Annotated in this window: 52 protein-coding genes, 1 tRNA gene and 1 pseudogene (1 of these 54 running past the window's edge); 12 read left to right on the forward strand and 42 right to left on the reverse strand. The window is 40.2% G+C overall.

All coding sequences use genetic code 11. The features are described from left to right. Nucleotides 1–519: 519 nt before the first annotated feature. Nucleotides 520–1,101: a Holliday junction branch migration protein RuvA gene (gene ruvA / locus NVS78_RS00005; protein ID WP_286357368.1), complete on the reverse strand. Its 582-nt coding sequence runs from the start codon at nt 1,099–1,101 to the stop codon at nt 520–522. A gap of 23 nt (nt 1,102–1,124) precedes the next feature. Further along, nucleotides 1,125–2,111: a tryptophan--tRNA ligase gene (gene trpS / locus NVS78_RS00010; protein ID WP_041502938.1), complete on the reverse strand. Its 987-nt coding sequence runs from the start codon at nt 2,109–2,111 to the stop codon at nt 1,125–1,127. Between the two features lie 304 nt (nt 2,112–2,415). Here trpS and NVS78_RS00015 point away from each other — a divergent pair, with 304 nt between their 5' ends. Further along, nucleotides 2,416–2,766, forward strand: a complete 351-nt coding sequence (locus tag NVS78_RS00015; protein WP_041502937.1) for a DUF3276 family protein — start codon at nt 2,416–2,418, stop codon at nt 2,764–2,766. Between the two features lie 24 nt (nt 2,767–2,790). Here NVS78_RS00015 and NVS78_RS00020 read toward each other — a convergent pair whose 3' ends face one another. From NVS78_RS00020 to murB, 6 genes are all read right to left on the reverse strand, one after another. Further along, the gene (locus tag NVS78_RS00020) at nt 2,791–3,249 is read right to left on the reverse strand and encodes an SRPBCC family protein (protein ID WP_059026555.1); all 459 of its coding nucleotides are present in this window, start codon (nt 3,247–3,249) and stop codon (nt 2,791–2,793) included. A 9-nt stretch (nt 3,250–3,258) separates the two neighbouring features. Continuing rightward, nucleotides 3,259–3,888, reverse strand: coding sequence for an orotate phosphoribosyltransferase (pyrE, locus tag NVS78_RS00025; RefSeq protein ID WP_286357369.1), 630 nt, complete (start codon nt 3,886–3,888; stop codon nt 3,259–3,261). Nucleotides 3,889–3,907: 19 nt separating this feature from the next. Next, nucleotides 3,908–4,936, reverse strand: coding sequence for an aminoglycoside phosphotransferase family protein (locus NVS78_RS00030; RefSeq protein ID WP_286357370.1), 1,029 nt, complete (start codon nt 4,934–4,936; stop codon nt 3,908–3,910). A gap of 225 nt (nt 4,937–5,161) precedes the next feature. Beyond that, nucleotides 5,162–5,245 (reverse strand) — tRNA-Leu (locus NVS78_RS00035). 101 nt (nt 5,246–5,346) lie between these two features. Then, nucleotides 5,347–6,114 carry an acyl-[acyl-carrier-protein] thioesterase gene (locus tag NVS78_RS00040; RefSeq protein WP_286357371.1) on the reverse strand — a complete coding sequence of 256 codons (768 nt, stop codon included), beginning with the start codon at nt 6,112–6,114 and terminating at the stop codon, nt 5,347–5,349. 52 nt (nt 6,115–6,166) lie between these two features. Further along, entirely contained in the window at nt 6,167–7,180 is a 1,014-nt protein-coding gene (murB, locus tag NVS78_RS00045; RefSeq protein ID WP_289623338.1) for a UDP-N-acetylmuramate dehydrogenase, read from the reverse strand. Between the two features lie 93 nt (nt 7,181–7,273). Here murB and NVS78_RS00050 point away from each other — a divergent pair, with 93 nt between their 5' ends. Further along, entirely contained in the window at nt 7,274–8,629 is a 1,356-nt protein-coding gene (locus tag NVS78_RS00050; RefSeq protein WP_286357372.1) for a methyltransferase RsmF C-terminal domain-like protein, read from the forward strand. Here NVS78_RS00050 and NVS78_RS00055 read toward each other — a convergent pair whose 3' ends face one another. Next, complete coding sequence (locus tag NVS78_RS00055) at nt 8,630–10,597, reverse strand: tetratricopeptide repeat protein (RefSeq protein ID WP_286357373.1); 1,968 nt, start codon at nt 10,595–10,597, stop codon at nt 8,630–8,632. A 96-nt stretch (nt 10,598–10,693) separates the two neighbouring features. After that, on the reverse strand, nt 10,694–11,794 hold the full coding sequence (locus NVS78_RS00060; protein WP_286357374.1) for a Kelch repeat-containing protein: 1,101 nt from the start codon (nt 11,792–11,794) through the stop codon (nt 10,694–10,696). 243 nt (nt 11,795–12,037) lie between these two features. Between NVS78_RS00060 and NVS78_RS00065 the strand changes: the two genes are divergently transcribed. The 8 genes from NVS78_RS00065 to NVS78_RS00100 all read left to right on the forward strand — a co-directional run bounded on the left by NVS78_RS00065 (nt 12,038) and on the right by NVS78_RS00100 (nt 23,847). Then, nucleotides 12,038–13,354 carry a DUF4270 family protein gene (locus NVS78_RS00065; RefSeq protein WP_286357375.1) on the forward strand — a complete coding sequence of 439 codons (1,317 nt, stop codon included), beginning with the start codon at nt 12,038–12,040 and terminating at the stop codon, nt 13,352–13,354. Between the two features lie 26 nt (nt 13,355–13,380). After that, nucleotides 13,381–14,640, forward strand: coding sequence for a BamG family beta-barrel-assembly machinery protein (gene bamG / locus NVS78_RS00070; protein WP_286357376.1), 1,260 nt, complete (start codon nt 13,381–13,383; stop codon nt 14,638–14,640). A gap of 33 nt (nt 14,641–14,673) precedes the next feature. Continuing rightward, complete coding sequence (locus NVS78_RS00075) at nt 14,674–15,768, forward strand: TlpA disulfide reductase family protein (protein ID WP_286357377.1); 1,095 nt, start codon at nt 14,674–14,676, stop codon at nt 15,766–15,768. A 135-nt stretch (nt 15,769–15,903) separates the two neighbouring features. Further along, nucleotides 15,904–18,906, forward strand: coding sequence for a serine hydrolase domain-containing protein (locus tag NVS78_RS00080; protein ID WP_286357378.1), 3,003 nt, complete (start codon nt 15,904–15,906; stop codon nt 18,904–18,906). A 126-nt stretch (nt 18,907–19,032) separates the two neighbouring features. Next, nucleotides 19,033–19,725 (forward strand): succinate dehydrogenase cytochrome b subunit, encoded by a 693-nt coding sequence (locus NVS78_RS00085; protein WP_286357379.1) that lies wholly within the window; start codon nt 19,033–19,035, stop codon nt 19,723–19,725. Nucleotides 19,726–19,785: 60 nt separating this feature from the next. Continuing rightward, the gene (locus NVS78_RS00090; protein WP_286357380.1) at nt 19,786–21,726 is read left to right on the forward strand and encodes a fumarate reductase/succinate dehydrogenase flavoprotein subunit; all 1,941 of its coding nucleotides are present in this window, start codon (nt 19,786–19,788) and stop codon (nt 21,724–21,726) included. Between the two features lie 70 nt (nt 21,727–21,796). Beyond that, a complete protein-coding gene (locus NVS78_RS00095) occupies nt 21,797–22,558 on the forward strand; it encodes a succinate dehydrogenase/fumarate reductase iron-sulfur subunit (protein ID WP_041502929.1) in 762 nt (253 codons plus the stop codon). A gap of 485 nt (nt 22,559–23,043) precedes the next feature. Continuing rightward, complete coding sequence (locus tag NVS78_RS00100) at nt 23,044–23,847, forward strand: alpha/beta fold hydrolase (RefSeq protein ID WP_286357381.1); 804 nt, start codon at nt 23,044–23,046, stop codon at nt 23,845–23,847. Here the strand turns inward: NVS78_RS00100 and NVS78_RS00105 are convergent. Further along, a complete protein-coding gene (locus tag NVS78_RS00105) occupies nt 23,810–24,859 on the reverse strand; it encodes a hypothetical protein (RefSeq protein WP_286357382.1) in 1,050 nt (349 codons plus the stop codon). The genes NVS78_RS00100 and NVS78_RS00105 overlap by 38 nt on opposite strands. 134 nt (nt 24,860–24,993) lie before the next feature. Here NVS78_RS00105 and NVS78_RS00110 point away from each other — a divergent pair, with 134 nt between their 5' ends. Beyond that, the gene (locus NVS78_RS00110) at nt 24,994–25,971 is read left to right on the forward strand and encodes a type I phosphomannose isomerase catalytic subunit (protein WP_286357383.1); all 978 of its coding nucleotides are present in this window, start codon (nt 24,994–24,996) and stop codon (nt 25,969–25,971) included. 416 nt (nt 25,972–26,387) lie between these two features. Here NVS78_RS00110 and kdsA read toward each other — a convergent pair whose 3' ends face one another. The 3 genes from kdsA to NVS78_RS00125 form a co-directional block, all read right to left on the reverse strand. Beyond that, nucleotides 26,388–27,188, reverse strand: coding sequence for a 3-deoxy-8-phosphooctulonate synthase (kdsA, locus tag NVS78_RS00115; RefSeq protein WP_286357384.1), 801 nt, complete (start codon nt 27,186–27,188; stop codon nt 26,388–26,390). 227 nt (nt 27,189–27,415) lie between these two features. Continuing rightward, nucleotides 27,416–28,690 (reverse strand): replication-associated recombination protein A, encoded by a 1,275-nt coding sequence (locus NVS78_RS00120; protein WP_286357385.1) that lies wholly within the window; start codon nt 28,688–28,690, stop codon nt 27,416–27,418. Nucleotides 28,691–28,937: 247 nt separating this feature from the next. Continuing rightward, the gene (locus tag NVS78_RS00125; RefSeq protein ID WP_286357386.1) at nt 28,938–29,240 is read right to left on the reverse strand and encodes a DUF3276 family protein; all 303 of its coding nucleotides are present in this window, start codon (nt 29,238–29,240) and stop codon (nt 28,938–28,940) included. 208 nt (nt 29,241–29,448) lie between these two features. Between NVS78_RS00125 and NVS78_RS00130 the strand changes: the two genes are divergently transcribed. Next, the gene (locus NVS78_RS00130) at nt 29,449–29,664 is read left to right on the forward strand and encodes a hypothetical protein (RefSeq protein WP_286357387.1); all 216 of its coding nucleotides are present in this window, start codon (nt 29,449–29,451) and stop codon (nt 29,662–29,664) included. On the opposite strand, the gene NVS78_RS00135 is transcribed toward NVS78_RS00130, so the two are convergent. The 28 genes and pseudogenes from NVS78_RS00135 to NVS78_RS00265 form a co-directional block, all read right to left on the reverse strand. Beyond that, nucleotides 29,661–30,386, reverse strand: coding sequence for a tyrosine-protein phosphatase (locus NVS78_RS00135; protein WP_286357388.1), 726 nt, complete (start codon nt 30,384–30,386; stop codon nt 29,661–29,663). The genes NVS78_RS00130 and NVS78_RS00135 overlap by 4 nt on opposite strands. A 6-nt stretch (nt 30,387–30,392) precedes the next feature. Continuing rightward, nucleotides 30,393–30,968 (reverse strand): acyltransferase, encoded by a 576-nt coding sequence (locus NVS78_RS00140; RefSeq protein WP_286357389.1) that lies wholly within the window; start codon nt 30,966–30,968, stop codon nt 30,393–30,395. After that, complete coding sequence (locus tag NVS78_RS00145) at nt 30,958–33,285, reverse strand: GumC family protein (protein ID WP_286357390.1); 2,328 nt, start codon at nt 33,283–33,285, stop codon at nt 30,958–30,960. The genes NVS78_RS00140 and NVS78_RS00145 overlap by 11 nt, the downstream gene beginning before the upstream one ends. 27 nt (nt 33,286–33,312) lie before the next feature. After that, on the reverse strand, nt 33,313–34,086 hold the full coding sequence (locus tag NVS78_RS00150; protein WP_286357391.1) for a polysaccharide biosynthesis/export family protein: 774 nt from the start codon (nt 34,084–34,086) through the stop codon (nt 33,313–33,315). A 233-nt stretch (nt 34,087–34,319) separates the two neighbouring features. Further along, on the reverse strand, nt 34,320–35,741 hold the full coding sequence (locus NVS78_RS00155) for a capsule assembly Wzi family protein (RefSeq protein WP_286357392.1): 1,422 nt from the start codon (nt 35,739–35,741) through the stop codon (nt 34,320–34,322). Between the two features lie 449 nt (nt 35,742–36,190). Beyond that, nucleotides 36,191–36,751 carry an ORF6N domain-containing protein gene (locus NVS78_RS00160; RefSeq protein ID WP_286357393.1) on the reverse strand — a complete coding sequence of 187 codons (561 nt, stop codon included), beginning with the start codon at nt 36,749–36,751 and terminating at the stop codon, nt 36,191–36,193. Between the two features lie 169 nt (nt 36,752–36,920). After that, a complete protein-coding gene (locus tag NVS78_RS00165) occupies nt 36,921–37,490 on the reverse strand; it encodes an ORF6N domain-containing protein (protein ID WP_286357394.1) in 570 nt (189 codons plus the stop codon). Between the two features lie 209 nt (nt 37,491–37,699). Then, on the reverse strand, nt 37,700–38,275 hold the full coding sequence (locus tag NVS78_RS00170) for an ORF6N domain-containing protein (RefSeq protein WP_286357395.1): 576 nt from the start codon (nt 38,273–38,275) through the stop codon (nt 37,700–37,702). Nucleotides 38,276–38,520: 245 nt separating this feature from the next. Then, a pseudogene (locus NVS78_RS14155) lies at nt 38,521–38,697 on the reverse strand (transcriptional regulator); the annotation flags it as partial. Between the two features lie 114 nt (nt 38,698–38,811). Continuing rightward, complete coding sequence (locus tag NVS78_RS00175; RefSeq protein WP_286357396.1) at nt 38,812–39,210, reverse strand: hypothetical protein; 399 nt, start codon at nt 39,208–39,210, stop codon at nt 38,812–38,814. A gap of 307 nt (nt 39,211–39,517) precedes the next feature. Next, nucleotides 39,518–39,907: an acyltransferase gene (locus tag NVS78_RS14140; protein WP_289623339.1), complete on the reverse strand. Its 390-nt coding sequence runs from the start codon at nt 39,905–39,907 to the stop codon at nt 39,518–39,520. Between the two features lie 124 nt (nt 39,908–40,031). Further along, a complete protein-coding gene (locus NVS78_RS00185) occupies nt 40,032–40,970 on the reverse strand; it encodes a polysaccharide deacetylase family protein (protein ID WP_286357397.1) in 939 nt (312 codons plus the stop codon). A 21-nt stretch (nt 40,971–40,991) separates the two neighbouring features. Further along, on the reverse strand, nt 40,992–41,816 hold the full coding sequence (locus tag NVS78_RS00190) for a polysaccharide deacetylase family protein (protein ID WP_286357398.1): 825 nt from the start codon (nt 41,814–41,816) through the stop codon (nt 40,992–40,994). 2 nt (nt 41,817–41,818) lie between these two features. Then, nucleotides 41,819–42,952 (reverse strand): non-hydrolyzing UDP-N-acetylglucosamine 2-epimerase, encoded by a 1,134-nt coding sequence (wecB, locus tag NVS78_RS00195; protein WP_286357399.1) that lies wholly within the window; start codon nt 42,950–42,952, stop codon nt 41,819–41,821. Nucleotides 42,953–42,971: 19 nt separating this feature from the next. Then, entirely contained in the window at nt 42,972–43,109 is a 138-nt protein-coding gene (locus NVS78_RS00200; protein ID WP_286357400.1) for a hypothetical protein, read from the reverse strand. A 10-nt stretch (nt 43,110–43,119) separates the two neighbouring features. Beyond that, nucleotides 43,120–44,229 (reverse strand): capsular polysaccharide biosynthesis protein CapF, encoded by a 1,110-nt coding sequence (locus tag NVS78_RS00205; RefSeq protein ID WP_286357401.1) that lies wholly within the window; start codon nt 44,227–44,229, stop codon nt 43,120–43,122. Between the two features lie 9 nt (nt 44,230–44,238). Continuing rightward, nucleotides 44,239–45,261, reverse strand: a complete 1,023-nt coding sequence (locus tag NVS78_RS00210; protein ID WP_286357402.1) for a polysaccharide biosynthesis protein — start codon at nt 45,259–45,261, stop codon at nt 44,239–44,241. A 30-nt stretch (nt 45,262–45,291) separates the two neighbouring features. Next, nucleotides 45,292–46,389, reverse strand: coding sequence for a non-hydrolyzing UDP-N-acetylglucosamine 2-epimerase (gene wecB, locus NVS78_RS00215; RefSeq protein WP_286357403.1), 1,098 nt, complete (start codon nt 46,387–46,389; stop codon nt 45,292–45,294). Further along, nucleotides 46,389–47,480, reverse strand: coding sequence for a DUF354 domain-containing protein (locus NVS78_RS00220; protein WP_286357404.1), 1,092 nt, complete (start codon nt 47,478–47,480; stop codon nt 46,389–46,391). The genes wecB (NVS78_RS00215) and NVS78_RS00220 overlap by 1 nt, the downstream gene beginning before the upstream one ends. Beyond that, nucleotides 47,477–48,481, reverse strand: a complete 1,005-nt coding sequence (locus NVS78_RS00225; protein ID WP_286357405.1) for a lipid II:glycine glycyltransferase FemX — start codon at nt 48,479–48,481, stop codon at nt 47,477–47,479. Before NVS78_RS00225 ends, NVS78_RS00220 begins: the two co-directional genes overlap by 4 nt. Continuing rightward, complete coding sequence (locus NVS78_RS00230) at nt 48,478–49,413, reverse strand: glycosyltransferase family 4 protein (RefSeq protein WP_286357406.1); 936 nt, start codon at nt 49,411–49,413, stop codon at nt 48,478–48,480. Before NVS78_RS00230 ends, NVS78_RS00225 begins: the two co-directional genes overlap by 4 nt. A 41-nt stretch (nt 49,414–49,454) precedes the next feature. Beyond that, nucleotides 49,455–50,768, reverse strand: a complete 1,314-nt coding sequence (locus tag NVS78_RS00235; RefSeq protein ID WP_286357407.1) for a phenylacetate--CoA ligase family protein — start codon at nt 50,766–50,768, stop codon at nt 49,455–49,457. Nucleotides 50,769–50,833: 65 nt separating this feature from the next. Next, nucleotides 50,834–51,904 carry a glycosyltransferase family protein gene (locus NVS78_RS00240; RefSeq protein ID WP_286357408.1) on the reverse strand — a complete coding sequence of 357 codons (1,071 nt, stop codon included), beginning with the start codon at nt 51,902–51,904 and terminating at the stop codon, nt 50,834–50,836. After that, nucleotides 51,901–53,271: an O-antigen polymerase gene (locus NVS78_RS00245; protein ID WP_286357409.1), complete on the reverse strand. Its 1,371-nt coding sequence runs from the start codon at nt 53,269–53,271 to the stop codon at nt 51,901–51,903. The genes NVS78_RS00240 and NVS78_RS00245 overlap by 4 nt, the downstream gene beginning before the upstream one ends. Continuing rightward, on the reverse strand, nt 53,272–54,444 hold the full coding sequence (locus NVS78_RS00250) for an MATE family efflux transporter (protein ID WP_286357410.1): 1,173 nt from the start codon (nt 54,442–54,444) through the stop codon (nt 53,272–53,274). Between the two features lie 133 nt (nt 54,445–54,577). Continuing rightward, nucleotides 54,578–55,594, reverse strand: coding sequence for an SDR family oxidoreductase (locus NVS78_RS00255; RefSeq protein WP_286357411.1), 1,017 nt, complete (start codon nt 55,592–55,594; stop codon nt 54,578–54,580). Nucleotides 55,595–55,736: 142 nt separating this feature from the next. Further along, nucleotides 55,737–56,273 carry a hypothetical protein gene (locus NVS78_RS00260; RefSeq protein ID WP_286357412.1) on the reverse strand — a complete coding sequence of 179 codons (537 nt, stop codon included), beginning with the start codon at nt 56,271–56,273 and terminating at the stop codon, nt 55,737–55,739. A gap of 79 nt (nt 56,274–56,352) precedes the next feature. After that, on the reverse strand, nt 56,353–57,671 hold the 3' portion of the coding sequence (locus NVS78_RS00265; protein ID WP_286357413.1) for an RNA/DNA-binding domain-containing protein. Its footprint extends 79 nt past the window's final position; only the last 1,319 of its 1,398 coding nucleotides appear in the window; its start codon lies beyond the right edge, outside the window; it ends in the stop codon at nt 56,353–56,355.

Genomic DNA, 57,671 nt, shown 5'->3' on the forward strand with positions numbered 1-57,671 from the left:
TTCTTCCTGTCCCGGTTTAATTCTCGCGCTCCTGACAACTCTCGTCATCAAAAGCTACGCTCGCTTTTTGTCACTTCAATATCTTTAAGAACTCGTCTGCTTATTTAGCTCTCTTCCCCTCGATCTTCCCGCGGAAAGCGGGTGCAAAAGTAGGGCTTAATTTTCAACTTCCAAATTTTTCCTCCACTTTTTTAAAAGTTTTTTTTCAACTCTCCATGCTCTCCCCGCCGGAAAAATCATCCACCATTCACCTCCTCATGACTACTCCACCTCCCACCATTCCTTTCTAACGTCATGAACTCTTTCTCTCTCGAAAGCGGGTGCAAAGATAAAAAATGAATCTATCCCTTTCCAAATTTTTACGCCTTATTTTTTCAAAAAAAAATAACGCAATCGCTATCCCGTCTATCTCTCAACGACTTTCGGGCAAAGACAACAACAGTAAATTGCAAATTCTCAAATCACGAAATCGTCTAACCACTAAATCTCCCGCTCCCGTCATCTTCTTATCCCCGGTTTTCACAATTGTTTTAAAGCTAATTTGATCAACTCCTCCACACTGCTTACATGTCCGGTAGCATATATTTTATCCAACGTCTTTACCACCTGCGCACGTGCAAAACCGAGCATCATCAAAGCCGCTAAAGCCTCCTCTTTCATCGTATTGGACAATACTCCCATATTTTCCAATACCACACCCTCCTTACCTACTTTATCCTTTAACTCGATAATTACCCTTTGAGCCGTTTTTATACCTATTCCCTTCACACTCTTAATCGCATTTACATTTTCGGTTACGATAGCCCCGGTAATCTCTTCCACACTCATAGAGCTCAACATGACATTTGCCGTATTCGCCCCAATCCCCGAAACTGATATCAAAGAACGAAACAAACTCCGCTCCTCTTTGGTGAAAAAACCATAAAACAGATGTACATCTTCCCGTATAACTTGATGAATATAAAGCAAAACCTCTCGTTCCGAAGCGATCTTAGAATAAGTATTCAACGATACATGAATATTATATCCGATTCCTCCACATTCGACAACCACATAGGCAGGGGTAGCCTCTATCAGTATTCCTTTAATATATTCGTACATAATAAACCTGAATTAAAATACCCTTAAGGACGGAATCCGATGATTTCCCGAACTTCCTTTATCGTCTTCTCCGCACTCGTTCTTGCTTTTTCAGCTCCCATAGCCGCAATCTTATCCAAATAAACTGGATCGGCCGAGTATTCCAGAATCCGCTCTCGGATGGGGGTACAAAATTGAATAATATCTTCGGCTAACTGCTTTTTCATATCCCCGTAACGAATCTCGCAAGCATTATACTTATCATTGAAATAAGCATAAGTATCTTTGTCGGAAACCACTTCCATTAAAGTAAATAAATTTTGTATCACCTCAGGCTTTATGCTATTAGGTTCAGTCGGCCCGCTATCGGTTACCGCTTTCATCACTTTTTTACGAATTGTAGCGGCATCATCGATCAAGTATATGGCGTTACCCTCGGATTTACCCATTTTCCCCGAACCATCCAAACCGGGAATCTTCACCGCTTCCTTGGAAAAGGTAAATGAAGCCGGTTCCGGAAAAAACTCCCGGCCATACATCGTATTGAATCTCCGGGCAAATTTACGAGCCATCTCCATATTCTGCTCCTGATCTTTACCAACCGGTACTTTATGTGCTTTATGAATAATAATATCAGCGGCCATAAGCGTCGGATACGTCAATAATCCGGCATTCACGTTATCAGGCTGTTTCCGGGCTTTTTCCTTAAATGTTGTCGTACGCTCCAATTCACCCAAATAAGCATTCATATTCAGGAAAAGGTATAGTTCCAAAATCTCCTTCACGTCACTCTGAACATAGATCGCCGATTTTTCCGGATCTATGCCACAAGCTAAGTATTCGGCTAAAATCTTTCGGACACTTCCCATGATATCGTCCGGACGAGGATGCGTAGTCAACGAATGCCAATCGGCAATAAAAAAGAAACAATTATATTCATTCTGCATCTGAATAAAACTCTTTACCGCACCGAAATAGTTTCCTAAATGCAAATTACCCGTAGGTCTAATTCCGCTTACTACTGTTTCCATCGTTAAAAATTTTCAATGTTTACGAACGACAAAGATATATTTTTATTCCTTTTAGAACAATATAATCGGTTGCTCTTCCTCCCAATACCGAATTTCAAAACTATTTTTCTACGAAAAAACGAAGAAAAAGTTACGTTCAAATCCTTCATTTTAAGCTTGAATACTGACCTTTCCAGCACATGCACCAGCTTATTTCATACAACTTACTGATTGTCAAAATAAAAAATATTGAAAAAAAAAGATGTTCTTATGTTGTTTTTTCCTACATTTGAGACGAAAACTCAAATTTAAACTTTAATTTAACATGGAAGGATACGAAAAAAATGAAGGTATGGAAATGAATGATCGGGAAGAGATCTATTCAAAACCAGTGAGAGCAGGGAAAAGGACCTATTTTTTCGATGTAAAAGCTACTCGTAATAATGATTATTATTTAACGATTACCGAGAGTAAGAAAAAATTTGACAAAGAAGGTAATCAAAACTACGAGAAACATAAAATTTTCTTGTATAAAGAGGATTTTGAAAAATTTGCAGAAGGCCTGGATGAGGCTGTAGCATATATTAAAGCGGCTCTGAACGGCGAGTTGCCGGAATCTCATCAAGACAGAAGCAATGATTTCGATGACATTGATTTCGACGATTTATCAAAATAAAAAAAGAGGCTTAAGCCTCTTTTTTTATGGTAATAATCCATACGGTATTTTAGCCAAACCTTCAGCCAGTTGATTTATTCCTTTTTCCAGTTTTCCTTTCAGCATCATTTTCATCACGACATTCAAATCCGCCTCAAAAGTGATCCGCATACGGGTGTCGTAAGGTCCATTCTCCAACAATTGAATCCACATACTAAAATCAAAAGGAACACGTCCGTCTCCTCCCAATTTTATGAGTTTAGGCTCTTCCCGCTCCACTATTTTCATTCCCATCTCCCCCACGCCTTTGATTATGAAAGAACAGCTATCCTCCGTCGTACGAATATCTTCAATTTTATCCGAAATAGAAGCCATCTGTTCCCCTCCCATCTGGCGGGCCATATTAATAATGGTCCCTATCCGATTGAAGTCGGAAAGAAAATTATAAACCTTATCTATTGTACATTCAATTTTCTGAACATCGCTTACAACCTTTGTAGACATAAACAATATTTATTTATAGGTTTCAGGACTCAATCTCCACTCTTTCAATTTTTCAACCTCATTCGAATGAACATAACCCGTCCTCACGGCTAAATCGATCATCGCCCCATAATTACTCAATGTGTCCAAAGCACAATGAGCAGCAGCAAAATTATCTTCCGCTTTCTGAAAACCGTATGTAAAAATAGCAGTCAATCCCAACACGTTACAACCAGCGTTCCGCAAAGCTTCCACGGCTTGCAAGCTGGAGCCGCCTGTTGAAATCAAATCCTCAACCACTACCACCTTCTGTCCGGGCTTACAGTCCCCCTCAATCAAATTCTCCAATCCGTGATTTTTAGCCGAAGACCTGACATACACAAACGGTAAGCCTAACTCCTGAGCAACTAATGCTCCTTGCGCTATCGCTCCGGTAGCAACACCGGCAATGACCTCCACTTGAGGATATTTACTCCGAATTAATTCGACGAACTGATCCCTGATATAGGTACGAACTTCCGGGAAGGATAATGTCTTACGGTTATCACAGTAAATCGGCGATTTCCAGCCGGAAGCCCAGGTAAAAGGGTCAGAAGGTTGCAATTTAATAGCTTTTATTTGCAATAAATGAGAAGCTACCTGCTCAGCTACACTATTCATATTATACTTTATTTAATAATTATTCATTCTCTTTCGGCGTGCAAAGGTACGAAGTATTTTTTAAAGCGCTCTCTACGACCCGTAGAATTTCAGGATATTCTTTTCCCAGTTGTCCTGAACCGCACAACGTCGCAATTCCCCGTAATCCGGGAACAATAGAATCAATAAAATGTTGTTTCCTTTCGTGTATACCCCTCAAACCGAAAGCCCCCATAGCCTGCAAAAGACGTATCAACACAAAATGATAATAAGCCTTACGAAATATCTTCGCCCGCTCTTCACTATAAATAGACAGTCGCCGGATATAATAATCCAGTAATTCATTTTTTTGCTTTTCCGGCATCTTCACCACGGCATCATACAACAAAGAAGCCACATCATAATGCAATGCTCCCCGACGTCCTCCCTGGTAATCGATAAAATAAACATCATCATCCGACACCATGATATTTCGTGACTGAAAGTCTCGGAACATAAAACAATCGGCTGCCACAACCACCAAATGCTTTGTCAACCGGTCAAAATCATTCTCCAATTTCTCCTCGTCCGCCTCCACTCCGGCCAACCGTAAAAAGCAATACTTAAAATAATTCAAATCCCAACGAATACAACGCTCATCAAAAACAGGACGAGGCAAACAAGCCGAATAATCCAATCCTTTCCCCCCTATCCATTGAAAACGCAATAATTCAGACAAAGACTTTCTATACAATTCCATCGTGTGTTCGCTCAATCCCTTTTCCTCCCGTTCCCGCTCCACGATATCCAACAGCATATCCGTTCCGAGATCTTCCTGCAAATAACACTTTCCGTCTTCCGACACCCGATATATTTCAGGTACATGCAATCCCTTTTCTTTAAAATTCCGGGAAAATTCAACGAACAACCGGTTTTCCCTCAAGTTTTCATGGTACACGCCGATGCAGGAAAACCTCTCGTCTCGCATACGATAATATTTTCTTGCAGAACCGGATAAAGGCAAAGCATCCACGCTCTTTACCGCATGTCCCGCGTACGATTTAAAAAGAGATTCCAACTGTTCTTCCATAAACTTTATTCGTTATTACTCCCCGCTTTACTTCTACGGTAATCCAAACACAGGTTACGCCGCTTACCGATAATATACCTCCCAAAAATTAAAACATCAACCGACAACAAAGCGCATATCCTTTTCATTCTCCGGTATGAATGCAAAAGTAAAGCAAATCGCCCATAATCCAAAACCTTCCCATCCAAAATAAAAATCCTGCCAACATCACGTTAGCAGGATTTGTGCCCAAGACAAGACTCGAACTTGCACAGCCGAACGGCCACTACCACCTCAAAGTAGCGTGTATACCAATTTCACCACTTGGGCATTTAACGCTGCAAAGATATTTTTTTTCTCCAAAAAAAGAAAGATATCCCCCCAAAAAATACGCGATAATCCAAGTCGATCCCCCAAATATACCTTATATCTTACTCCCCTGTCTTCATCTCGCACCAAACGGTTTTGGCCACACAATGCGTCTTTTCACAAGTTTCATTCATCACCCGGTGAAAAATAACGATTTCGCCTTCCTTCTCCTCAACCCGTTGTTGGCAAGAATATATCTCACTATCCGGCATAATCTCATGCTCGTACACGATCTCTAACTCTCTTAATTCGTGATTTTTCAAAAAATCAAAAGACAACGAATTGGTCACCCATCCGACATAAGTAGCCTGCGTCACATGCTTATTAAAGTCAATGTTATCATAAGTAGCCACGAAATGGCGTCCCGATTCGTACTCGGAAGGAACTTCTTTGGTATTCAAATCAAAACCAAGTTTTCTTTCAAAGCCTTCACAAGATTTAGCCGCTTCAATTACCACCTCCGGCAAACGCACGGGACGACGGCGAGCCAGATCGATAACCATCCATTCCGAGGTCGCCCTTAACAAGACCTCACCTTCCGTCGTCATCATTTGAAAATCCCGAAGAGCAAACAGACGATCGATTCCGGAGGGCCAAGTCTCCAAAATAACGGTATCATCTTTCCGCGGCATATGCGACACCACGATATGCAATTTATGCAACATCCAGGTCAACCCCCGAGCATTCAGAGTCCCCACATCGAATTTCAGCGACAACGTTTGCTCGTTAGCAATATCATTAAATAAATCACATAACGTTTTCACGAAAAGCCTCTCCCTCAAATCGGTGTAATGCGTGCAAATCTTTATCTTGTCAATATGCTTCAACATTTTATATAACTTTGGTTTACTAATTACAAATCAGATACACATGTTCAGGAGCTCAAATTATATTGACCTCCGATTCTAACCAAATACCGAATTTCAAAAAAACTGATTTTTTTATCTCGTTAGCCAAATGGGCCACTTCAACTCCATTGGCCTCTCCTTTATTTATCAATACCAACGCTTGTTTATCATGAACCCCGGCGTTTCCGATACCCTTCCCTTTCCATCCGGCAGCCTCAATCAACCAACCTGCAGCCACCTTTACCCGCTCGTCATCTACGGGATACAAAGGAAGTTGCGGGTAACTTTTCGAAAGAGCATCCGACAACTCTTTAGGAACCACGGGATTTTTAAAAAAACTTCCCGCGTTGGGCCATACCTTTACATCGGGTAATTTAGTATTACGAACGCGTATCACAGCCTGTCGTACATTTGCTAACGATACCCCGCCCAATCGATCGACCTCCTCCCGGATGCTCCCGTAATTCAAATTAAAACGAGACCGCTTGGAGAGACAAAAAGTAACATACGTAATGATAAACCGATTTTTCCATTCATGCTTAAAAATCGAATCCCGGTATCCGAAACGACATTGATCGGCATGGAAGCCAACAACCTTCCCCGTCTGCAGGTCAATTGCCCGTACCCCGGATATAACCTCTTTCACCTCGACTCCATAAGCCCCTATATTCTGAACCGGAGTAGCCCCGACATGTCCGGGGATCAACGACAAATTTTCTATACCGTAATACCCGCGTTCAACCGCCCAAGCCACAAAATCATCCCACACGACGCCGCTCCCGACCTGAACGAGTACCTCATGTTCATCTTCCCGCAGAATAGTATATCCCTCCATTAGCGGATAAAAAACAACTCCCGGAAAATCCGTCGTAAACAAAAAATTACTTCCTCCGCCTAAAATGATAATTTCTTCCGGGTTCAACTCGTAATCCGTTACAAACTCTGAAAGCTCTTTTTCCCGATCACTTTCCACGAAATACTTACAGGTCGCATCCATGCTAAATGTATTATGCGCTTTCAAATTATAATTCTCCCGAACTCTTATCATTTATTTTTCATTTAAATTTATTATCAGCAATACGGCAAAGGTAAAACATATCACAAATAATTCATTAATTTTGTCCGTTTAATCTACACCTGTATGATGCAATTACCAACTCTTTTCAGCGAACGCATGAGTCAAATTCTCGGACAAGAAGCGTCGGATTTCTTCGAAGCATTACATAACGCGTCTCCTGTTTCCATCCGATTGAATCCACACAAACAAACGTCCCTGCCCCCCTTCCAAAACTTGCTCGACACCCCGGTTCCCTGGTGCAACAATGCATTTTACCTGAAAGAGAGACCCCTGTTTACTTTAGACCCGTTCCTACACGGGGGAGTTTACTACGTGCAAGAAGCCTCTTCCATGTTTCTCCAAACAGTCCTTCAGCAAATTACGGGCCATAATCCATTGAGAGTTTTGGATTTATGTGCCGCCCCCGGAGGAAAATCCACCCTGTTGGCCGCAAGACTTCCCCAGGGTTCCTTATTGGTTTCAAATGAAGTCATTAAATCCAGAGCCGTAATCCTAAAAGAAAATATGATCAAATGGGGGAACGACCATACGGTCATTACCCAAAGCGATCCGCGTCAATTTTCCTCTTTCACCGGAGCCTTCGATCTTATTCTGGTAGATGCCCCCTGTTCGGGCGAAGGTATGTTTCGGAAAGACCCCAAAGCCATTGAAGAGTGGAGCGAAAACAACTTACGTCTATGCGAAGAAAGGCAAAAACGGATTCTATCGGACATCTGGAACGCCTTAGCTCCCGGAGGATATCTGATTTACAGCACATGTACCTATAATCCGGGAGAAAATGAGAAAATATTAGAATGGCTTTTAACCCATTACGATGCCACCTCCATCGAGATACGACATCCTTTCGAAGAGATCACGAAAGCAAAATCTTCCGCTCACGGATATCGTTTTTATCCCCATCACTCGCGAGGAGAAGGATTTTTCATAGGCGTAATGCAAAAAAACAACGGAGAAAGATTCCAAATCAAAAAAGAAAAACGGAACAATAAAAACAAAGAGATCGACCTGCCGAAAGAATTCGACATCTACCTACGGAATCCCGATCTTTACTATGCCTATCAGAAAGGAGACACGATAGGAATCATCCCCCGGGAACATGCTGATTTTATTCAACAATTATCCTCAAAAGTCGACCTATTGTACAAAGGGTGCGAATTAGGCGAAGTCATAAAAGGAAAAAACAAACCGACACATGCTTTGGCCCTATCTCCGGTTCTGGCAAAAAACAATATACGGATACAAGAGGTAGATTTACAGACAGCGATTCGATACCTTAAAAAAGAAGAGCTGCGGTTCGAGGCTCCTCAAGGAGAATGGATCCTGATATCCTACCTCTCTACCCCCTTGGGATGGGTAAAAGAAGTAGGAAACCGAATCAATAATTATTACCCAAAAGAATGGAGAATCCGAAATTTCTGATTAACGATCCTGCTCCACGGAACAATAGCGTTTAATAATATTGTAAGAGTCCGTAATTCCCAATTCACCCGCTTTACTGAGATCAGCATTGGCCTGAGCTTTATTTCCCTTGTAAATATACAACAACCCTCTATTGTAATAGGCTTCGGCAATATCTTTATCCTTTTCCAATAATTGGGTATACAGATCGATAGCCTCATCCACTTTTCCGCTCTTCGCGTAAACGTTAGCAATATTAAACATCGCGAATACGAAATCGGGATCGATCTCCAAGCATTTGTTGTAATCTTCTAATACCGTGGAATAATCGACAACCCGCACGACCTTTTTATCCTCCCCGACGACTCGGGAGGTTTTCTCTTCAACGGACTCGATGTAATCATACATCTTCATCCGGGCTCCGGCCAGATTTAACCGGGCAAACAAATGATTCGGATCTCGTACCAAAATCGCCTTGAAATCCTCTATCGCGTCGGTATATCTTCCGAGTTCCAAATAAAAACCTCCCCTTAACAAAAGGGCTTCTATATCATCTTTATCCCGTCCTATCCTCTCCGACAAAACTCGTATCTGATTATCTAAAAATTCTAACGGGAAATGAAACTTTTTATCGGATATAGTCAATGCCGGATTGTAATTATGAGATTGATTATAAGTCATAATATGCTTATTGAAATACTGGACCTTACCTTTCCTCAAGGTATCTATGTCCAGGTACTGTACCAAAAATACATCCTGCAATCTTATAATCACCTCCTTATCCTGCAAACGACCGTTAATGACATCTTTTATCCTGTCCGTACGGGAATTGATGTCTATCAGTCTTCTGAAATTCTCCGTCGTATCGACCAAAGCATTCCGATCTCCGTCTTTCATCTTTTTATAACGATCCAAAATCTCTGCCGCCTTGTACTGATCCTTCTCGGCCTCCGCGTAATCGTGTTTCCGTGAATTCACCATGGAACGAGCTTGATAAGCTTTTACAAAATCGGGATAAAGCGAAATACTCTCCGTAAAATCATAATAAGCACCGTCTAAATCCTCTATCTCCATTTTCAGCAATCCCCGGTTAAAATAGATCAGAATATTATCCGGGTTCATTTTCAATACCTGATCGAAATCTTCAATAGCGCGGTTGTAATCACCTACCTCTGCCCTTAACAAAGCCCGATTATAGTACGCATAGGCATAAGTACTATCAACCTGTATCACGGCGGTATAATCATCCAACGTCTCTTTGTATTTTTTCATTTCATACCAAGCGTAGGCCCGACTCATCAATATTCTCTTATTTTGGGGATTTATCTTCAATCCCTGATTGTAATCTTCTATGGCATCATGATATTTCTTCTGCTGAAATTTCAAATATCCCCTCAAACCGTACGCTTCATCGGAAAACATATTCAATCGGATCGCGGCATTACAATCCGCGATAGCTCCGTTCACATCCTCGAGCTTATCCCGCATGATCGCCCGGTTCAAATAAGCGGCCAATAGTTTATTGTCAATAATCAAAGCTTTCGAATAATCTTTTTCCGCCCCTTTATAATCTCCCATATCAGCCTTTGTTATGGCCCTATTGGCATACACGTACGCATCTCCTGGATTTATAGAAACAGCCGTATTGTAATCCTCCAGCGCTTGCTCGTATCTTCTCAGGTTATGCCAGGCTATACCCCTGTACATAAAAGCATGAAAATAATTCGGATTCAGGTCTATCGCCTTCGTGTAATCCTGAATGGCCCCCTCGTAATCTTCCAGATTTAGCTTAGCCAACCCCCGGAAAAAATAAGGCTCGGACAAATAAGGCTTTACCCGTATAATATTATTGAAATTTTCAATGGCACTCACGTAATCGTCAAAATAAATGGCACTTTGCCCCATACGCATCATATTTGTCGTATTCCATTGAGCGGACAGACTCAATCCCCACCAACAAAAAAATATAAGGAAGACAATCTTTTTCATTTTTCTGCTCCTGTTGTCTATTATTTCATGCCTTAAAGGTAATAAAAAAAAGGGAAGCACAAAGCCTCCCTTTTCTTTATGATCAAAATCCTACGATTAATAATCGTTTCTCTTATCTTCCTTAACATCGGGAATAAATTTCCAAGTAGCAGCATAAACACGAACGCCGTATTCATCCGTACCACTACCACCGGTCGTATAGTATCCGTAACCGCCCACGGCAAATCCCACTCCCATGGTCACATTAGCCGCATAATAAGAAAGGTCTTCCATCTGATGCCATTGATCGCGGTTATGATTGTATCTCCAAACAGTTCTCGGAGCAGTTCCTCCCATTCCTGTAGCCACATAGGCATAAGGCTGTCCGTCTTTTCCCTTATCGGAAATAAACGTGATAGCATAAGCACGAGGAATACGATCATAATCCTTATCCTGTTTTACATCCGGCTTATTTGTCAAAGCACCCATCGGAGTCCATGTTTCCGTAGAGAAATCAAATTTACTCATATCGCGCAAAACACCCGCACCATCCGTACCTAAACAAACATAAGCATAACCTCCTACAACGAAAGCAGACGCACCGTAGCGTTTATCTCCGATAAATCCACTTTTCCCGTCCAAAATTTTCCATTGTTGTCCGGCTCCGGCCTTCGGATCGAATTTATAAAAATCTTTGTAGATGAGATCCTGATTGTTTTCACGATTACGACCCGTACCCACATAACCGTATTTGTCATTAGCAAAAGCAACGGCATCCCGGCATTTAACAGGTAAATTATCTATTTGACTCCAAGCTCCTTTTCCTCCGTCAGCAACCGGATCAAACTCCCAAAAATCATCATAATATTTAAGTGTCGTGGTATTCGTATTCGATCTGTAACCAGAACCCACGTATGCTTTATTCCCGATAACAAAAGCAACGGCAGCATGACGGGCCTCTCCCGGGAAATCGTTAATCCTCGTCCATGAACCACTCGTGTAATCGAATTTCCAAAAATCCTGATACTCCGCATCATTATTACCGTATCCTAATCCCACGTATGCGACATCGTTAATTACAAAAGAAACAGCTCCCAAACGATCGGAACCCGCGAACTGAGAAGCCTTCGCCCAGTCACCCAAATGGTCGTCATCTGATCCACAGGATGCAAAGAAAAAACCTAAAATAGCTAGAACTAAAAAATTAAATGTTCTCATACTTATTTATTTACCTATTTGTTTATTGTTATTTTCTAACTTTTCAATTATACTTTTATCTTTCCTACCCAAAAAGGATAGGCAAAACTACACATTTTATCTACAAATCCAATAAAAAAACAGGTGAAATATATCTTGTTATTCTTTTTTACACTTTATTCCGATAAAATACAATCGCTCCTTTCGGTTTTTTAGAAAATAGTTATACCTTCGCATTCTGTTAATTCAAAATAAAACTACAACATGAGAATATTCTTTCTGATAGGCTTTTTCTTTATTGTATTGTATGCTTGTGACAATGATTTAAATACCATCGGGGAAAATCTGATTCCGAATACCGGCTACGTGGAAGTGCGAAAATATAATATAGACAAAACTTCCACCATACGTTTGGACTCTTTTCCCACTTCCAGTCTTCCCTACATGATCATGGGATCGATAAAAGACGATTTCACGGGCAGAACGACAGCGATACCTTATTTCCATCTGGTTAAAACGGGATATGAAAAAAACCTGAATTTTGAGAGGGAATATGTTTACGACTCCTTGACCCTGCATTTCAGATACAATCAAGTCATTGCCGGAGATACGAGTCAACACCAGACCTATTATCTATATAGACTGACAGAATTTCCTGAATTTGATTACCTTAATCCTTTTTTCTATAACACGGATTCGCTTCCCCGGGCAAGCACGCCCATCTCCACTTTAAAAATTTATCCGCAAAAGGAGTACCTGTCGAGAGCTTATTTTAAGGTAGACGATGAATTGGGGAAAAAACTTTTTGACCTTATGCGGGCAAGAGATACCGTCTTTAGCAATGGACTGGATTTCTTACGCTACTTCAAAGGCCTATCCATTGTTCCCGATAAAGACAACAGCAACCTGATATCCATTGACGCCACTTCGGCCAACCTGTATTTACGTTGCTACTATCATTTCGGAGAGACCAAATACTGGTTTGATATTCCGACAATAGGATCATCCGGCAGTTATTACAATTTTACCAATTACAAAAACGATCCTCCGCAAGAATTGGCCCATGTAACCCAAACCGACTCTTTGCAGTATGTAAAAGGCGGATTGGGGGTAGTCCAGGGACTGAACGGATACATGCTGAAGCTCAATTTGCCTTTTATCAAAAATATCGATTCCTATCGCACCATCGTCAGGGCCGAAATAGAATTAAAACCCTATTTCAACGTCTACTCCAAGGTACCGGATGCCAAACAATTGGGAGTGTTCGTGTCTGACCGGGAAAACGGGTTAAAAGGGATTCTGTTGAACGGAAGCGGACAACAGGTTTACGGATACTTATACCAAAATTCGACGAACGTAAACGATCGGAAATATACCATAGACATCACGGATTACTATAACAGTCTGGTTAGCGGAGTTCCTCCTATCGATCAAAACATCCATCTATTGTTAGGATTACCCGGTACGTTGCGTTCGCAAGATAAAATAAACCTAATGGAAGGAAATATCAGCAGCTCATTTAATCGTGTAGTACTGGAAGAAGTTCCGGTTTTACGGCTCTATTATACACAATATAAATGATAAAGCAGTTATCAAATATGAATTTTATGAGAAAAATAGTTTTTAGTATCGTCATATTTCTTTGTTCAATCAGCGCATTCGGTCAAAACAATTCAGGTACTCCGTATTCCAAATATGGTATAGGCCTTTTCCCCGATAATTACGGTCCTTACACGGCTATGGGCGGCGTGTCCGTTGCCATGCGGGACAATTACAATATCAACTTTATGAATCCGGCTTCTTATACGGCTTTGGATACGCTCCGTTTCTATTTTCAATTGGGGGTCAGCGGAGAATACGTTGATATTTCAACGAACAAGGAACACTCCAAATATCAAGTCGCACAAAATGCCTCTATAAACATGGCTTTCAGACTATACAAAAAATTATTCATGTCTTTCGGTTTCAATGAAAAAAGCGATATCGGATACGATATTTTGTATAACAACGAAGTAATCGGCGATCCGAGCATGCGTTTTCTTCAACACATCGAGGGAGAAGGAGGTTTAAACGAAGCCTATCTCGGTTTGGCTTATCAATTCGGAAAGCTCTCCATCGGAGTAAACTCCTCTCTGATATTCGGTAAATTAGAAGAACGTCAGACCTTACAAATATTACCTGTCGGTAGTGGATATTATCTAAAAACCCGAACACAAACCAATGTTTTCGATGCACTATTCACGATGGGAGCCCAACTGCCGTTACAATTAAACAAGAATTCAAACCTGACCTTAGGAACCAGTTTCAATTTCGGAACCAATTTCCATGGGAAAAAAACATTTGAAGCCTATAAAATCAGTATGGCAACCGGAGTTCAAACTCCTATCAATGACGAAAAATGGGAAGACGGGAATATTCATTATCCTTTCAAAATGATTATCGGTACGACTTACGAATATAAAAAACGATGGTTGATTTCCGGAGACTACACGTTTCAAAACATGTCTCAATATCAAGAATTTGGCGGAGAAAGAGTGTATAAAAATTACCATAAAGCTGCATTAGGGGGATATTTCCAACCGGATGCAACCGGACGTTATTGGTGGCAACGTAACAAATATATGGCTGGTACGTATTTTACAAGGTCCCATATAGATTTGAACGATCATTCCATCAATACTTATGGGATCACGGTCGGATCTCAGATTCCGGTTCGACTTCGGACACAAGAGTTAATGTTAGGCGTTGCCTTCGATTTCGGTATGAGAGGGACCCGTTCTGACAATTTAATTCTGGAGAAATATGCTAAAGTAAGAATTAATATTGCTTTTAAGGAGATATGGTTCATGAAAAGCAAGATTAATTAGTAATTAAAAAGTTTATATTGAAAAACCCAAAACATGAGAAAAATTTTATTCACTTTTGCAGTAGCAGGTTTAGCACTTGTAGCATGTAATAACCAAAGCGGTTATACGGTAACCGGAAACATAGAAGGTCTGAAAGAGGGTAAGGCCTATATGGTAAACGTAGACAACGGAAAGGTAGATACATTAGCCTCTTCTGACATCAAAAATGGTAATTTCACATTCAAAGGTAATGTCAAAGGGATAACCGCCGCGTTTATAACGGTGCAAGGTCAAAGAGGCGGATTACCCATTTTTCTGGAAAATGAAAAGTTCACGGTAAAAATAAATCCGATGAACCCCATGGAAACCAGCGTAAAAGGTGGAGCCGCCCAAAAACTAAACAATGAATTCAACGACATTCAATTAGGAGTATACAAGCAACAACAGGTCCTGAATCAAAGCTACATGCAAGCTCAACAAGCTCAGAATCAAGCCAAGGCTGACTCTATTGCCAACGTATACAACCAATTGGTTGAAAAGGCGATGGCAAAAGAAGATTCTTTGATCAAAGCAAACCCCGACTCCTACGTATCGGCACATATGGTTGCCGCCATGATGGGAGAAATGGAGTTAGAGGCACTAAAAGGGAAATACGCATTACTGGGAGAAAACGCCAAAGCAACGATTCCCGGACAAAAAATCGCTCAACACATTGCCCGACAAGAGAGCGTTGCCATAGGACAAATAGCCCCGAATTTCACGCTCGACACTCCGGAAGGAGGAACCATTTCCCTATACGACATCAAAGGGAAAGTTAAATTAATCGATTTTTGGGCCTCCTGGTGCGGACCCTGCCGGCAAGAGAATCCTCATGTGGTTGCTCTTTACAAAGAGTTCCATCCGAAAGGTCTCGAGATCATAGGCGTATCATTGGATAATGACAAAGCGAACTGGGAAAAAGCGATCCAAGACGACGGTTTGACCTGGTACCAAGGCTCCGATCTGAAAGGTTGGCAATCGGCTGTAGCGCAATTATACGGAGTAAGAGCAATACCTCATACCGTATTGTTGGATGCAAACAATAAAATTGTAGCCAAAAACCTAAGAGGCAACGAATTAAAAGCAAAAATAGCCGAAATGCTAAAATAATTGTTTTTAACAATCATTAAAAAAGAAGAGGGTAAAAATAAGTTTATACCCTCTTCTTTTTTGCTACTTTTGTTTCATGCAGGAAAACAGAAAAAAGGTTCCTGCCGGTAACGATAATCGGTAAGTATAAGTTCTATGTATAAAATTCTTCTGAATCTTGTAATTTGTTTGCTTATCTCTCATACGATCTGGGGACAAGATACTATCGGAAAAGTAGATTCCCTCCTTTCGACAATGACTTTGGACCAAAAAATCGGACAACTGTTCATGATTGCCGCTTACAGCAACAAAGGTGCCGATTATGAAAAAGAATTAGAAGAAACCATCACCCGGTATCATGTCGGAGGAATCATCTTCTTTCAAGGTTCTCCTGTCCGTCAAGCCCTTATGACCAATCATTTTCAACAACTATCTCCCATCCCTCTATTAATAGGGATGGATGCTGAAAGCGGTCTCGGCTGGAGAATAAAACAGGCTATGGAATTTCCGAATCAAACACTATTGGGAGCCATACGCGACAACGATCTTATCTATCGCATCGGACAATCGATCGGTGAAGACTGCCGCCTGTTAGGAGTTCATGTCAATTTTGCTCCGGTTGTCGATATCAATACCAATCCCAAAAACCCGATTATCGGAATACGCTCTTTCGGAGAAAAGAAAAAAAATGTAAGCCAAAAATCCATTGCTTACATGCAAGGATTGAGTTCTCAAAACGTCATGGCTGTAGCCAAACATTTCCCGGGACATGGAGATACGGATGTCGATTCGCACTTGGCCCTTCCGTTAATAAAATTCCCTGCAACGCGTTTAGATTCTGTCGAGTTATATCCCTTTAAGGAGCTCATTGAGGCGGGAGTTCCGGGGGTGATGGTTTCCCACCTGAACGTCCCGGCCTACGATACCGCCAATCTTCCCGCCTCCTTGTCCCCCCGTATCGTGACGGAACTTTTAAGAAACCGACTCCGTTTTGAAGGATTGTGTTTCACGGATGCGATGAATATGAAAGGGGTAACTCTGGGAAGGGCCAAGGGTAAAGCAGACTTGTTAGCCCTGATGGCAGGCAATAACGTTCTCCTGTTTCCGGAAAACATTGCCGCCTCAATCAAGAAAATAAAAGAAGCGATTAAACACGGTAAAGTAAGCGAAGAGCTCATCCACGAAAGATGCAGGCAGCTCTTGTTGGCGAAAGAAAAGTACGTCATGCCTTCCTATTATCCGATTGATACGAACCGGCTCATCCAACGCCTGAATACGCCGCAAGATTCGGGAATCCTGCAAACGGCTTACGCCAAAGCAATTACATTAATAAAAAACAATGATCTTTTATTACCCTTCACAAAATTAGATACGTTGCGTATGGCTTCCTTAAACTTCGGCGACCGAAAAGCGACCGCCTTCGAGAACATGCTTTCCAACTATGCACCGTGTGATCATTTTTCCATAAGCAATGAAGCTTCTCCGGAAAAGATACAACAACTACTCAAAAAATTAGCTTCATATAACTGCATTATCATATACAATAGCGCCGCGCGCAACAGTATAGCCCGGCAATTCGGAGCCTCGTTACAGTTATCGAATATCATTAAAAAATTAAAAGGGAAACGCCTCGTTCTATGCCACCCGGCTACACCCTACGGTGTAGATCTATACAGCTATCTCCCCGTAGATGCAATACTTATCAGTTATAGCCACGATCTTCCGGCACAAGAATTTTCAGCTCAAGCCTTGTTCGGGGGAATCCGCGTAGAAGGGAAATTACCGGTCAGTATCAACCTCAGCTATCCTGCCGGAACAGGCTTAACGACCCCCAAAATCCGATTAGGATACCATCTCCCCGTTTTAAGCGGAATGGATAGCTTTGTATTACAACGCATCGACAGCATCTGCCAGGCTGCCATACAAGCAGAAGCGACTCCCGGCTGCGAGGTACTTGTGGCAAAAGACGGCTATATAGTCTATAACAAAGCCTTCGGATATCATACCTATCAAAAGAAAAAACCGAACCGGACAAACGACATTTACGACATAGCCTCCGTAACAAAAATTGCGGCGACACTCCCTACCACAATGATGCTTTACGATAAAAAAAAAATAGCGTTGGATTCACCGATTTCCCGTTACTATCCACCAATCATACAAACGAACAAGGCAAATATTACGATTAGAGAAATTCTCCTGCATATGGCCGCCTTAAAACCGGCCGTTTCTTTTTTTTATCATGCCATAGATAAAGGAAAATTATCCGGTCGTTTGTTTTCTCCGCGCAGAACGAAAGAAAATTGTCAAAAATTACGAGAGCGCCTCTATCTGAACCCGCATTTCAGTTACCGGGACAGTACGTTCTGCCACGAACCCCGAGAAGATTACACCCTAATATCTCCTCATTTCTATATTCACAAACAATTTAGGGATTCCATCCATGAGATCCTACTGAATAGCGAATTATTGCCGCAAAAAAAATACGCGTACAGCGATATCGGATTCGTTCTTTTAAAAGATATTTCGGAATCACAGACATCGACCTCTTTCGATCGTTTTTGTAAAGAACAACTATTTAAACGCATCGGGGCAAACAACACGGCTTTTCAAGCCTATCGGACCCTCAACCCGGAGCGCATCGTACCTTCGGCGGAAGATCAGGTTTTTAGGAAATCCCGACTAAAAGGATATGTACACGATCCCATTGCAGCCCTACTAAACGGTATATCCGGAAATGCAGGTCTTTTTACGAACACCGGAGACTTAGCCAAAATCATGGCAATGTATCTGAATCACGGCGAATACGGGGGAGAACGCTTTATCGACTCGGCAACCGTAGCCCTTTTCACAAGCACCCAATTACCCGCAAAACTAAATCGCCGGGGATTAGGCTTTGACAAACCTGAACAGGATGCCTCCAAAACCAGCCCCGCTTGCGCGGCGGCTCCCCCATCCAGTTACGGACACAGCGGTTTTACAGGTACAATCGCCTGGAATGATCCGGATAATAAAATGATATACATATTTTTATCGAATAGAACGTTCCCCAATGAATACAACGATAAACTTATTCAAGAAAACATCCGTACCAAAATCCAAGAGGTTCTTTACAAGGCGTTATCAACACCGACACAAACTCCCCTTTATACCCCTTAATTACGGAAATAATTCTTTATATTTAGAATGATTTTAAAATAGCTGAAAGCGTTCCATATGCCGGAAAAAAAGGTACTTTTGTTGACGCAAAAGAATTTAAATAGTTATCAATAAATAGACTTAATTATGAGTAATTTCTTAACATCGTCGATCGGGAAAAAGATCATTCTGAGTTTATCGGGTCTTTTTCTTATTGCGTTTTTGTGCATTCACTTGGCACTAAATCTACTTTTAATTGTGGATAATAGTGGTGAGTTATTTAACATCGGAGCTCATTTCATGGCAACCAATCCATTAATCAAAATCATCGAACCGATTTTGGCTTTGGGATTTATCATTCACATCGTATTAGCCTCCATCTTAACGCTCCAAAACAGAAGTGCACGTCCAGTCAAGTACGATTTGCGGAACCAAGCAGGCAACTGTACCTGGTCTTCCAGAAATATGTACATCCTGGGAGGACTGGTTTTAATCTTTTTGGTTGTACACCTCTGGAACTTCTGGTGGAAAATTAAGTTTGCAGGAGATCCTCTTTTAACGGAAATCGACGTGGATGGAGTGGCCATGGAAAACACTTACGCTTTGGTAGCAGGATTGTTTAAATCCAGTATCATCTACGGTTTGATTTATATTTTAGGCGGTGTATTCTTAGGTCTTCATCTCACTCACGGATTTTGGTCGGCATTTCAATCCATCGGTTTTTGTAACCAGATTTGGAGAAAACGATTGGAATGTCTTGCTAAAATTTTCGCGATTATCATTGCCGTAGGATTCAGTATTATCCCACTCTATTTTATTTTGGGTTTAGGTGGTAACTAATAACCGCTAAGTTCCCATGAGAAATCTGAATCTAAAAATCAAAATTAAAAATTATTCGTTATGACAAAATTAGACGCAAAAATACCTGCAGGACCGTTAGTAGAAAAATGGTCGAACCATAAAGCTCATATTGGTGTTGTCAGTCCTGCTAATAAAAGGAAATTAGATATTATTGTCGTAGGTACCGGACTTGCCGGCGGATCCGCGGCTGCCAGTCTCGCGGAACTTGGCTATAACGTTCTCGCTTTCTGTTATCAGGATTCCCCCCGCCGGGCTCACTCCATCGCCGCACAAGGTGGTATTAATGCAGCAAAAAACTACACGAACGATAACGACTCCGTTTATAGGTTGTTTTACGAAACCATTAAAGGAGGAGACTATCGGGCCCGTGAAGCTAACGTATATCGTCTGGCAGAAGTAAGTAATGCCATCATCGACCAATGCGTGGCTCAAGGAGTTCCTTTCGCACGTGATTACGGCGGCCTTTTGGCTAACCGTTCATTCGGAGGTGCTTTGGTTAGCCGTACGTTCTATGCCCGCGGTCAAACCGGACAACAATTATTGCTTGGCTGTTACGGAGCCATGAATCGCCAAATCGAAAAAGGACAAATTAAAGTATATAACCGCCATGAAGTTTTAGACGTAGTTCTTATCGAGGGAAAAGCAAGAGGAGTCATCGCACGCGACTTGGTAACCGGTAGAATCGAGCGTTTCGGCGCACACGCCGTTGTACTGGCAACCGGAGGTTACGGTAACGTGTTCTTCCTCTCGACAAACGCCATGGGATGTAACGGAAGTGCCGCATGGCAAGCTTACAAACGAGGTGCATTTTTCGCCAATCCTTGTTTCGTACAAATTCACCCGACCTGTATTCCGGTACACGGAGAACAACAAAGTAAACTGACGCTGATGTCCGAGTCATTACGTAATGACGGTCGTGTTTGGGTTCCGAAAAAAATAGAAGATGCTAAGAAATTACAGGCCGGAACTCTGAACCCGAACGATATACCCGATGAAGATCGCGACTTCTACTTGGAACGTCGTTATCCGGCATTCGGAAACTTAGTTCCTCGCGACGTGGCCTCCCGTGCCGCCAAAGAGAGATGCGATGCCGGATTCGGAGTAAATAACACGGGTAAAGCCGTGTTCCTGGATTTCAAATACGCCATCGACCGTTTGGGAAAAGAGACCATCGAAAAACGTTACGGAAACTTGTTCCAGATGTACGAAAAGATCACGGCTGTCGATCCTTACAACAACCCGATGATGATCTACCCGGCTATCCACTACACCATGGGAGGTCTTTGGGTAGACTACAACCTGATGACTACCATTCCGGGTTTGTATGCCATTGGAGAATGTAACTTCTCTGACCACGGCGCCAACCGCCTCGGTGCTTCTGCCTTGATGCAAGGCTTGGCCGACGGTTATTTCGTACTGCCGTATACCATCGGTGATTATTTGGCAAAAGATATTCAAACACCGAAAATTAAAACCAATACACCGGAATTCGATGAAGCAGAAAAACGGGTAACCGACCGTTTGCGCAAACTATACGATATAAAAGGAAGTAAGTCTCCGGATCATTTCCACAAACTATTAGGACATATCATGTGGGACTATATCGGAATGGCCCGTGACGCGGAGGGTTTGCAAAAAGCAATAAAATTAATTGCCGAACTAAAAGAAGAGTTTTACAAGGATCTTCGTATCACCGGAGAATTCACCGCTATGAACAACGAGTTGGAGAAAGCCGGACGTATAGCAGATTTCTTAGAGATCGCCGATCTGATGGCTCACGATGCCTTGGATCGTAACGAATCCTGCGGCGGACACTGCCGTTTGGAATCTGTTACGGAAGAAGGTGAAGCGAAACGGGACGACGAGCATTACCAATATGTTTCCGCGTGGGAATATAAAGGCGAAGCCACAGCTCCCGAATTACACAAGGAACCCCTTGTATTCGAAAACATAGAAGTAACCCAACGCTCTTATAAATAATGACAACTCAAATTGTAGGCATCGACATGAAAAAATTACCTGCAATTCAGCATTTAAAACAAAATTGGTTATGGCAGATAAAATATTAAAAGAACTAACTCTGAAGATCTGGCGTCAAAAAGATGCCAAATCCAAAGGCGGGTTTGAAACATACAAAATCCATGATATCTCTACCGGCACTTCATTCCTTGAAATGTTGGATATCCTCAACGAACAGCTTGTAAGCGAGAACAAAGAACCGGTTGCATTCGACCACGATTGCCGCGAAGGTATTTGCGGAACATGCAGTCTGTTTATCGACGGACGAGCTCACGGACCGGACGATGACGTGACTACCTGTCAATTGCACATGCGCCGATTCGAGGACGGAGCGACCATCACGATCGAACCTTGGCGTTGCGGAGCTTTCCCTGTAATCAAAGACTTAATCGTTGACCGCGGAGCATACGAGAAGATTTTGCAAGCAGGCGGATATGTATCCGTGAACACGGGAGGCGTTCCTGATGGTAACGCGATTCCTATCGCTAACGAAAAAGCAGAAGAAGCCATGGATGCGGCAGCCTGCATCGGATGCGGAGCTTGTGCGGCAACCTGTAAAAACTCTTCAGCCATGCTTTTCGTTGCAGCTAAAGTCTCACAATTGGCATTATTGCCTCAAGGTAAAATCGAAGCGGCACGCCGGGCAAAAGCCATGGTTGCCAAAATGGATGAACTCGGATTCGGAAACTGTACCAATACAGGAGCCTGTGAATCCGAATGCCCCAAGAGTATCTCTATCGAGCATATCGCCCGTCTGAACAGAGAATACCTGAAAGCAAAATTAAAAGACTAAATAAGATTTTTTTCGCGAAGAAGAGGTCGGAAGATTTTTCCGACCTCTTTCTTTATTAGTAGATTTAAAGATTCTTTTATTTAGTGATTTAATTTGAATCTCCCGATTGTAAATTTTAAATTGTAGATTGTAAATTAATCTCTGAATATCTATAACATGAGCAGTTCATAAAATCGAAATTCAATCCCTTGATCACAGAATCCTTCAATTCCTTTTATTTACAATCGTCAATTTGCAATTGATAGCACTTTAACCCCGTCCCCAAGTGCTATTTACCAGAAAAAAGAAGCATTCACTCCGAGTCAAATCGTTTCTTTCATCATCATCATCGTTTTGTTTTGCATTATCTTGGAAATACTTGCACTAATCCTCTATCGCAAACAATGAAAACAAATCAATAAAACATGCGCAGAATTGAAAGAATTTGAAGATAAATAGTTTCTTTTTTAGTAGATAGCGCGTAAATTTGCCACGACGAAAAAGCGATGAAATTATTTTACAGAGAAATCGGACAGGGAGATCCTTTGATTATTCTTCACGGATTATGGGGTGCCTCGGAAAATTGGCTTCCCATCGCCCATTTATTAGAGGACAGGTTCAGGGTAATCCTGCCGGACGTTCGTAATCACGGTCAATCGCCGCACTCGGATGAAATGAATTACGACGTGATGAGTGACGATATCATAGAATTGATCGAATCCTTAAAACTACCGACATGCCCTTACATCGCGGGACATTCCATGGGCGGGAAAATAGTCATGGCCATACTCATGAAAAAACCTGAACTTATCCGCAAAGCCGTCGTCATCGATATCGCTCCCATCGCCTACACCTCTTCCGACGGTGGAAGGCATAGTAAAATCATCGATTTCATGTCTGCTTTCAACCTTCGTTCGTATCAAACGAGAAAAGAGATAAAAAACGCTATTGAAACCCGTTTCAGAACACCCGAATCCCGGCAATTATTCTTAAAAAACATCCGGAAAACGAAAAACGGATTCGAATGGAAAATAAATCACGAATCCATACAAAAACATTTTCAAGAAATCAGCGGTTGTCCCTCTCTTCTTCCCTTATCACAATATGATCGAGAGATTCTTTTCATTAAGGGAGAACATTCCGATCTTATCCCCGCGGACAAGACTTCCTTGTACAAACAATTCCCGGCTGCCCGCTTCCTTCCAATACCCGATTGCGGGCATTGGATCCATAGCGAACAGCCGGAAAAATTAGCTCAAGCCATCAAAACATTTATTCTCCCCAAACAAAAGCTTTCGTCACATAGCTAATGGCCTGGATGTTCCGATCGGCATTATTATCGTATCTTCCGATTCCCGGCTCATACAGGATAGCCGACAACCGTATTTTATACACCTCTCCTTTTACCAAAGCAGACAATCGATTCTCGACCTTTCCTTGTGTCGCTTCCGTTATATTCAGCTCCCCCGTTCCTGCCAGCACTTCACTTTTGAAGAACGGATTATTAGCATCCGAATTTTTATCCAACACCTCAACCTGATAATATATATTCGACTCTTCAACAGGAGTCCAAGTCACGTCTATACCCGTAGAAGTAGCCGTCGGCTTCCATTCTGCCCTTAAATCAAAAGCGTGCTCCGGAACATTCGAATCATACAAACTTTCATCGAATTTCACATTCCACTTGGAACCGATCTTACAATAAAACCTTACTCTATCGCATTTTCCGGTGAAATCGATATTTTTCCGGTATACCAAATTTCCAAGATAACTTCCTCTATCCAAGGGAATTTGTCCTCCTTCCGCATCCGACACGATGGCATAGGCCTCCCGGATCGAACCGTTCCCGCTTATCTTAAACTCTAACGTTCTTTTCCAAGTTCCCTCCCCACCCAAATATTGATTAACCCAGTAAGCATCTCCGCTCAAGTTTTCCAAATAAGAAAGCCCCTCGTTGTATTCGCGGGCTCCCCATCCGTCATGCAAGGACAATATCCCCTTCCCGCATCCCAATACATTCCATGTCTTCTCTTCTCCGTTATTGTCCGTTATCCTCAAAGCATTATTTTCCAAATCCCTCCATTTTCCGGCAACCGTATCTTTCAAACCGCTATATTCCACACCAATCAAATTTCCGTTATTATCAAAACGAATCACCTCCAGTACATCATTCGTCCGGTAACCCAACTTATTGCCTATCCAACCGTTATAATACCAATCCTTACCCGTCAGATCATTCCGATTCAACACAAATTCTTTGTCGTCGCTATCGCTACACGCTCCTAAAATAAGTAAGGTGATAAAAGCACCTAAAATTCTCATGTTTCCCATTTTTACTACGTTAATTTCTATTCTTAGAATCAAAATTACATTTTAAAGCGAAACTCACGCTAAAATTATGCATTTTTAATATCTTTGTCTTTATACAATAATTATGCCTAATACAAACAGAGAAGATGTTGTACCCGTTAAAATTTCATCCGATTCTAAAAAAAACACTTTGGGGAGGTCATAGGTTAGCCTATAAAAATGAGAATCACATGGAGACCGAGCACATAGGAGAAAGCTGGGAAATCTCAGCCGTACAGGAACGCGTATCCGTAGTTTCTAACGGACTCTTAGCGGGAAATGATCTTCAGGAACTGATCGAAGTATACATGGGAGACTTGGTAGGAGATCGCGTGTACGAACAATTCGGCATCGAATTCCCGTTACTTATCAAATACATCGACTCTCAGGCCGATCTCTCCATTCAGGTTCATCCCGACGACGCCACGGCTAAGGAAAGACATAACGCCTACGGGAAAACCGAAATGTGGTATATCGTGGATGTCGAAAAGGAGGCTTCCCTGATTTTAGGTTTTAATAAACCTTTGGACCGAGCGGAGTATTTACAAAAGTTACACCAAAAAAAATTGCAGGAGATTCTAAACGTGGAACACCCGCGCAAAGGAGATTGTTTTTTTCTCCCTTCCGGTTTGGTTCACTCCATCGGAAAAGGATGTTTTATCGCAGAAATACAGCAAACCTCCGATATCACTTATAGAATTTATGATTACGACCGGAAAGACATAAACGGAGAACCGAGGGAATTACACACGGAATTAGCAACGAATGTTATAGACTACAACTATTACCCGAATCATAAAATCCATTATGCTCCCAAAGATAACGAATCCGTGCAATTAGTCGATTGTCCTTACTTTACGACTAACCTGCTCACGTTCGACAAAAACATAGAGAAAGAATACATCCGGTTGGACTCTTTTGTCATCTACATGTGTCTACAAGGAAAATTCACCATCACGACAGGAGAATCCGAGCCCGTGGAAGTAAAACAGGAAGAAACGGTACTTATCCCGGCCTCTCTCAAAAATCTGACCCTCTACCCCGACGAATACTGTAAGGTCTTAGAAATTTATATCACAAACTGACAATTGTAGATTGTAAATTAACTTTTGATTTAAGATCTAAGATTTATGATTCAATTCTGATCTTGCCATCTTTAAATCTAAAATCGGCAATCAAAAATCCGAAATCGTAAATCTGAATCTCTCAATCTACAATTTGTAATTAAACGACGCCCCCGGCCCCTTGTCTCGTTGGGTCCATAGGGTTAAATAAATCGCTTTCTAATCACGAAATCATTGAATCCTTCAATCACAGATTCCTCCTTGGTTCATAAGGTCAAAATCTTAATTCTCCAATCACAGAATCACTAAATCTTTTAATCACAGAATCCTTTAATTCTTTTAATCTATAATCGTAAATCTCCGTAATCTCCCCATCTCAGAATCACTTAATCTCCTAATCGCAGAATCATTATATCTCCCCATTTTTTGACCAACAATTAAAGAACGGCTTTTCGGATCCTTACCAATTTTTCCAATAGCCCTTCCAATAAATCCAAACGCAACATATTGGCTCCATCCGATTTGGCCCGGCTCGGGTCCGCGTGCGTTTCGATAAAGAGTCCGTCCGCACCCACGGCAATCCCGGCCTTGGCAATCGTTTCTATCAACGCCGGTTGTCCTCCCGTTACGCCAGAAGTTTGATTAGGCTGTTGCAACGAATGGGTAACATCCACCACGACAGGACATTTACAAACATTTTGCATGATTTGGACACCTCTGAAATCGACCACTAAATCCTGATAACCGAAAGTGGTTCCCCTCTCCGTCACCATAATCTCGTTATTCCCCGACTCCCTGATCTTGTCTGCTGCAAAACGCATGGCTTCCGGAGATAAAAATTGTCCCTTCTTAATATTAACGATTTTTCCGGTTTTAGCGGCAGCAACCAACAAATCCGTCTGACGGCATAAAAAAGCCGGAATCTGCAATACATCCACGTATTCCGCGGCCAACTCGGCATCTCGTTCGCTATGAATATCCGTCACCACCGGAATCCCGAACTCCCGCCTCACCTTCGCCAATATTTTCAATGCTTTTTCATCCCCTATACCCGTAAACGAATCCAGACGCGAACGATTGGCTTTCTTGAACGATCCTTTGAAAACATACGGAATATGCAAACGCTCCGTCACTTTTTTCACGCGCTCGGCAATATACAGTGCCATCTCCTCGCCCTCGATCACGCAAGGCCCCGCCAGTAAAAAAAACATCTCTTTATCTATCAATTCCCTATACATAATCTATATCCTAATTAATTTCTATATTCTCAATTGATAACTCCTAATCACGCAATCACTAAATCCCCCAATCTCCTAATCTCTTAATCACCTAATCTCCTAATCACTTAATCTCTTAATCTCCCAATCCCTAAATCCCCTAATCTCTTAATCACTTAATCTCTTAATCACCTAATCTCAGAATCATTATATCTCTCAATCTCCTAATCACTTAATCTTCCAATCACTTAATCTCTTCTGTTTTTCCACCACAACGCCAACCTTTCCCATATCTTCTGTTCCTGGGCGTTGGATTGAGGTCTATAAAATCTTCTACCCTTCAACTCTTCCGGAAGATAACTTTGTTCCACGAAATTTCCCGGAAAATCATGCGGATACTTATAGTCCTGCCCGTAATTCAACTCTTTCATCAACTTCGTCGGAGCATTACGCAAATGCAGGGGGACAGGCGAATTACCCGTATGTTGAACGGCCTCCATTGCCGCACCGATAGCTAAATAAGCCGAATTACTTTTCGGTGACGTTGCTAAATAGATAACGCATTCGGCCAAAGGGATACGAGCTTCCGGCATTCCGATCTTATGAACCGCCTCAAAACAGGCATTGGCAATCAACATGGCATTCGGATTGGCCAAACCGACATCCTCCGAAGCGGATATGATCAACCGGCGGGCAATGAATTTCGGATCCTCTCCTCCCATCAGCATACGAGCCATCCAATACAGGGCGGCATCCGGATCCCCTCCCCGGACAGACTTTATCATGGCCGACACGATATCGTAATGCTGTTCCCCGTCTTTATCATACATCAAAGGGTTCTCGTGCAACTCCCGGTGTACGGCTTCATTGTCTATAATGATATCCCCGTCTCCTAATCCGTTGACCACCAACTCCAATATATTCAACAATTTCCGGGCATCTCCCCCACTATACGAGATCATCGCCTCTTTCTCCTTCACCACAATACGGCGGGTGCTCAAGTAAAAATCTTTTTGGATAGCCCGGTCTATCAATTTCTCCAAATCGGCTTTATCCTGCGCTTTCAACACGTAAACCTGACAGCGAGACAACAAAGGAGAAATAACCTCAAAAGAGGGATTTTCCGTGGTCGCTCCTATCAATGTCACCGTGCCCTTCTCCACGGCAGCTAACAACGAATCCTGTTGTGCTTTGGAAAACCGATGGATTTCATCGATAAATAAAATAGGATTCGGGGTATTGAAGAACCGTTGACTTTCCGCTTTCTGAATGACCTCCCGTACATCCTTAACTCCCGAACTCACCGCGCTCAACACGTAAAAAGGACGTTGCAACTGCTCCGCGACAATCATGGCCAAAGTAGTCTTCCCGACCCCCGGAGGTCCCCACAAAATAAAAGAAGAGACAACCCCGGAATCGATCATCTTCCGAAGTACCTTACCCGGCCCCACCAAATGTTGCTGACCGATGTAATCTTCTAAAGATTTCGGTCGCATTCGCTCTGCTAACGGTTTGTTATCCATCTCAATCTCTAATCCTTCTTAATTGTAAATCGTAGATTTTAAATCAAGGAAATTCCGTGTTTCTGTGATTAAATTTGAATCTCTTAATCCTCCAATCACCTAATCACCTAATCGCTAAATCTCTTAATTTACAATCGTCAATTGTAAATCGTCATTTATCCGTACAAAGATAACACAATATTTCCAACGAAATAAAAAAAAGCGGGTGATACCTCTCACCCGCCTATATTGCAGCACACTACAGCTTTTAATCTTCTTTTGTCGGCAATTCGCCATTGATGGCAGCTTTCACCACCCCGATAGCTTCTTCTAAACCTTCTGCAAACTTCTCGAAATCTTCTTTATACAAAAATACTTTATGCTTCTCGTAACTCGGATTCCCGTCTTTATCAAATTTCTTTTTACTCTCGGTAATAGTAAGATAATAATCACTATTACGGGTTGCCTTCACATCAAAGAAATAGGTTCTTTTCCCTGCTTTCACTGCGTTAGAATAGATCTCCTCTCTATCAATCGTATCCATTCCTTCATTTTGTTCGTATCCTTCCATTGCTTTTGAATTTTATTTGACTTTGCTGCTCAAATGTAGGAAAAACAAAGTAAAAATAAACTTTTTTAATCCTTTTTTTTTAACCTTTCTCCCCGAGCAACGTAAAAATAAAGAATAACATCGTTTATACAGAATAAAATTTACCTTTTTCGAGCGATATATGCTTCAAAAAGCTAATTTTGAACTTATATTTAAAATCCATATAAAAATGATCTGGAAAGTTTTTCTCATCGTTCTCGTACTAATCGGATTGGCTGTTATCGGCCTGGGTATCTCCACTTTTTTTTCAAAAAAGAGAAAATTCCCGGAAACTCATATCGGCCGTAACAAAGCCATGAACGACCGGGGGATCAGCTGTGCAGCCACGACCGATCGCAAAGAACGGGCAACCTACAAACCGATAGAGATTAAAAAGAACGACTAAATACGTGAAAGTCTATAAGGACTGTATCTATTCAGTACATCACTCTCTTTTGATTTTAGAAAGTCCTCCAACAACTCGACTTGTGGCAAGGAGTGAATGTCGCCCGACAAATAATCGATCAAACCTCTTTTCAATAAAACGTAAGCCCCTTTCCGGGCCTCTTTTCCGTAATACCCCGAGAACGACAAAAGGTTGACCTGCACGCGGCATCCTTTACCTTTCAATTCCCGGCACGCCTTCTCAATATCCTCACCGTAAAAACGATAACGTTCCGGATGGGCCAACACCGGTTCGAAACCCTCGGTTTGCAATTGAAATAACAACTCCTCGAAATAAAGAGAAGGAGCTAAAAAGCCATGTTCAAGCAACACGCGTCCTTCCCCGGATGCCATGATTTGTTTTTGCCCGATCAAATCGAACATATACCTCCCGACCCGATATTCCGCCCCGGCATCCGCATTCAGAACAATATCTTCCTGACGTAACCGCTCTCGCAATGCCTCCAATTTTTTTCCAACATTCACGGGACCGTTCATCAGCAAAGGATAAGCGATATGAGGGGTAAACGTGAACCGCTTCACCCCCAATTCCAACATACGCTTCACGATCTCCACCGACTCCTCCACGGTTTTTACACCGTCATCCAACCCCGGCAAAATGTGCGAATGCAAATCGTGCCCGTAAAAGAAATACTGCTTCACCGAACGCTTCCCGAAAAACATAAGCTCTCAAATTTTCACGACGACGCCCTCTTGCAACCGGTACTTTTCCCCGCTTTCCGGACAAACAGCCACACCTTCTGCGTCAAAAATCAACCGGTGCCCGTACTCGCTCATCCACCCCGTCTGCCGGGCCGGATTCCCTATCACGAGAGCATAATCGGGCACCGTTTTGGTCACGACCGCCCCCGCCCCGATAAAAGCATATCTGCCGATATCATGACCGCAAACGATCGTCGCGTTGGCCCCGATCGTGGCTCCCCTCTTTACAAGAGTTTTGGCGTATTGAGATTTCCGGTTCACCGCACTCCTCGGGTTCACCACGTTGGTAAAAACACAGGAAGGCCCTAAAAACACATCGTCCTCGCAGGTTACACCCGTGTAAACGGATACATTATTTTGTACCTTCACGTTATCTCCCAACACCACCCCCGGAGAGATCACCACGTTCTGGCCGATATTACAATTCTTTCCCAATATACAACCCTCCATGATATGGCTAAAATGCCATATTTTACAGCCGCTCCCGATCCGGCACTCCTTATCGACTACCGCTGTCTCGTGCACAAAAAATTCACTCTTCATCTCTCTTTGTTTTTTGTCCGTAACCATAACCGTATTTAGCCCCGTAACCATAACCATAGCCATAGCCGTAACCGCCCCGTCTGATTTTTATCCCGTTGACAACGATCCCCAAGTTAGGCAATCTATTCTTCTTATCCAAATCCGCCACCAATCTCAAATCTTTCCGATCCAACAGGTGAGCCCGTACGACATACACGCAGGCATCGGCCAACCGACTTAATGTAAAACCTTCCGCCAAAATACCCAAGGGAGGAGTATCCAACACGATGCAATCGAACTCTTCCTTTAATTCCGTTATCAACTCCTCCATTCGAGGACTGGCTATCAACGGGGTAGGATTAGGAGGTACGCTTCCCCCGAATATAGCGTAAAGGCAATCGTCTATCTTATTTATAATGTTCTTTTTATCATTTTCCATCCCGACCAAGTAGGCGGACAATCCTTTATGATGATCGCATTTAAAATAGAGATCCATTTTCGGATTTCGCAAATCGCAACCGATAGCGATCGTCTTTTTACCGGATTTGGCGTAAGCGTTGGCCAAATGGGCAGAAACAAAAGTTTTACCCTCTTGAGGAATGGTCGAAGTCACCATGATAACGGGACATTCCGCCTGCCGTACCATATAATTCAAGTTCTCCCGGATCAGATGCATGGATTCCGACGTCATAGAATTCTTCTGAAAAACATCCCTCTCTCCTTCCGGCAGTTCAAGCGTACTCCCCAATACAGGAGCGTTCACGGCCTTCTCGACATCTCCGGTATCCCGCACCTTGGAGTCCAACACCTCCAATAGAAATATTCCCCCGAAAGGCAATGCAACTCCCAACACCAACCCGATCAACAGAATCATGGATTTTTTCGGTGATATGGGACTCCCTTGCGTGTTCGGGTCTTCTATGATTTTCGCCATGGGTACGTACATCAATTTGGCTATCTCCGCCTCTTCCCGCTTTTGCATCAGGAACAGGAAGAGATTCTCCTTCAACCCCTGTTGCCGGGAGATCTCCCGGTATCGCTTCTCCTGCGTGGGCACCGAGGTCAGTTTCTTATCCACTAACCGACTCTCTTTCTCCAAACTTTGTATCTTGATCTCCAATCCTTTCTCCACATTCTCTATCGCCATCCGGATATTCTCTTTCAATCCCCTTAACTGACTCTCTATTCCTTTTATCAACGGGTTACTCTCCCGGGCAGTCTGCAACAATTTATTCCTTCGCAGGATCATCTCGTTATACTTCCCGATGCCGTTGTTCAACGCGACATCCGCTAACCCCAAGTTTTCGGGCAGCAAATGAAACCCAGCTTTCTGATCCAAAAAATCCCGTACGCTCCTCACCACGTCCAAATCAGTCTCTAATTTCAACAACTCGGCCCCGGCCGATTTTTTCCGCTCCATAATAAAAGTAGCATCCGAAGCCAAATCGGTCAGACGATTCTGTTTTTTAAAGTTTTCTGCCCTATCCTCGATTTCACTTAATTCCTGGTTGATCACCTCTAACCGGCTATTGATAAAATCCACCGTATTCGTCGATACAATCCGCTTATTACTCACCCCGTTATCATTATACGCCGCGATCAACCGATGAATTAGATCGATGGCCCGGACAGGCAATTCGTCCTTCACGGAAAGTCCGACGGCATTGGTGTTTTTCTCCAAATTACTAATATCGAGTTTTCCGTAAAATACATCCGCGGCCACCGGGTAAGAATTGATACTCACCCGGTATTCTCCCACTCTCACGTTCGCGGGTTCTTTCTCGATCGAAATCGAATACGCCCCTACCGCTATTCTTTCCGAGTAGTTTCCCTTAAAAACAGATTCTCCCTCCGGGGTCAAAACTTCCACCCGATCATCTTTCCCTATACTCACATAAAACGAGGTATCCCGGATATTTTCCGGGTAATCGATCAAAAGACGAAACGGGGCATTTTTATAAAATTCCTTTTCCCTTATTCTCCCTTTTTCAAAATAACGTACATTTAAATCCAACTCCTTCACCACCTCCCGCATCAGATTTTTCGAACGCAATTCGATCATCTCGTTTTCCACGAACACATCCCCCTGGAAAAAGCCCAACTCTTTCATCATGGCATTGGTTCCCAGCTCTCCCTTTCTCGAATCGTTTATCATTATCTTCGTTTCCACGTTATACACGGGAACCTGACTCATATAGTGATAAATAGCTCCACCTAAACACAACGGAACACTGATTGCAAACCACCACCATCGATACAATATCTTGTAAAAAAACTTGCGGAAATCAAAATTTTCCTCCTCTTCCACCAAAAACAGATCATTATTCAACTCATTCATAAGCCTGATATTATTATACACACACTATTACCTGACAATTAAAGCGATTATCGCCACCATCGTAGAGACACTCGACAATACATAGGGTAGGAAAGCACCCGCATTACCTCCGGCTATCCGTCCCCGGTTCGGCTCCACGTAAATCACGTCATTCTGTCGCAAAAAGAAAAAAGGCGAATCCAAGAATTCGGTAGAAGTCAAATCGATCCGGGCAAACTGCTTCTTTCCGTCCACTTCCCGCACGACCAACACGTTTTTCCGTTTGGCATTAATCTGCAAATCTCCCGCCATTCCCAAAGCATCCAGAATGGAAACACGCTCTCCCAACACTTTATAGCTACCGGGATTTTTCACCTCTCCCAATACGGTCACCCTGAAATTCAAATATTGTATGGTCACGATCGGATTCTTCAAGTATTCACCCAATCGCTCCTTCAACGAATCGGCCAACTCGTTTCGGGTCATTCCCATCACCCTCAATTTACCCAACACGGGAAAATCGATACTCCCCTCCTTATCGACAAGATACCCCTGGGGAACCTGTTGATTAGACGAACTCACCGTCTCCCTCCCCAAGCCGATCATCGGCGTATTAAAAGGAAGTGCCGCCTCCACATCGTTACAGGAAACGATGATCGACAACAGATCATCCGGCTGAATCACCGTTTTATACTCGCACTCGGCTTTAATACGTTTATTCACGTCGGCATCCTGTAAATAAACTACCTTTTTACTCGATCCGCAAGAGGCACACAACAGGCCCCCTAACAGGATCCATACTCCATTTTTCAAAAGTCCCATATAATTAAAATTTATTGATAACAACATAGTTGATTCTGTGATTTAGTGATTCCATGATTATGTGATTCAATCTAAAATCTCTTAATCTCTATATCACCCAATTCTTTAATTGTAGATTGTAAATTGGATACTATTTTTTAATTTACAATCTAAAATCGTAAATCACAAATCTTTTTAATCACGGAATCATTATATCTTTAAATCACTGAATCCCTTAATCTACAATCGTCAATTTACAATTGAAAGCGTAGCATCACTCCCACGTTTTCCCGAAACAATTTCCCGTGATCTCCATAGATCCCGGTTTCCATACGGAGAGGAAAATTTCGCCAGGGGATTCCGACTTCCAACCCCCAGGAGCATTGTCGCTTTACTTGTTCAAAAGGGACACGGTATCTCCCGTAATTCAACGAATAAGAAAACCTTCCCAGGTAAGGAATCTTTCGGGCAATTTTTCCTTTGATCCCCACATAATGGGCAATCACCCGGTTGTTGTACATACCGATTACGATACCGTCGGTATTTTTCGGATTAGCCTGTAGAAAAGGCGTACCGATAATCCGCCCGTCTGTCGTCCATCCCGATTTATATTCTCCATGTAAAAAATAATCATCCCGTCCACCCACTTTCTTCCAACCGTAACCGGGAGCCTCAGGATCCTGATGTTCCATCTCCGCCGGTGTTGCCGGACGATCGTGAAAAGGTCCGGATTGGTATTTCGTATAAAGAAACTCGTAGATCACGTCCGTACACCATCCCGTCTGATCCTTCGCCCCGTAATAGAGAGCATAGGTTCCGTCCGGGAACGAACGAAAATCCGTCCCCGAGCCATCCTCGAAAGGAATATCATGATAAAATGTCAACGTATAGCGGTCTCCCTTGTAATTAACCCTCAAATGCTCCCGTCCCAAATGATTTCCCAAGGCATTGTTCTGTGCACTACCCGAAGCATCACTCCCACCTTCGCTACCGGCCACGATACGGATATAGTCTTTCAAAGAGGAGGGCTGTTTCCCAAAATCAGGTGAAATTCCGCCCCATTGGGCATAATGATCCAAACCCACGATGACCTCCCACCGTCTATGCGGCGTAATCCGTAGAAATAGCGACTTATGATGCAGGCGCACCTTCTCCGCGTACCGTTTCCCGATCATCCGGTAATCCCCGTAACTAAAACGGAAAGCCAATACCTTGCCTATAAAAGGTAAAGGTATGTACTCGCTACGCAAATTATACCCCGGATTCACCCGGGCATTGGCCGATTGGACAAAATCCCCGTTGGTCGAAGAGACCCCGTTATACTCCGTGTCCGGATGTATCATCCCGATATCCAAACGCAATCGCCTCCAACGGGCACTCGCGTACAACTCATCCACCGACACCCGGTTATTCCCTTTCTCACCTATCCCCACACCCGAAAAACCATAAGCCGTTTGAATCTTTCTTCCCTCCCGGAAATCGGAAAACAACCCAAGTCTCAACACCCCTCCTGCCCGATCCGGCATAGCTCCCCAGCGATCCCTGCCCATCCAAAAAGGCAAAACACCCCCTCTTCCGGCATAACCGCTAAGCTCCCCGGCATATCTCATCCCCCGCTTTTGCGCACAAAGAACAAAGGATAATAACAACATTATCCCGAATAAAATAGCCTTCAATAATTGTAAATTTTAAATTGTAGACCTGATAAATTCTGTGATTCAATGATTTATTAATTTTGTAATTTAGAGATTTTATGATTTTGCGATTCAAATCTCCCAATTCTTTAATCTCTTAATCTCCCAATCCTTTAATCTCTTAATCCTCTAATCGCATAATCATCTAATCCTTTTATTGGAAAAGAATCACACTTTTTTATATTATAAATACAGTGCTATCCATCTGCTCTTGAATAGCACCATGCTAAAATTTACTGATAAACAATGTATTCGACTTAGTGATTCAATGATTTATTAATTCTGTGATTTAGAGATTTTATGATTTTGCGATTCAAATTTCCCAATCACTTAATCCTTTAATCACTAAATCACCTGACCTCCCAATCACTTAATCATTTAATCTCCTAATCATTATATCACCCAATCTCATAATCCTTTAATCTTTTCTGTCATTTGACAAATCCAATGGAATTACGCGGCTTATTTTCTAACTTCTTCTGTACTTGCAACTCGGACAAGGTCTGATTTATTAATTCGAGTTGCATTCTAGTATCTTCATTTATGTCGTTTTGATCCATAAAAACCTCTTCCATATACTGTTTAAGTTCCTTTATTCGGTTTTCTAATATTTCGATTTTATCACCTGAAGGACTGTATAGAACTTGTCGCACGGCAATGAAAGCACGCATGATATTAATATTTATTTCGATGGCAACCTCACTATTTAAGATAGAAGAAAGCATCGCTACACCCGATTCTGTAAAAGCAAAAGGAAGGTATCTAATACCACCTCTCTTGTTTGAGGTCACAAATTGTGACCTCAAAGTACCGAATTCTTCTTTAGTAAGTTTAAACATAAAGTCCACAGGAAATCGTCTTATATTACGTTTTACAGATTGTTTCAATACCTTTGTTTCTGTTCCGTACATTTCCGCAAGGTCGAAATCCAACATCACCTTCTGACCTCGTATTTCGTATATCTTACTTCGAATTAGTTGCAGTTGATCCATTGTGATTGTAAATTAATTTTTGATTTAAGATTAAGATTCTGATCTTACCCTCTTTAAATCGTAAATCTAAAATCTACAATCGTCAATCTTTTTAATCTCTTAATCCCCTAATCCTTTAATCTCCTAATCATTATATCACCCAATCTCATAATCCTTTAATCTTTTTCTGTCATTTGACAAATCCGATAGGATTACGCCGCTTATTTTCCAATTTCTTTTGTACTTGTAATTCTGCCAACGTTTGATTGATAAGCTCCAATTGCATTCGGGTATCATCATTAATATCATTGTAATCAACGAATACCGATTCTAAATATTCTTTGAGCTCTTTTAACTCATTTTGAAGTTCTGTTATTTTATCAACAGAAGAATTACCTATCAATTGTCGAATAGCAACAAAAGCACGCATTATATTGATATTTACCTGAATTGCAATATCGGAATTTAATATTCCTGAAAGCATTGCTAAACCTTGTTCTGTAAAAGCATACGGAAGTTTACGAACTCCACCCCAACTTGATCTTCCAAAATGGAATATCAAGTTTACTTTTAATTGATCAAATTCCTCTTTCGTGAGTTGAAACATGAAATCGCCGGGAAAACGTTTAATATTCCGTTGAACAGCCTTATTCAAATTACCGGTTGTAACCTGGTACAATTCAGCCAAATCTTTATCAATCATCACCTTCTGACCTCGTATTTCGTATATCTTACTTCGAACTAGTTGTAGTTGATCCATTCTGATTGTAAATTAATTTTTGATTTAAGATTTACGATTTATGATTAAGATCTTACCCTCTTTAAATCGTAAATCTAAAATCTACAATCGCCAATCTTTTTAATCTCTTAATCCCCTAATCCTTTAATCTCCCAATCACTTAATCCCTTAATCCTTTAATCTCCTAATCATTATATCACCCAATCTCATAATCCTTTAATCTTTTTCTGTCATTTGACAAATCCTATAGGATTACGCGGCTTATTTTCCAATTTCTTTTGTACTTGTAATTCTGCCAACGTTTGATTGATAAGCTCCAATTGCATCCGGGTATCATCATTAATATCATTGTAATCAACGAATACCGATTCTAAATATTCTTTGAGCTCTTTTAACTCATTTTGAAGTTCTGTTATTTTATCAACAGAAAAATTACCTATCGATTGTCGAATAGCAACAAAAGCACGCATTATCCCTCTATTTATTTCTATAGCCGTTTTTGAGTTAAGAACACTACTAAGCATAGCAACGCCAAGTTCCCCAAAAACAAAAGGAGGATACTTGTGCATTACACTTCCCCGACTTTTCTTCAAGGTCGCAAATTGCGACCTTGAAAGTTCCGTCATTTCTTCTTTCGTAAGCTGAAACATAAAATCATCTCCCTCAAACCTGTCTAAATTGCGCCGAACAGCTTCTTTCAGACGTTTTGTTTCAATTCCATACAGTTCTGCAAAATCAAAATCTAACATCACCTTCTGACCCCGTATCTCATAAATTTTACTTCGAATTATCTGCAATTGACTCATTTAATTGTAAATTTTAAATTGTAGATTAAATTAATTTTTGATTTAAGATTTAAGATTTAAGATTTACGATTTATGATTCAATTCTGATCTTGCCATCTTTAAATCTAAAATCGGCAATCAAAAATCCGAAATCGTAAATCTCTTTAATCCCCTAATCACAGAATCTCTTAATCTCTTAATCCCCCAATCCCTGAATCTTTTAATCTCTTAATCCCAATCACTAAATCACTGAATCCTTTAATCACTTAATCATTACATTTCATTCTCGATGCATTAACTCCAGACCTCGCCCCCAACTTTCCACCATACGTCTTCTGAAAAAAAATATTGGCAATCAAAGGATTACGCGGAAAAGACTTATGAGGAAGTCGCAAGTTAGTACAAACAATTTCTTTAGGTAAAGAACCCGAATTCATTATCTCGACTCGATCATCCTAAATAGCAATCCCTATTGACCCGTGAAAAACGGTACTACCCGGTGTAATTTTCGGGTAGTACCTACACTACTAAACCTTAAAACTATTATTATGAAAATATCAGGTCGAATAATGCAATCTGGCTCTAAAACGAGCATTCGGCACCGTACTGTGAACATGAACCGAAATCGTGGTGTTCTTGCCGAAATAGGTTTTCAAACTACAACTCACACTCCCGCCGGAAGGAATCCCGTGCCAATCGCCTCCACCGCCTTTCGAACTTCTGACCGATACGTCAAACAAAGCATTAGGCGGAGCCTGAATCGTGGCAGTAGCCTTGATCGTGGCACCCCAACCGTTTTTACTGATGGAATAACTCCCGTTCCCTTGCGCATCTAAATCCATCTCGAAATCAATGTCCCCACTGATTTTTAATTCATCACTCTCGGTCATGGCAAGTCCGGCCTTTTCCGCTACCTCATCGAGTTGCGAAAAAATAGAATCAAAATTTTCAGACATCACTCGTAAATTTAAATCGAACAGAATAAATTCTTACTGACGGTCCTGAAAAACATCATAGATCATCGTGTACATTCCCAAAAAACAATCACACTCAGACCGATCTTTATACTCCTTTCTCCGTAATCGGCAGACAAATAAATAATGAATTATAAAGTTACAATATTAAATCATAAAAACAAGATATAAACACGATTTGTTTATTATTGGAGTTAAATTTATTACATTCATCCATATTTATCTTATCACGAACCTCTTTACTCGAATCTTTATTTTTCACACCACTCATTACCTTATCAATCTAAACTTATGCCATTTGAATATCTGATAAATCTTTATTCAAATCTTTCAAAACTTTAGCAGGTACTCCTCCCACCAACGTCCTAGGAGGAACATCTTTAGTGACCACCGAACCGGTAGCTATAACAGACTCATCTCCTATAACAACACCAGGAATAATCGTTACATTAGGCATAATCCATACCCCTTTACCTATCATCGTTTTTGATATTTTCCGTGGATACAATTTTTTTAAAATCGTATCCGAAGGAATATTGGCATGAGCCGTTATAATTGTTCTATCCCCTACCGAGGTATTATCGCCTATGCTGATCTGATCCGTAAAAACCCGATCGAACATCACTTCGTGCCCGATGTAAACACCTTTCCCGATTTTTACTCCCCGCCAACGATGCATAACTGTTCTCCAAGGTTTTATCGGACAAAAAAAGATCATCTTATCCAAGAAAAAACGAAAAAAGAATCTAAATCCATACCTAATTTTTCCAAAAAAACTGTTCATTCCATAAAATGCTAAAACTTCACTTGCCGGCATAAGAATTCTGTTTTAATTCAAAATATTTTTTACAGGTTACAAAACCAAATTTTTTATTCCGGAAAAATTGTAATTCCCGTTCAAAAATCGGAAGAGCTTTTTCCCCTAAATTTTTAACTTTTAAACGGTGTCGTAAAACATCACCCAAATAATAAGATATAAAATTAGAACCTCTTCTTTCTAATTTTCCTTCCTCAAAATCCTCATCAATAAATTCATTCGGATGCGTTAAAAAATTAAAAGGTCGTCCTGTCATTAAAGTTTCGCAATAAAGCAGCCGACGGGTGAATCGACTTAAAGCCGGAGATAACCGCATAAATGTGCCGATATAAGGAAAACCGAATGCCGATATAGGAATTTCATAAATTTTACCTTCCCCCCGTCTGAAAATATTATCATTTCTGACATAATAAGGCTTACGGGGAGCTACCAGCCAGTTCAATTTTTTCAACGCACCAAAAGACATAAACATATCTATCCGCTGAGAAGCAACCGAACTGTCTATTTTATAGCCAGCCTCTGCTAATACCAAAGGAAATTTTTTGTTTACCCGTGCAGCCGGAGCTCTAAACGAAATCACCTCCGAACCGGTAATATCCTCCAAAATGGCTTTCGAAACCCGTAAATGCTCCAACTGCTGTTCTTCACTCAATACATCTATCGCTAAATCCGATCGATGTGTCAATCCGTGGGACCCGACCTCATGCCCCCGTTCGAAAGCCATTTTCACCAATTGAGGATATAATCGTGCGATATAGCCCGTGAAAAAGAAAGTCGCTTTCACTTCATATCGTTCATAAAGCTCCAACAATCGAGGCATCCCCTGATCGACCAAGTATTGGCCTGTCTTATCACGCAATTTATGGTTTAAAATAGAAGTTGTTTCGACATCATTAGTTATCAGACAATATCTTTCTATATCCATGAAAATCTAATCATTTAAAACCTAACTTTTCCAATACAATTTCACCAGAAACGAATAAAAACGTTTCACTATAATATTCTTCCGGGCAATGTTTTTTATCCGATTACGAACAAACTCTCTGATATGTAAATTCACCCATAACCATAAACGATCCGTCCACAAAGTATGAGCCAATATAAAAACTCTATCGGGAAAATCCCCTTCTTGTATCGTATTGATAATATCCCGGGTAGAACGAAATTTCAACTCAAATTTATTTTCAACAATATCCCGAACGGCATATTTTCCACCATCCCAAGCATACCCCGTATCTGTCAAATAAAATATCTTTTCAAAATCGGTCGTCAGATAAGGTTCACCCAACAAATCAAAATCGCCAAAACTACAATCGCACCATAACAATCGATTATCATATTCGGATGTCGAACTACCGTGCATGCAAACCGTTTTTACGGGATAAAAAGAACGGAAATATTCCAAATTCTCTTTAAAGCTCTGTTTTGCCAACTCAACATTTCCCTTAGCCAAAGCAAGATCCTCATAATGATATCCTATTTCATGGCCCAAACTTGCTATTGTACGAATAACTTCGGGATTATTACTATGTTTTACAGTACGAAAATAATAAGTAGCCTTAATTCCCAATCCATTTTCAATCTTGGCCATTTTCAATGCATTCGAAGGTAATTCATCCACGTCATGCCTCAAAATGACCCACAACTGACTTTTTCCATCAAATAATAACGATCTTTCCTCAACACAATAATCCTCATACCTTAAAAAACGATATCCCCTGTTCTTTAGAACTGCAAGCAATTCCTGATAAGTTTTAAGTGTAAAGTCCATAGTTATTTTTCTTGCCAGACTACCCTTTTCACGTAATCCGTATAGGACAAAATGATCCGTACCACTTTATCGCTGACATTCGGCATAGAGTAATCTTCAACCACCCTGAAATTCCGGGTTTCGGTATTCTGGTTCTGCAACTCCGCCAAGCCCTGCATCACCCTTTCCGGATTCAGGCCAACCATCATCACACTGGCCTCCTCCATAGCTTCCGGACGCTCGTGAGCTTCCCGGATATTCAAAGCCCTGAAATTCAATATAGACGACTCCTCACTGATCGTACCGCTATCCGACAACACCGCATTTGCATGAATTTGTAAAGCATTATAATCACTCAACGACATCGGTTTCATTAAACGGATATTTTCATGGAACCCGATCTGCTTCTTTTCAATCATTTTACGGGTTCTGGGATGAGCAGACACAATCACCGGATACTGATAAGTTTCCGCAATATCGTTTAAAATCTTAACCAAACACATAAAATGCTTTTCATTGGCGATATTTTCCTCCCGGTGAGCAGAAACTACAAAATACTTCCCTTTTTCCAGCCCTAATTCCTGAAGTATTCCTGACGCCTGAATTTTGGGCAGGTAGGCGTGTAATACTTCAAACATCGGACTTCCCGTTTTAATGATCCGGTCGGCAGGTAAACCTTCCCTCAAGAGATATTCCCGGGCGATAGAACTATAGGTCAGATTGATATCGCTAATATGATCTACAATCTTCCGGTTGCTCTCTTCGGGAACCCTTTGATCAAAGCACCGATTTCCAGCCTCCATATGGAAAATGGGAATATGACGTTTTTTAGCCGCGATAGCACACAAACAACTATTGGTATCTCCCAATACTAAAAACGCATCCGGACATACTTCTTCCAAAATCGGATCTATATGTATCAAAATCTGCCCGGCGGTTGTCGTTGCATTATTCCCTGCAGCATCCAGAAAATAATCCGGTTTCCGTAATCCCAGATCCTCAAAAAATATTTCATTCAATTCGTAGTCATAATTCTGACCGGTATGCACCAAAATATGTTCGATGACAGGACTGGCATCCAATTTTTGCAATACACAGGATAGCCGGATAATTTCCGGCCGTGTTCCCACGACCGTCAATACTTTCAATTTTTTCATGATTCCCGATTTTTTCATTCTATTTCCACCCCATTACCTGTTCAACACGTTGCATTACCTCCTCTGTTGAATAGACCTCGCCTCTTTCGATTTGTTTTTCAGCTTCAACCACAATTGCTACCAATAAATCGCCAGGTATCTCGTACTCTTCCATCACAATACTTAGTTTATACTTGCTCGAAATAAGTATCCGGCCTGGAGGGGTCAAACACTTCGTTCACCCACATGACGGTTACCATGTTCGAATCCCCTAAATTCTCAATATTATGCGTGTATCCCACGGGGATATCAACTACCTCCGGCCTCTCACCGTTCACAAAATATTCAATAACTTTATCTTCGCCCAATTTTCGGAAACGAATCACCCCCTTGCCGTTAACTACCAGGAACTTCTCGTTTTTGGTATGGTGCCAATGATTACCCTTGGTAATTCCGGGCTTTGAAACATTAATAGAGACTTGCCCCCGGTCGGCTGATTTTAAAAATTCAATAAATGCACCCCGGTGATCCTCATGCTTTTTTAAATAATAGGAAAAACAATCCTCCGGAAGATAACTCAAATAAGTAGCATAGAGTTTCTTTACAATGGGGATGGACATATCCTGCACTTCCAAAGATTCCCGGCTATCCCGAAAAGCTTCCAAAAGCTTAACGATCTCCTTTAACAATATCTTACTTTCGATTCTTACCTTACAAAAGTCTCCTTCTCGATAAGCTTTCCCTGCCAAGGCAAACAAAAATTCCTCCACCACATCATCGATATAAACCAATGTCATACCTGCTGCCGGATCATTTACCTGTATCGGTATCCCTCGAGCTATGTTATGACAAAAGGTCGCTACAACACTATTGTAATTCGGCCTGCACCACTTTCCGAACACGTTCGGTAACCGGTAAATATAGGTCGGCACCTGATTTTCCACGCCATATTGTCGGATTAAATCTTCTCCCGCTTTTTTACTCTCCCCGTAAGGATTATTCAATGCTGCCTGAATCGAGGAGGTGATCACGATCGGGGCTTTATTAGAGTAGTATTTCAACTTTTCCAAAAGCACAGAGGTAAAACCGAAGTTCCCCTCCATAAATTCCGTCACCTCTTTAGGCCTGTTCACTCCAGCCAGATGGAACACGAAATCGCAATCCCGAGCGTAGGAATCCAATAAAACCGGATCCGAATCCACGTCGTAGAGAAACAAATCCAGATATCCCCTGTTCCGAAGCTCCCAAACCAGATTCTTTCCGATAAAACCGTTTGCTCCCGTTATTAAAATTTTCATATGTGCCAATTATAAATCCGTATTCCCTACATCCTTCCGAATAAAATCGAGCTTCAGTAACAGTTGTTTCATCCCCCCCACATCCAACCGACAGGTATTGTGGGAATGATAATCTTCTGCACGGGCTATCTGTTCATTCCCTTCCACGAAAAACTTATCATAATTCAAATCCCGGGTATCACAAGGAATCCGGTAATAATTCCCCATATCTTCCGCTTTGGCCATCTCCTCCCGGGTAACCAAAGTCTCGTACAATTTTTCCCCGTGACGCGTACCGATTATCCGTACCGGAGTATCTGCCTGATACAACTCTTTCAAAGCCTCCGCCAAAATTTCCAAGGTCGCTGCCGGAGCTTTCTGTACAAACAAATCCCCGTTTTGTCCATGTTGAAAAGCGTAAAGGACCAAATCGACCGCATCGTCCAAAGTCATCATAAAACGAGTCATATTCGGATCGGTAACGGTAATCTCCTGCCCGTTTTTAATCTGCTCTACCCATAGCGGAATGACCGATCCCCGGCTGGCCATCACGTTACCGTAACGCGTACAACAAATCGTCGTCTTTCCACTCGCCCCCAATTGCCTTCCTTTAGCCATAGCCACCTTTTCCATCATTGCTTTCGACATCCCCATGGCATTTATCGGGTAAGCCGCCTTATCCGTCGACAAGATCACCACGTTCTTTACCCCGTGGGCTATTGCCGAATCCAGGACATTTTCCGTCCCCAGCACATTGGTACGTACCGCTTGCGTCGGGAAAAACTCACAGGACGGCACCTGTTTCAGAGCCGCCGCATGAAAAATATAATCCACGCCCGACATCACCCCGTCCACACTCCGCTTATCCCGTACATCCCCGATATAAAACTTCACCTTAGAATTCTGAAGTGCATGGCGCATATCGTCCTGTTTCTTTTCATCCCGGCTAAAAATCCGGACTTCCCGGATATCGGAATCCAAAAAACGACGCAACACCGCGTTACCGAAAGAACCTGTTCCCCCGGTAATAAGTAAAACTTTGTCTTTAAACATGGTATGATTAAAAATTACAGATAAGCATCTTTATTCCATTGCTGCCAATATTTTCACAATTCGTTCTGCAGCATGTCCATCCCACAAATCCGGAATAGAACCTTTTTTCCATTGCCCGGAAAAAAGAATTTGCATAGCAGGAGCTACAGCTTCCGGATTCGTTCCGATCAACTCGTTTGTACCCACATTGCAGGTCTCCGGACGTTCGGTATTATCCCGCAAAGTCATACAAGGAACGCCCATGACAGTAGTCTCTTCAGTTATTCCCCCTGAATCCGTTACTACAACCAATGACCTCTCGACCAAATAATTAAACTCAAGATAGCCTAATGGTTCCACTATATGCAAATTACCAGCCTCCACGCCCACGTTTACAAATAATTTAGCAGTTCGTGGATGCATTGGGAAAATAACCGGTAATCCGTGAACATGATTTAATATTTCTGACAAGAGATCTCTCAAATGTGTTGTTTCATCTACATTAGCAGGACGATGCAATGTCAATACTATATATTCCTTTTCCTGCAAAGACAAATCATCATAAATCTCAGGTTTTACAAATCTGCATTTATTGGCCAATAATGTATCTATCATCACATTTCCTACCAAGTGGATTTTATCATCCATCACTCCATTTTTCCGCAAATTATCACTGGCCCATGAAGTTGTCGTAAAAAATAAATCACTTAAAGAATCGGTTACAATACGGTTTATCTCCTCGGGCATAGTCATATCGTATGATCGGATACCTGCCTCCACGTGTACAACCCGGACTTGTAACTTTTTAGCAACAATACTACAAGCCATTGTCGATGTAACATCACCTACCACCAAGACCAAATCACAAGGATTAGCGGACAACTCCTTTTCGAAGGCAATCATAATAGCTGCTGTTTGCTCCGCCTGAGAACCACCTCCACAAGCAAGATTCACATCAGGTTGAGGGATATTCAATTCTTCAAAAAAAGTTTCACTCATCGTTTTGTCATAATGCTGCCCGGTATGGATTAAACGGTAATCTATCTTTCGCGTATCGGACGAATCATTATACCGGCAAATAGCATGAATAATCGGTGCAATCTTTATAAAATTAGGACGTGCACCGGCAATAAGAGTTATTTTTTTCATTACTTAAAACTATATTGATAATGAGGATTCATTTTCATCACTTGCACACTTTTGGGATAATTCTCTATGAACCAAATTAAAAAACCAGTCACATCAATTTTATCATTTAACATTCTTTTCTGCCTGCTCTGCCATTTTTTCTTTAAATTAGAATCTTGCAACAAACTCTCTATTTCATTTAACATTTCTTCAAAACATCCAGGTCTAAACCCATATGTTAATTCATATTTTTCTTCTTCTTCATTTAGATAAGAAATTCTTCCGACAAAAGAATTATATCTTAATGCTGGAGTACCTAATACTGCAGCCTCGGAAGTCATTGTCTGACTATCTCCCAAAAACATGGTTGCATAATACATTAAATGATGTGTTTTCTCTGGAGAAATTAGCAATTGATAATCTTTCAATTCGGGCTCAATATCCCGCTCTGTTGTAATAAAAACTTTCCCATATTTTTGCAAAAGATTCACCAATCTAATTTTCTGATCAACAGACAATCCTACTGCTCCAACATCATGGTGTGCTTTAAAAACATTAAAACGCATAATAAAAAAAGGAGTCCCTTCTTTAATCCCTATTTCTCCCAATATAGCAGATTGAGGAATAAAACGTCGGGGATGCAAATATCCCAATTCATGGTAACCAGCATAAAAAATGGTTTTACGGCTTTTACGATGCCCTATCAACGCCGAAGGAGAAAGAATGGTATCTGCAAAAGGATGCCCCCATCTCACAAATAAGGGCTGAACCTCATCATCATCATCATCCAAAATAATAGATTTCATCCTACTTATTTTTGATACATGAGCTAAAGTTATTGATGAGCCTATCCCTAAAGTGATTTTATTCTTCCTAACAAGTTTCCAGACTTCATAATTATAAGTTAATTGACTAAAGGCTTTACCCCACAAAGAGTCCGCTTTTTTGCCTAATGAAATATAATCAATCCCTTCTTTTTCTAATAGAAATTTAGCAACAGGTATATCCTTAACCGTAACCCATACACGATGCCCTTTCTTTTTTAGTATGTGTATCACATTCTTTAACAGGTGTACATGTCCGGGATGCCCAACATCAACCAAAATATTCATTTTATTTTCTTTAAAAGTTTGACACCAAGCCTTCCTATATTATACAATAAAGGCTTTGTAATAAACAAAAATCTCCCGTGTTCAACCAAGTCTCCTCCAAATTTTGCCTTAAAGTCTCTCACCCCATATCCTTCATCCGGTTTACCTGCCCCCATCATATCAAACAACGGAATATCATGATCAGTAGCATATTTTATTCCGCTCCAAGTAGCCAATGTCGAAGGATATATATTTTTGAATTTTCCATCCAAACCACATGCAAACCACTCATACATCACTCGATTTTCCATTATCACACAAACAGTTCCTCCTATAATCTTCCCCTTCAACCGTATCAATAGAAATTTACCAAAATGTTCTCTATAAAGCTTATTGAAAAATTCAAAAGGAAATAAAGGAGTTTTTACGCGTGTTTTGTACAACTCTGAAAGGATATCATAATAGGTTTCAACTTCTTGTAAGGTCGGTTCGCCAACTATTTCTGCCCCATCTCTTAAAGAAGTTCGAATATCCCTTTTCCGACTATTTCCTAAGTTTTTTTTCACAATATCTTCAGAAACACAATTCACATGAAAATTCAGATGAGCTTTATAATCAAATCCTACACTTTCAAATACAGGTCGGAATAAAGAGTAATCATTATAATTTCGGAACTCGATATATATCGCTTTTGAGGCAAGTCCTTTTTTACAAAATAACAATAAACTCCTCAAAACTTCCTCACTAATATCATTGGCCAATAAAGCACCGCCAGGCACAATCGCTCTTCTGGAAAAAAACTGTTTCAATTTTCCACCATCTTTTTGAATATAACCAACAACAACTCCCTTTAAAATATCATTTTCAAAAGCAGCAAAAACAAAGGACTTCATAAATGATAGGGATGCATAAAAATCATAACATTCTTTTGATTGAAAAAAAGAAGCTGTTTTAGACCTATTCAACAATAGTTCCCATTGATCAATACTTATTTGATCAATATTATCAAATATTTGTATCACAGAATATTATTATAAATTTCAATAATTCTTTTTGCTATACTTTTACTTTCTAAACCTAAATCCGAAATTCTTTTCCGCCCATTGGTTTTATCATTTTCTTGGCAAAAACAAAGTGCATTTTGTATTTGTTCTACACAATCATCAACATTGAAATTTGTTAAGAAACATCCCTCCTCATTATTCAATAACCATTCAATATCACCCACCCTTGTCGCAACAATTGGACAATTGCATGCCATAGCTTCTTTTATAGCATTGGGACTACCTTCCCATAAACTTGCCAATAACACGACATCAGCTGCATTATACCAAAAAAGAGTTTCCGCATTAGGGATATTCTTTAAAAAATGTATCTGTATATTTGCATCATTAATCACATTAATTGCACTCTCGACCAAAGAGTAATTTTTTTCATACCGTCCAGGATCAGCAGCAAAAAGTAAATGTTTCCTATTCAGATCCCATCCTAATCTTTTCCGACTCTCAGTTTTATCTAAAGGCTTGAAACGCTCCAAGCTGACTCCATTAGGAATAACCAAAACCTTTCTAATACCCGACATTTTTTTCATATCTTCCGATTTGACTATTATTACCTTCCAAGAAAACAAAAAAGTAAATACCCGGATAACGTATTTATAGTAACATCCGGCCTGAACATCGCTCCCCATCAACGAAGCAATCAGTGGTTTCGCACCAGCAAGACTGGCAACAAAAACAGACAATGAGTAATGAGCATGTACAATATCAAAGTCGTATTGTTTCAAAAATCTCCTAAGAGGTAAAACATTCTTTAGATATCCCCAAAACCCTTTCCCTTCAATTGTATAATATTCTATCCGGCATCCCTCTTTTTCTAAAGAATCTCCTTGATTTCTAATAATTGGACTAATTCCCCGATCTGAATTTCCACTACTTACAAAAAGAACTTTCATAACATCTTTTCAAAACACAAATCCATACCAATAAAGAAGTATCAACTCAATAATTTATTAACTACCGGACGATATTTCCCGGTCTTAGTTAGTTCAATATCATCCTCAAAAGAAAATTTAATCTCTATTTTACCTAAACGTTGTTGCATATTTTCTCTGAAAAAAATCTTCTCTTCATCTGAAAATTCATCAGCAACTATTCGCAACAACAATTGATCCGACGCTATTTGAACAACTTGAAATCTCCGAAGATTTCTTTTCTGTGCAACATTGCTATCGAAAAAAAGATGCCAGAAATAAGCCCAATGCAAAAACTCACCGTTTACACCAATAATATAATCACATGTACGTCCCAATATTTCTTTTATTAACGTACTCTTTCTCCCGCAAGGACACTCTTCCTTGCTCAAAACTACTTGGTCTGCATTCCAGTAACGAATAAAAGGCATGGAGTAATTATCTAAGTCAGTTATAATCAATTCATTATTACTGTTCACTTCTAAAATCACTCTTTCTTCCGTTACATGTAACCCATTATGCTTCTCACATTCGTAAGCAATTCCCCCAATTTCACCACATCCATACTGATCAAACAATTCCGCATGAAATACCTCTTTAAATAAAGTCCGATGTTCCAATGTTAATGGTTCTGCCGTTGTAGAAATAGCTTTTATGTTAAAATTTAATGTCTCATTTTTTAATCGTTTCGCCAAAAAAAAGATAAACTGCGGGTATCCTCTAATCCATATAAATTTACTTTTAAGTAAAGCTTTTTTTATATTAAAATAGTTTTCATCTGTCGTATTATATACATCAAAAACTTTCTCATTTTGAATGTAGTGTATAAAACGAAACTTTAAACTATTTATAATTCCATGTTTTACAACATGACCTCCCATTAATATCAATTTTTTATCCCGATCTTTTACCTTCATCCAATCATTTTGAAAACGCTTATAACTTCCCCATATTGAACTACGAGTGTTCGCATCATTTCTTTTAAACAAAATATTCCCAGTTGTTCCCCCCGTTTGTGATGTCTTTACACCTTTGATTTCTCTAATATTTGCAGGAATAAACTTTTCATAATTAGCTTGTATGATCTCTTTCGTAAGAATAGGAAATAGTTTTAAATCCTCAATACTCTTTATATCTTCGATTTTAATATTATTTTCATCCATATATTCCCGATAATACGGAACATGCTCATAGCAGTGGTGAATCAATTTTCTCAACTTAATAAATTGATATTCTCTTATTTTTTCAACAGAATACCATTGAGTCTTTAGGTATTCCTTATAATATTTATTAACTTTTTTCCCAGATAATCTATCTGTTAATCGTGTAATATTCATTTCCTATTTTTATTATTTTATTTGTTTTTATCAGTTTCGTGACATGCAAATATTACTTTGTAATTTTAATCAAATAAAATATCCAATCTTTTTAACAAATATACCCACAGATACTGATTGATATTTCGATTATATAAACCATGATAACTATTAAAAATTTTATCTATGGCCTCTTGTATTTCTAATTTTCCATAATGAGCTAAAAAAACACCTTCAACACCATCTATATATCTCAAAGTAGGAGAGTTTTCGTTGAAATAAATAAATAGAATTGCTTTATTAGACGCAAGAACTTCAAAGAGTTTTCCCGGAATCTGATAACTATCATAATTATCGATAAATATAATGACATGTGATCTATCATACAATTGAAATATATTTTCTCTAGAAATAGAGCCCATGTATTTGAAACATTTTTCAACAGGAGGAACAAACTTCTTCTTGAAACTCCCACACACAACCAGTTTTACATGATCTTCATGCATTTTTATACCATCGTATAAACAATAAGGTTCTCGTAATTTCTCATAAAAAACTCCTGCATAAACAAATTGCAAGACCGGAGTATACGCAAGTCTTTCTATACATGGCACATAATCCGTACCCTGCTCTATAATCATAATTGAAGTTCCGTAGTTTACACGAGCAAGGTAATATTCCTCTATCTCTTTATTAAGAACAATCAAATAATCCACCTTATTCAAACACTTCTTTTCAATTTCTTTCAGTTCCCAACGTTTTAAATAAGCATATCTTTTGAAATTCGCATTAATTACAATCGGATCACTCATATCGACAATAAGCTTCACCGAAGGTTGTATTCGTTTTACTAAATCACAAAATAGAAGCAAAGTAAAAGGTAATGTTTGAATGAAAACATAATCAAACTTATTTGACTTTAATAATGTCTTTATCCTTTTCCGATAAGAGAAATAATAAAGCATATGAGAATCAGGAAGAAATGAGGTCCTGTCGATTAATTTTCTTACTAGTTTCAAGTAACGAGACTCTTTTTCATCCAATAGATACAAAATCGTAAGATTCGAATTTGTCTTCAAATAGGAACAAAAACTACGCTTACGATAGCCTCCCGGACTCTCCTCACTCACAGCTGAAATATAAAGGACCTTTTTCATCTATTGTAAATAATTATGCTAGCAATTCTAAAACCCAAAGATTTCCAACTAATTATTAAAAAACATCCAAAAAGAAGAAATGTACCGATAAGACTTCCAATAGCATCTATTTGACCTATCAATGAATACAAAAAAATAACATAGATGGATAAAAAAATTATGGATCTAAAATCTAGAAAACTATACGTTCTTATTCTAACATTCAAAAATGCTACAAAACGCCCTAATAAGAATAAAAGTACGACACCGAAAAAGGAAAAATTTAAATATAATTCACCCATCAGACCTGTCCTAATCCCTATAGAGCTCTTACTATTAAATAATTGAGCTGAAATAATAGCAGAATTATTTTTTTGTAATTCACTCTTTACAATTCCCAATGGAGTTAATACAAACGCAGGAATAAACCCTAACGGTAAATTAATCAAGGTTGTTCCATATAAATAATCAGAATTATATTCACTTATCAATCTAGCTAATTGACCATACTCGTTAAAAGTCCTATAAAGATTCTGAGATTGAAATTTAGACAACTTTTTTGAAGATAGGACTTCATTATATTCCTGACCTTTCTCCCTCCTCCGCAAATAAGAGGTATTAACGAACATATAAGCAAATATTCCTATTAAAAGTAATAAAACTATTCTCTTAATATTCTTTGTGTAAAAAATAAGTATAAGAAAGCAACCAACAAAAGTGGCAAAAAGCAACATTCGTTGATTTAAGATTATGGTCCAAAAAAGACTTATCAAGAAGGGAACAATAAAATACCATCTTTTCTTTTTGTATATCATATACATACAACAAAATACAGTCAAAATATTCAATGTCCACAACCGAATTAAAATACTTCCTCCAATTAATTCCTCCCCAATACCCTTTTGATCAGTAAAAAAAGGGATATAACCTATATTAGCGACAAGTAAAATAGATGACAAACAAGTCAAAATGAAAAGAAAGCATATTGATTTATTTGTAATCACATATATTTTATTTCTCTTTATAAACTTTTTTTTATAGCTCAAATATCCTTCCGCAAATAGAATCATAGCTGCCATCCAATACAAATTTGCAGAAATAATTTCTAATCTATACGAAGGATATATATATTGAACGACATAGTAATTCAAATTACCAATAAGCATAATTGCCCACATGATAAAAAAATATAAAAACCCCAAAGAAAACAGAGACTTTTCCAAAGATAGTTGGTTCCAAAAGCGTCTAATATATAAGGGCAATACTACACAAGAAAAAATCAATAATATATATAATTCATTTATCACAGAATAATCGGGAAGAGCCATCTTTAGAAGAAGCCATACAATTATTCCAATTCCAAATAACAAACTTAAATATCTTTTCATTTAAGAATTAGCTTTAGACAATATATATATATTAGAAATGACCGTACTGAAAGAAAATATAATATAAACCCATAATGGATTATCAATAGATAAAATCGACAACAAGAAAACGAGTGATACATTTAATAATACTCGAATCAATGCCTCTTTAAAACAAAGATTCTCTTTACCTATCCCTAAATAGGAATAATAATAAGGTAAAGCATATAAGCCAACTAACATTCCCACCTGTATAATATTAAAACAAATAGATATAGAGGAATCATATTTTGATACCAGCCACCATTTCATCCAAAAAGGAGAGAAGATACCAAGTATCACAGAGGTTGGAATAACAAAAAACATCATTCTAATAGCTATTCTTTTGTTTAGTAAACGAATCTGACACCTACTATCAACATTTGTTGCAATCATTTCAGATACCTTCGGAAGTATTGCATATATTCCTTTCTCAAAAACTCCTCGAATCGCATAAACAACTTTCGAAGCTATTTCAAAATAAGTCACAGAACTTAAATTAATACGAGCGAGAAATATCTTACATACAGGCATCATCAACATGTTTAAAATCTGAATACCTATCATCTTTCCACCATAAGATATTAATCTCTTTACAATATCATATCTATACGATTGAAAATATGCAAGATACTGTCCATTTTTATATAATATCATAGTATATATAATCGATAAACAAAAGTTAGCAATACAAATGCTAAGAAGCATACCCCATAATTGCATTCCAAATAAAAAACATATAATAGCAATAAATAATTTTAACACATTACTTCCAACAAATAAAATATTAGATAGATCCAAGCGTCCAATCCCTGTCAAAACAGCCTTTAAAATATCATTTAATAAATACTGGAATACAATTACAATTAAAAAAGGCAACATTGGTATAACCATATCAAAATAGCTTGCAGGTATCCCCACCAATTGGCATAAATTTTTCCCAAGCAAAAGAAATACCGGGACAATAATTATGAAAGAAAAAAGAATTATATAAACTGAATTAGAGAAATAGGATAAAATCATACAACTATTACCTTTTACTTTCTCTTCCGCAACATAAGTAACTATAGCATTACCTATTCCGAAGTTACCTAACTCTGCAAATGAAATAATTATAGCAAGTAATGACCATATTGCAAATAATTCAACACCCAAATAATGAATATATACCGGGTAAGAAATAAAAATGAACAATGTATTAATTCCAAAAACAATAGAACTCCTTATTATATTTTTTTGGAATTGTGTTCTATAATATCTATCTATGATATTCTTTATTACCATTTTATCATTTCAAATTATTCCAATACCACTCACAAGCCATTTCAAATCCTTTTGCCGCATCGTATTCCGGTGCATACTCCAATATCCGTTGAGCCTTCAAAATAGAAGCCTGAGAGTGCGGAATATCTCCGGTGCGTTCAGGACCATAGATCGGTTCGAGGTTTGCAATCCGGGAGTCATGGCGAGTCAAATTGTCCCGAAGGGTTTTATATAGAGCTTTTAGCGTGGTATTACCACCGAAAGCCACGTTAAATACCAAGTTAATAGCGTGATCATCCGATAACTCCAAATTGTAAAACTTCGCTCGTTGTCGAATCAATTCGGTAGAAGTTGTCATCGCTTTTTCATTGGCTTCAATCACATTAGCGATGTAGGTAAAATCACGGGAGAAAGTTCCGTCCCCGTTGATAACGGGACTGTTCCCCTGTATCATCTGTTTTACCCAGAGTGGGATAACGGCAGCATAGGCCCCGTTGGGATCCTGCCTCTTCCCGAATACATTGAAATAGCGCAACCCGATGCATTCGATTCCATAGGTCTTACTGAAAACATCCGCGTACAGTTCATTCACGTATTTGGTAATGGCATAGGGCGAAAGCGGACGGCCGATATGTTCTTCCACTTTGGGCAACTCTTTGGAATCCCCGTAAGTAGAAGAAGAGGCCGCATAAATAAATCGTTTTACGCCGGCATCTCTCGCCGCAACCAGCATATTCAGAAAACCACCGATATTCACAGCATTCGTGGTAATCGGGTCTTTGATAGAACGGGGAACACTTCCTAAAGCGGCTTCATGCAACACGTAATCGGCACCCCCGACCGCTTTCCGGCATGTCTCCAAATCCCGGATATCGCCTTCGATAAAGGAAAAAGCCGGATGTTCGATAAACTCCGCCATATTCTCCACATGCCCGGTTGCCAAATTATCTAAGCAAACAACCCTATGTCCTTGCTGTAAAAAATACTCACAAAGGTTTGAACCGATAAAGCCCGCACCCCCGGTTACCAATATTTTTAACATATGCATTTTCTAATTGTAAATTTCAAATTGTAGATCTGATAAATTTTGTGATTCAATGATTTAGTAATTTTGTGATTCAAATCTCCTAATCACTTAATCCTTTAATCTCCTAATCATTATATCTCCTAATCACTTAATCCTTTTATCTCTTAATTTCTCCATTGACCTTTAGATATTTTTTTACCGCCTTCCCTACATGTCTAAATGTATCCGGGAGCAGGTTCATTATGCCTCCCATGGCCCGATAGGCATCGGAAAGCAATTGCATATCGGTATTGGTTTCCAATTGATATTGAACTTTGCGCATTTTATTGGAAATCCGTTGCCTGACTTTCCTAAGCTTTCGGAGGACTATTCGTCGGCGAAGAATGTCGTTTTGATCTTTTCCTTTTATCTCGCTCCACTTCTGACACTCATCCAAGAACTCTTCGATCATCTCGTACAAGGGTTTACCGGACAATAGCGTATTGGGAACTTCCGTCATGGCATTGATAAAACATTCGAGGGAATGTCTGATTTCGACAAAGCTCACGTCATCGATTCCAACCGATTCCATTTCCACAAAATCATCCAAAAGAGCGGTCAAAATCTTCGAACGATAGTAATTGATTTTCCAAAGCGATGTTCCACGACTGCTATCCACCGGGTAAGGGTGGTCCGTATTTTCAAGTTTATTCATAAAAAAGATACAGGTAATCACCCGAAAAGAACAAATTATTCTTAATGGGATAGTATAAGTTTATAATATCTCAACTCTTTCACTCTGTTATTTTATCTATTGCCCAATAGCCGCCGGTCTTTTTACTTCCTCTTCTCTCAACCATTTGCAATTTTACAAGTAATCTCAAGTATTTATCTAACGTGTCTACTGGGATATTCGTTTTTTCAGCGACAGTTTTCAAATTAAGACCAGGAGTTTCTTTAATCATTTGTAACACCGATTTCTGTCGTTCGTTTAATCCGCCATTTAATCCGCCATTTAATCCGCCATTTAATCCGCCATCTTCAATTTCGACCGTTGATATTTTCTGTCTTTCATAGCTTAACTCAGAAAAACAGCCGTTTCCCATCACATAAAAATCATATTTCATAGTAGGATAAGATGCTATTGCTTGCCGAATCCGAATAAAACCGCTACCGTATTTTTCAATGTCATTGGTCAAGTAAAAAGCTTCAGCAATCAGTTTATTTCTTGTGCTTGCCGTGTATCTGTCGGTTTTTAATTCGTCGACAGTGATGTCTCCGTATAATCCACTCGGGTTAAAAAACACGATTTTCCGATCAAAAATTTTTATTTGTATATCCGTGGGGCTCTGATAATTTCTATGAACAACCGCATTCAAAAGCATTTCCCGGATTGCATCCAAAGGATATTCCGGTATTTCAATCCGTTGTGTTGTCTTTCCGGTGATTTCAAAAGCAAATTTCAAATGTGAAATGATAATCCGCATCGATTCATCTACGACATCATACAAATTTCCGTTCACCATATTATCTGCAATAATCAAACTGGGGGTCTTAAAACGCCCTATATGAACATTATATAAAAGATTCGATTTCGAAAATAGCAACATGGCAGCATTTACAGGAACTCCATCCCTCAGCAAATGAAGCTTTGTCAATGCTTCAAAAGGATCTGTCGACAGATGAAAACGTCCTATACTATTGACCTTAGCAATAAATCTTTTGACACTTTGCAAATTCAAATCCTTATATGTACCGTTCGGATAAGGATACGAATCCCAGGAATATTGCATCGAACGCATAAACAAATCCGAAATTTCAGCCACACCCATCAAATGATTGGAGCTCCCCACACGCTTATAAAATCTCCCCTGAACGGATATCGGCTTTACAGGATATTCCGAAACCTGTATAACAACGATCTTCTTATTTCGAAATGTCACGATTTCCATATCCGGAACAACGGCTGGCTCGGTCTTACTCTTTATTTCATTAGCCCATTGTTGAATACTTTCCCGGGCAACTTCCACTCCCGTTACCTTTCCGGCATCAGAAATACCCAGCAAAATACGTCCACCTTTCGTATTTGCAAAAGCTACAACAGATTCTATTG

This window comes from Gabonibacter chumensis (assembly GCF_024741215.1).
GTDB lineage: Bacteria > Bacteroidota > Bacteroidia > Bacteroidales > Marinifilaceae > Gabonibacter > Gabonibacter massiliensis.

Bases quoted from the DNA above. Each gene is read 5' to 3' on its own strand.
- NVS78_RS00175 (WP_286357396.1), bottom strand. From the start codon at position 39,210: ATGTCTGAAAATTTTGATTCTATTTTTTCGCAACTCGATGAGGTAGCG.
- kdsA (WP_286357384.1), bottom strand. From the start codon at position 27,188: ATGTATAGGGAATTGATAGATAAAGAGATGTTTTTTTTACTGGCGGGG.
- NVS78_RS00085 (WP_286357379.1), top strand. From the start codon at position 19,033: ATGAGTAATTTCTTAACATCGTCGATCGGGAAAAAGATCATTCTGAGT.
- NVS78_RS00040 (WP_286357371.1), bottom strand. From the start codon at position 6,114: ATGTTGAAGCATATTGACAAGATAAAGATTTGCACGCATTACACCGAT.
- NVS78_RS00055 (WP_286357373.1), bottom strand. From the start codon at position 10,597: ATGAAAAAGATTGTCTTCCTTATATTTTTTTGTTGGTGGGGATTGAGT.
- wecB (WP_286357399.1), bottom strand. From the start codon at position 42,952: ATGAAAAAATTGAAAGTATTGACGGTCGTGGGAACACGGCCGGAAATT.
- NVS78_RS00190 (WP_286357398.1), bottom strand. From the start codon at position 41,816: ATGGACTTTACACTTAAAACTTATCAGGAATTGCTTGCAGTTCTAAAG.
- pyrE (WP_286357369.1), bottom strand. From the start codon at position 3,888: ATGAATAGTGTAGCTGAGCAGGTAGCTTCTCATTTATTGCAAATAAAA.
- NVS78_RS00065 (WP_286357375.1), top strand. From the start codon at position 12,038: ATGAGAATATTCTTTCTGATAGGCTTTTTCTTTATTGTATTGTATGCT.
- NVS78_RS00120 (WP_286357385.1), bottom strand. From the start codon at position 28,690: ATGGATAACAAACCGTTAGCAGAGCGAATGCGACCGAAATCTTTAGAA.
- NVS78_RS00145 (WP_286357390.1), bottom strand. From the start codon at position 33,285: ATGAATGAGTTGAATAATGATCTGTTTTTGGTGGAAGAGGAGGAAAAT.
- NVS78_RS00095 (WP_041502929.1), top strand. From the start codon at position 21,797: ATGGCAGATAAAATATTAAAAGAACTAACTCTGAAGATCTGGCGTCAA.
- NVS78_RS00245 (WP_286357409.1), bottom strand. From the start codon at position 53,271: ATGAAAAGATATTTAAGTTTGTTATTTGGAATTGGAATAATTGTATGG.
- NVS78_RS00160 (WP_286357393.1), bottom strand. From the start codon at position 36,751: ATGGATCAACTGCAACTAATTCGAAGTAAGATATACGAAATACGAGGT.
- NVS78_RS00230 (WP_286357406.1), bottom strand. From the start codon at position 49,413: ATGAAAGTTCTTTTTGTAAGTAGTGGAAATTCAGATCGGGGAATTAGT.
- NVS78_RS00235 (WP_286357407.1), bottom strand. From the start codon at position 50,768: ATGAATATTACACGATTAACAGATAGATTATCTGGGAAAAAAGTTAAT.
- NVS78_RS00015 (WP_041502937.1), top strand. From the start codon at position 2,416: ATGGAAGGATACGAAAAAAATGAAGGTATGGAAATGAATGATCGGGAA.
- NVS78_RS00170 (WP_286357395.1), bottom strand. From the start codon at position 38,275: ATGAGTCAATTGCAGATAATTCGAAGTAAAATTTATGAGATACGGGGT.
- trpS (WP_041502938.1), bottom strand. From the start codon at position 2,111: ATGGAAACAGTAGTAAGCGGAATTAGACCTACGGGTAATTTGCATTTA.
- NVS78_RS00185 (WP_286357397.1), bottom strand. From the start codon at position 40,970: ATGGATATAGAAAGATATTGTCTGATAACTAATGATGTCGAAACAACT.
- NVS78_RS14140 (WP_289623339.1), bottom strand. From the start codon at position 39,907: ATGCATCGTTGGCGGGGAGTAAAAATCGGGAAAGGTGTTTACATCGGG.
- NVS78_RS00255 (WP_286357411.1), bottom strand. From the start codon at position 55,594: ATGTTAAAAATATTGGTAACCGGGGGTGCGGGCTTTATCGGTTCAAAC.
- NVS78_RS00075 (WP_286357377.1), top strand. From the start codon at position 14,674: ATGAGAAAAATTTTATTCACTTTTGCAGTAGCAGGTTTAGCACTTGTA.
- ruvA (WP_286357368.1), bottom strand. From the start codon at position 1,101: ATGTACGAATATATTAAAGGAATACTGATAGAGGCTACCCCTGCCTAT.
- NVS78_RS00060 (WP_286357374.1), bottom strand. From the start codon at position 11,794: ATGAGAACATTTAATTTTTTAGTTCTAGCTATTTTAGGTTTTTTCTTT.
- NVS78_RS00090 (WP_286357380.1), top strand. From the start codon at position 19,786: ATGACAAAATTAGACGCAAAAATACCTGCAGGACCGTTAGTAGAAAAA.
- NVS78_RS00130 (WP_286357387.1), top strand. From the start codon at position 29,449: ATGATCTGGAAAGTTTTTCTCATCGTTCTCGTACTAATCGGATTGGCT.
- NVS78_RS00205 (WP_286357401.1), bottom strand. From the start codon at position 44,229: ATGAAAATTTTAATAACGGGAGCAAACGGTTTTATCGGAAAGAATCTG.
- NVS78_RS00020 (WP_059026555.1), bottom strand. From the start codon at position 3,249: ATGTCTACAAAGGTTGTAAGCGATGTTCAGAAAATTGAATGTACAATA.
- NVS78_RS00080 (WP_286357378.1), top strand. From the start codon at position 15,904: ATGTATAAAATTCTTCTGAATCTTGTAATTTGTTTGCTTATCTCTCAT.
- NVS78_RS00050 (WP_286357372.1), top strand. From the start codon at position 7,274: ATGATGCAATTACCAACTCTTTTCAGCGAACGCATGAGTCAAATTCTC.
- NVS78_RS00140 (WP_286357389.1), bottom strand. From the start codon at position 30,968: ATGAAGAGTGAATTTTTTGTGCACGAGACAGCGGTAGTCGATAAGGAG.
- NVS78_RS00210 (WP_286357402.1), bottom strand. From the start codon at position 45,261: ATGTTTAAAGACAAAGTTTTACTTATTACCGGGGGAACAGGTTCTTTC.
- NVS78_RS00150 (WP_286357391.1), bottom strand. From the start codon at position 34,086: ATGGGACTTTTGAAAAATGGAGTATGGATCCTGTTAGGGGGCCTGTTG.
- NVS78_RS00165 (WP_286357394.1), bottom strand. From the start codon at position 37,490: ATGGATCAACTACAACTAGTTCGAAGTAAGATATACGAAATACGAGGT.
- NVS78_RS00110 (WP_286357383.1), top strand. From the start codon at position 24,994: ATGTTGTACCCGTTAAAATTTCATCCGATTCTAAAAAAAACACTTTGG.
- wecB (WP_286357403.1), bottom strand. From the start codon at position 46,389: ATGAAAAAAATAACTCTTATTGCCGGTGCACGTCCTAATTTTATAAAG.
- NVS78_RS00100 (WP_286357381.1), top strand. From the start codon at position 23,044: ATGAAATTATTTTACAGAGAAATCGGACAGGGAGATCCTTTGATTATT.
- NVS78_RS00240 (WP_286357408.1), bottom strand. From the start codon at position 51,904: ATGAAAAAGGTCCTTTATATTTCAGCTGTGAGTGAGGAGAGTCCGGGA.
- bamG (WP_286357376.1), top strand. From the start codon at position 13,381: ATGAGAAAAATAGTTTTTAGTATCGTCATATTTCTTTGTTCAATCAGC.
- NVS78_RS00125 (WP_286357386.1), bottom strand. From the start codon at position 29,240: ATGGAAGGATACGAACAAAATGAAGGAATGGATACGATTGATAGAGAG.
- NVS78_RS00135 (WP_286357388.1), bottom strand. From the start codon at position 30,386: ATGTTTTTCGGGAAGCGTTCGGTGAAGCAGTATTTCTTTTACGGGCAC.
- murB (WP_289623338.1), bottom strand. From the start codon at position 7,180: ATGATAAGAGTTCGGGAGAATTATAATTTGAAAGCGCATAATACATTT.
- NVS78_RS00030 (WP_286357370.1), bottom strand. From the start codon at position 4,936: ATGGAAGAACAGTTGGAATCTCTTTTTAAATCGTACGCGGGACATGCG.
- NVS78_RS00260 (WP_286357412.1), bottom strand. From the start codon at position 56,273: ATGAATAAACTTGAAAATACGGACCACCCTTACCCGGTGGATAGCAGT.
- NVS78_RS00220 (WP_286357404.1), bottom strand. From the start codon at position 47,480: ATGAATATTTTGGTTGATGTTGGGCATCCCGGACATGTACACCTGTTA.
- NVS78_RS00105 (WP_286357382.1), bottom strand. From the start codon at position 24,859: ATGAGAATTTTAGGTGCTTTTATCACCTTACTTATTTTAGGAGCGTGT.